This window comes from Aquisphaera insulae, assembly GCF_011064615.1.
GTDB classification, from domain to species: Bacteria; Planctomycetota; Planctomycetia; order Isosphaerales; family Isosphaeraceae; genus Aquisphaera; species Aquisphaera insulae.
Map to the genome: position 1 here is coordinate 1 of NZ_JAALJH010000009.1, position 57,671 is coordinate 57,671.

The following is a 57,671-nucleotide window of genomic DNA, read 5'->3' on the forward strand; positions in this document are numbered from 1 at the left end:
TTCGTCGACGGCGATGCTAGCGTCGACGGGGGCTGGGTCGCGGCTCTTTGGGGGATAGCCGAAGAGGGGAGCGTCGGAAAGATGTCCGTGAGGACTGGACATTCCTCCCGTCCCTCCGCTCGATCCCCCGCCGTCCGCGACCGAGCTAGCAAAAAACACGTCGACCCTGTAAATTCCTTTAGAAGGGCCCACCGCCCTCCTTCCAGGAACGGAACTCCGCCACGCAATCACGATTGCCTTCGAGCTCCGCCCCGGACGCGGCGAGGACGGACCGGCCGACGCGGATGCTGCTCGCGGCCACGTTGTCCGACCGGCCGGTCGGAGGTTGAGTCGCCGTCGAAGAATCCGATCGAACTGAAACAGCCCGCAGAGAGACGCCAACGACCATGCTGCTGAAAGCGACCGACATCCGCCGGGGAATGGTGATCACGATGGACGGGGTGAACTTCGTCGTCGTCGATTTCGCCCATCACACCCCAGGCAACCTCCGGGCGATGGTCCAGACCAAGCTCCGGAACATGAACAACGGGTCCCTCATCGACAAGCGGCTCCGCTCGGTCGACCAGATCGAGGTCCCCTACGTCGAGACCAAGGAATTCGAGTACCTGTACTCCGCCGGGGACGAGCACGTCTTCATGGAATCGGAGACGTACGACCAGCTCCACTTCGACAAGGACATCATCGGGACGGCGATGCAGTTCCTGCTGCCGAACACCAAGGTGATGGTCAAGTACATCAACGACAAGGCGGTCTCGATCGAGATCCCCGATTCGGTGGAGCTGACGGTCACCGACACGCCCCCGGCCCTCGCCGGCGCGACGGCGACCAACCAGTACAAGGAGGCCGAGCTCGAGACCGGCCTGAAGGTCCAGGTCCCTCCCTTCATCAAGCCGGGCGAGAAGATCCGGATCGACACCCGGACGTCCGAGTACCTGGAACGGGTCAAGTGACGCCCGAGCGAGGGGCTTCCTCGTGGACGACCTGACGCGGCTCCTGGGGGAGCTGGTGAGCATCCCCAGCGTCAATCCGATGGGCCGAGGGCTCGCCGGCCCGGACATCCTGGAGACCCGCCTCAGCGGCTACCTCGAGGACTGGTTCCGGGCCCGCTCGATCCCTTGCCGGCGGGTGCCGATCGCACCCGGCCGGGATAACCTGATCGCCCGGTTCGACGCCCCTCGATCCGGCCGGACGATCCTCCTCGACGTCCACCAGGACACGGTCCCCACCGACGGCATGACCATCGAGCCCTTCGAGCCGCGGGTCGAAGGGGGAAGGATGTACGGGCGGGGCGCCTGCGACATCAAGGGGGGCATGGCCGCGATGCTGACCGCCTTCGAGCGGCTCTGGCGTGAGCGGCCCCCCGGCGCGGCCTCGGTCATCCTGGCCTGCACCGTGGACGAGGAGTTCACCCACATCGGCTCCAGCCACCTGGCCGCCTCGGGGCACGGGGCCGACCTCGCCATCGTGGCCGAGCCGACGCGGCTGGACCTGGTTCACAGCCACAAGGGCGCCGTGCGGTGGAAGGTCCGGACGACCGGCGTGGCCTGCCACAGCTCGTCGCCGGCACTCGGGAAAAACGCGATCTACAAGATGGCGGACGTCGTCGCGGTCCTCTCGGAGTATGCGGCCCGGCTCTCGGCCTCCGCGTCCGACCCGATCCTCGGCCCCCCCACGCTCTCGGTCGGTCGCATCGAGGGGGGCGTGAGCGTCAACGTGGTCCCCGACCGCTGCGAGATCGAGATCGATCGGCGACTCATCGCCGGCGAGGAGCCGAGGAAGGCCATGGACGAGGTCCGGGCGCTCCTGCTCCCCCTCTCGGAGCCGGGGTCCGAGGTGGTCTTCGAGGACCCGTGGGTGATCATGCCGGCGCTCGTGCCGGGCCTCGGGACGTGGGAAGGCCCCCTCCGGGAGGCCGTCGCCGCGGCGACCGGACGGGTGCCGAACTTGGTGGGCGTCCCCTACGGGACCGACGCCGGCCCGCTCGGCGAGAGGGGCCTCCCGTGCGTCGTCTTCGGCCCCGGCGACATCGCCCAGGCCCACACCCGCGACGAGTGGGTCGAGCTGGAGCAGGTGCATCTGGCCGCGGAAGCCTACTACCGCATGGCTTGCACGCTCGGCTGAACCCGTTCGCGAGCCGATCCCGGCCCGGAAATGCCGGGCCGAGGGAATGGAATCGCCCCGGCCTCCGCCCCCGGGAAGGAGCGGACCGGGGCGATCCCTCGAGAGCACTCGAACATGGACCGGGAAGGGGACGGCTCAGAACACGTCCATCGTGAAGTGATTGCCCTGATACCAGCGCTTCTTGTTCCACTCGTGCCAGCCGTTGGGGTGGCGGAAGACGCCGAACACCCGGTGGCCGCCGTAGAAATTGCGGTAGTACGGACCCTGAATCTGGGGAACAATACGCTGCTCCCGAGGATACTTGTACCAGCCGTCGTAAAGGCCCTGGTACTCGAACCCGTTGCCGGGGACCTGAGGCGGCACGTAGGGCCAGTGCAGGTAATCCGTCCAATCCTGGGCCTGTGCCGAGTTCACTCCGCCCAGGCCCAGCAGCGCCACGGCAAGGGTGAGCGCCTTGATCCAAGAGCCTCGAGACACGTTCCACCTCCATGTAGGGAAGCCGTTCCCAAACCACGGTTAACATGACACACGAACGCGGCGGGGGCGGGAATTTCCCGTCGTTTTTTCCGTCACGAGGGGCAGGTTATGCATGACGGACGGATTGGCGCGCGGGAAGCGGCGGCACGCCCTCGGCGAAGGCTGTCGCCCCTTTCGATTCGGCTGGCGGCGACGGTCCTGCTGCTGACGGCGACGAGCGCGGCGCCAGCCCAGGAGCCGGCCCACGACGCCGACCGCCAGCGAATCGAAGCGGTCGTCGGCAGGCTCGCCTCGCCGGCCATGCAGGGCCGCCGCGGGGAAGGGGCGGAGAAGGCCGCGGCCTACCTCGTCGACGAGTTCAGGCGGATCGGGCTCGAACCCCTTTTCGACGGCAAGTTCACCCAGCCGATCCCCGGCAAGGAACCGGGGACGGTCCAGGGGACGAATCTCGGCGCCATGATCCGAGGGGCCGACCCCAAGCTCAAGGACGACTGGGTGATCGTCGCCGCCCATTACGATCACCTGGGGGTGCGCCGGGGCGTCCTCTATCCGGGGGCGGATGACAACGCCACGGGGGTCGCCATGATGCTCGAGGCCGCCCGGGCCTTCGCGTCCGCGGGCGCCCCGCCGCGGCGGAGTGTCGCCTTCATCGGGTTCGACCTGGAGGAGATCGGCCTCTTCGGATCCCGTTATCTCGTGGCCCATCCGCCGATGCCGCTCGAACGCGTCGCGCTCTTCATCACGGCCGACATGATCGGCAGGGCGATGATGGGGGTCTGCAAGCAACAGGTCTTCGTCCTGGGGACGGAGCACGCGCCGGGATTGCGGGCCTGGATCGACGAGGCGGCCCGCGACAGGCCGGTGCGGGTCAGCCTGCTGGGATCCGACGTCCTGATCCTCAACCGCAGCGATTACGGCCCGTTCCGCACCCGGCAGGTCCCGTATCTGTTCTTCAGCACGGGCGAGAATCCCTGTTACCATTCGCCCGACGACCGCCCGGAGACCATCGACTACGCCAAGGCCACCGTTATCACGCGGATCATCCGGGACGTTGCCAGGAGTGCCGCCGACGCGGCCGAGACGCCCCGATGGAATCCCAACCCGGACAATCCGCTGGCCGAGGCCGCGACGATCCGGGACGTGCTCAAGGAGCTCCTCGGGAATGAGCGGCCCCTCAAGCTGAGCGGAGCGGCGGCCTACCTGATGAGGTCGACCCTCGGCGACGCCGAGGCGATCCTGGGCCGCGGGGCCATGACGCCGGCGGAGCGGGCCAGGCTGATCCAGTCGACTCGCGTCATCCTGCTGATGATCCAGTGAGGCCCGGCCGCGGGCCGGATCATTCCCTGGGCCCGGGACCGGGCGGGGCGACGAGGTCCGGAGGGCGTAGCCTGCGGAGCGGCCTGGGGAACGGCGGCACCACGGCGGGCGGGTCGTTCCCCGGGATCGGGAGATCGACGAAGCCCCGATTTCGGCCCGGGAAGGGGATGGCCGCCCCGGCGTCGATCGGGCCCCCGGGGATCTCGTTCATCAGCGGAGGTAGCCGGAAATCCGCGGCTTCCTCCTCCTCGGCCGGCGTCCCGCCCGACGACGCGGCGGGGAAGGCATCGATCCGCTCGGCGAGATAGCGCGCCCAGAGCGGTCCGCCCGGCTCGCCGACATCCGTCGAGACGAAGCCGGCCGGGGTCTCCTCGACCCGGCGGACGCGTCCGGCGGCCGAGGTCAGATAGTCCACGACGGACCTGGCCCGCTGGGGCTCTCCGCGGGCGAGCAGGACCTGGGCCCGGAGCGCCAGGAACCGGAGACGGTTCCCCGAGGACTTCATGCGGCCCTCGATCGCGTCGAGATCGGCCTCGGCGGCGGTGTGGTCGCCGCGGAGATAGTCGAAGAAGAGCCGCAGCTCGTCCGTCGGCTCCGCGGCGGATTCCCCGCGGGCGTCGCTGATTGGGTTGGCGGGCGTGTCCAGGAAGGCGCGGCCGATCTTGCCGATCCGGCGGAGCCGAAGGCTCGCGGGGTTCTGCTCGCCGATCTCGCCCGGGACCGGCAGCAGCGATGGCCGCTGGGCCATGGCCTCGCGATCGCCGGGCCGGTCAGGCACGGAGGTCTTCACGAGCAGACGGGCCGCCTCGACCATCGAGGCCATCCACTCGGCCCGGCTCGATGCGTCGGGGGCGAGCAGGGTGACCTCCTCGCTGACCAGGTCGCAGAGCAGCGGCAGGCCGGAGTCTCCCGTCGTTTGCACCCGGACCGCGGCGATCTGCCCGTCCGGGTGGAGGGCGATGGCCCCGATCCGGCGGCCGTCGTCGAACGGGTGGAGCCGCTTGAAGACGCGGCCGGTCCTCAGCTCGCCGAAGACGATGGCGGGGGCCTGGCCCTCCAGGTCGGCGGTGAAGATGGCCTGCTCTTGCTGCCGGTCCAGGCTGGTGGAGAGCGTACCCAGGATCGGCGGCCCCAGCGCCAAGATGGGGACCGCGCCCCGGGTTTCCAGGAAGACTCGCAGCAGCTCGTACCCGCGATTGCCCATCGCGAAGCGGCGGCCGGCGATCAGGATCGATTGCCCGTCCTGCGACCAGAAGGGTGCCCCGCAGGGGTCCGCGAACTCCATCAGCGAGCTTCCCGGCCCGAGGTCCCGGCCGACGAGCGTGAGGGATTTCGCCTGGGCCCGGGCCTTCGCCGGCGCGAGATAGGCCAGCCGCGAGCCGTCGGGAGACCAGGCGGGTCGTTCCGCCTGGTCGATCGTCTTGAGGATCCGACCCTGCTCCGGCAGCAAGACGACGAGCGATGGGGAAGGGCCCGGGAGGGGAATGACCAGGATCTGGCCGTCCGGATTCCAGCAGAACTCGAGATCCGCGACGGCCACGTTCGCGTCCGCCTCACGCTCCGCCCAGGGGATGGTGGCCACCACCCGTTTGCGGTCCAGGGCTTCCTGGACCACGATCTCCAGGCTCAACTTCCGGCCTTCGGCCGGCCCCGCCGCGATCGGCAGCACCAGCCGCCCGTAGCAGAGCGTGTGGCCGTCCGGTCCCCAGGCCGGGGCCGTCACCGGATCCTTCGAGTCCTCGACGAGGACCGAGGCTCCCGTCGCCTTCTCCCGGGCCCAGATCCGGTAGCGTCGCGCGGCCGCCGGCGCGGGGCCTTCCGCCGGACGCCGCGATGGGGGGGCCGTCGGATCGTCCGCGGGGCTGACGAGGAACCCGGCCTGCGGCCCGGCCGCCCCGGACGTCGCCGTCGTGTACGCCAGCCACTGGCCGTCGGGCGACCATGCGGGGGGAGAATGGAGGGATGAGGCGACCAGCGAGGCCGTCATGAGCTTCAGGAGGCCGGACATCGCGGTCAGCATCAGGAAGTCATCCCCCGGGTGAGGCGGTCGGTTTCCTACCTAGTATAGAGGTCCGGAAATCAAGTTCCTAGCGAACCTGACACCGCAGTCACAATCGATAGGACCCGCACTCGATTCCGAGCCGGTCGGGTTGACCCCGGGGCGAACCGGGGTACTCTGATCTAGGGGCACGTCCGGCCTGCGCCCTGGCCAAAAGGGTTCCCCGCAATGCACTTGAATCGAGGGCCGTTATTGGGTTACCCTCAATGTGCGGGGTCCTTACCTGCCGACATCGCCCCCACCTTGCGACCTACCCCGCGGCGTGCTGCATCCCGCTTACCGAAAACCGGGAGACTCCATGCGTTTCGTGTTGATCGATCGAATCGTGGACGTGCAACGAGGCAAGTCCCTGGTCGCGGTCAAGAACCTGTCGCTGGCCGAGGAGTATCTGAATGACCATTTCCCGGGTTTCCCCGTCATGCCGGGCGTCCTCATGCTGGAAGCCCTCACGCAGGCGGGGGCCTGGCTGATTCGAGACATGGAGGACTTCGAGCACAGCATCATCCTCCTCAAGCAGGCCAAGACCATCAAGTACGGCAGCTTCGTGGAGCCCGGCCGACAGCTCGAGCTGCGGGTGACCCTCGAATCCCATGATGACTCGGTCGCCTCGTTCAAGGGGGCGGGGGTGATCGACGGCCAGACCATGGTGAATGGTCGTTTCTCGTTGACCCGCTACAACTTGCGTGACAAGAACCCGAGCCTTCACCAGACCGACGCGGCGATCGTCGCGGGGCTCCGTGAGCTCTACCAGACGCTCCGCAAGGGGTCGGTCGGCGCCAAGGCCATCAGCCGGACCCCCGAGGTCCAGGAAACGAAGGCCGGGCTCTAGGAGGTCCCGTCGGAATCGGGGAACCGTGCGCCCCGAGGTCCCGGGGGGACTCCGCCGAATCCTCACTCGACGGAGGCTCGCCCGCAGGCGGTGCCGGGACGGCTTGAATCCCTCCTTATGATGTTGCAAGGTTTTTCGTTTTGCATCAAGATACGCCCCGACCGGCCGGCCCGCCCCATGACGGGCCCGTGACCCGAAGTCTGGGGACGCCGAATCGCCCTCCCGACGACTCACCTTTGAAGTTGAACGCTCGATTTCGCCGACGATTAAGTGAGCCGACTTGATCTTCGGTGCCCCTGCCGGTCGGTCTGGATTGGGGTTGAGCGGCAATCCCTTTTATCCTGAGGATGACATGCCCACGTACGATGAAATCTTCGAGAAAGTCCAGACGACGCTGGTGGATGCACTGGGCGTCGATGACGATGACGTGACGCGGCAGGCGACGCTCCAGGGCGACCTCGGCGCCGAGTCGATCGACTTCCTCGATATCGTCTTCCGGCTCGAGCGGAATTTCGGGATCAAGATCCCCCGCGGCGAGCTCTTCCCGGAGAACCTGGTCGCCGATCCGGAATGGGTCGCCGACGGGAGGCTCACGACCAAGGGGATCGATGAGCTCAAGGCCCGGCTCCCCTATGCCGACCTGAGCAAGTTCGCCGCCAACCCCGACGTCGAGAACATCGGCGACCTCTACACGGTGGACATGCTGGTCCAGTACGTCCAGAGCAAGCTGGCCTGACCCGAGAGCGAGCGGCCCTCCGCCACCTCAACCTCACAGCCCGATCGAGTCCGGCCGCCCGACACCGGGCGTGCCGGCTGCGCCGGGGGTGGGACGTATGGCGGGGCTGATCGCTCGTCGTCGATTCGTGCAACCATTCTCCGATTCCTCTCACGTGGTGGGCTTCCGGCACGATGCGCTGGATCTGGATCGACAAGTTCCTCGAGTTTCGCAGCGGCGAGTTCGCCCGCGCGGTCAAGAACCTGACCCTGGCGGAAGAGCACCTGCATGACCACTTCCCCGGATACCCGGTCATGCCCGCGTCCCTGATCATCGAGGGGCTGGCGCAGACGGGGGGGATCCTGGTCGGCGAGGCCAGCGCATTCGCGGAGAAGGTCGTCCTGGCCAAGATCTCGCGAGCCGAGTTCAGCGGGGTGGCCTGTGCCGGCGATCAACTGATCTATGAGGTGACGATCAAGGGGATCCGCCCCGACGGGGCGATCGTCGACGCCAAGGCGTTCCTCAACGGGGAGCTCCTGGCGGACGCCGAGATCGTCTTCGCCCACCTGGATAACACTCGGGCGAACCAGATCTTCGGGCCCAAGAATTTCGTGTTCACGCAGCAGTTGCTCGGCGTCCTCGACCTGGCCCGGGCCCAGGAGAAATCGCGCGAGGCGGGAGCCTCGGCCGGCGAGGGAGGGGCGTCCAGCAACGGGCAGGTACAGGGGACGGAGCCCTGATTGGGCCGGCCCGAGGGATGGGGCTCGCGTTGGGAACGCGGGCGGCGGCAGGCCGGGGAAATCTTGAGGATCCGGACGAGTTTGCTCCCCGAGTCGCGTCTCAGAGGGCATAATGGTGCGGTGAACCGGAGCGACGCCTCGACATCGTGGTGAGTCGGCAAGCCCGGTCGCGCGGAGTATCGACGAGACTTTCATGCCTGGTTCCGAACGTCGCGTGGTCATCACCGGAGTCGGCCTCGTCTCCCCCCTGGGTGACTCGCCCGACCAATTGTGGGCGGCCCTCGAGGCCGGCAAGGGGGCCGTCGCGCCGATCGAGGCTTTCCCCGTCGAGGGGATGCCCAATCACCTGGCGGCCGAGATCCGTCCCTTCGACTTCCTGAAGACTCCGGCCCTGGCGAAGGCCAGCTTCTTCAAGGAGCTGCGCAAGAGCCGCAAGTACATGGCGAGGGACATCCAGCTCTGCGTCGCCGGCGCGCAGCTCGCCATGGTGGACTCGGGGCTCGGCAAGGGGGGCGTCGACCCGACGCGGATCGGCATCGACCTGGGTGCCGGCCTGATCTCCACGGAGCTCGACGAGCTGGCGCCGGCCATCGAGCACGCGACGAAGCCCACGGGGAGCTTCGACTACGCGGCCTGGGGTCGGGAGTCGATCGGGATCATCGAGCCGTTCTGGCTCCTCAAGTACCTGCCCAACATGCTGGCCTGCCACATCAGCATCCTGATGGACTGCCAGGGGCCGAGCAACACGATCACCGAGGCGGACGCCTCGGCGAACCTGGCGATCGCGGAGGCGGCGCGGATCATCGCTCGCGGCAAGGCCGACGTGATGGTGACCGGCGCGGCCGACTCCAAGATCCATCCGCTCAGCTTCATCCGGATGGCGATGCAGGGGACGATGTCGCGGTGGCAGGGGGATCCCGCGGGGGCCTGCCGGCCGTTCGACGCCCGCCGCGAGGGGACCGTGCCCGGCGAGGGGGCCGGCATCGTGATCCTCGAGGAGTACGAGCACGCGAAGGCCCGCGGGGCGAAGATCCACGGCGAGATCCTCGGGGCCGGCTCCGGCTGCGACGCCATGGCCGCTGGCGGCCTGGACCCCGACGGCGGCGGGACCGCCGTTGCGATCCGCTCCGCGATCCGGGCGGCCGGGATCACGCCGGCCGAGATCGGCCACATCAACGCCCACGGGATCGGCACGAAGGTCGGCGACCTGGCGGAGGCCAGGGCCTTCCGCCGCGTCTTCGGCGATGCCGCCCCCCCGGTCACCTCCCTGAAGGGGCACATGGGGACGCTGGCGTCGGGGTGCGGCTCCGTGGAGCTGATCGCCAGCCTGGCCGGCCTGAGCCGCGGGATGATCCCCCCCACGCGGAACTGCGACGATCCCGACCCCGAGTGCGGCCTGGACATCGTCCGCGACCGCCCGCGGCCGTCGTCGAACCCGATCTTCGTGAACACCAACATCACCGCCAACGGCCAGGCGGCCGCGCTCGTCGTCCAGGCCGCTCGCCCCTGATCCGGTTCCGATCCACGCGGGCGCAAGCCCGGCATCGCGAGGAAGACCTTCATGCGTCGCGTCGTCGTCACAGGCATGGGCATGGTCACACCGGTCGGCCGCGACATGGAGTCGACCTGGTCCGCCCTGCTCGAGGGGAAGAGCGGGGTCGGGCCGATCTCGCTCTTCGACGCGCATACCTTCGCCACCCGGATCGCCGCGGAGGCCAAGGACTTCTCCCTGGCCGGCTACCGCCCCGACGGTGATCGCTGGGCGAGCCATTCGCGGAACACCCAGTTCGCCATCGCCGCCGCGCAGATGGCGATCGACGATTCCGGGCTCCTCGCCGGGACCGGGGCCCGGCCCCTCGACCACGAGCGGTTCGGCGTCTACCTCGGCGCCGGCGAGGGCCAGCAGGACTTCCCGCGGTTCGTCCGGCTCGTCCACAAGGCGTCGCATCCGGATTCCGGCCACGGCGGACGCCCGAAGGTCCTCACCAACGAGTTCACCCGCATGGGCGAGCGCGAGCTCAACGCCCTGGCCGAGGCCGAGCAGGAGCCGGGCACCCCGGCGGCCCACCTGGCCAACGTCTTCGGCGCGAGGGGGGTCAACTCGAACTGCCTGACGGCCTGCGCGGCCAGCTCCCAGGCCATCGGCGAGGCCTTCGAGATGATCCGGTCCGGGTGCGCGGACGTCATCCTCTCCGGCGGCACCCACAGCATGATCCACCCGTTCGGGCTGACGGGCTTCATCCTCCTGACCGCCCTCTCCACCCGCAACGACGAGCCGACCCGGGCGAGCCGGCCCTTCGATCGCGACCGCGACGGCTTCATCCTCGGCGAGGGGGCCGGGATGCTCGTCCTCGAGGAACTCGAGCACGCCAAGGCCCGGGGCGCCCGGATCCACGGCGAGATCGTCGGCTACGGCTCCACCGCCGACGCCTTCCGGATCACCGACAGCCACGAGGACGGCCGCGGCGCCATCGCCTGCCTCCGCGAGGCACTCGAGGTCGCCGGGGTGACGCCCGAGGACATCGACTACATCAACGCCCACGGCACCAGCACCTCCGTCAATGATCGCGTCGAGACCCTGGCCATCAAGCGCGTCTTCGGCGATCATGCGTACAAGGTCCCGATCTCGAGCACCAAGAGCATGATGGGCCACCTGATCGCCGCGGCGGGGAGCGTCGAGGCGATCGTCTGCCTGCTCACGATCCGAGACGGCATCCTGCCGCCGACCGTGAATCTCGACAACCCGGACACGGATTGCGACCTCGACTACATCCCCCATGAAGCCAGGCGCAAGCATGTGGACGTCGCTCTCTCTAACAGCTTCGGATTCGGCGGTCAAAATATCACGCTGATCCTCAGACGTTTCCTCGATTGATCGACATCGACGAGCTCCCGGCCTCCCCGGCGTCCTCCCGCTCCGCTCCTCGGACGGCCGGTGCCCGGGCCCGGCGGTCCGCGCGACCCTGACGGTTCGACCAGGAGTCCCCCCGTGACAGCCCTCCCGACGCCGCTCGTCATCCTCGCCTGGACCGGCCTGCTCGCCCTCGGTGCGCTGCTGGCGGCCATCGCGATCGTGGTCATCCGCTACGGGCCCATCGTCCAGCGGATCCTGGAGGTGAGGCCGGTCTTCCTCCCCCTCCACGTCACGCCGGAGGACGAGGGCGAGCCCGTCACCTTCGCGAGCGGCGACGGGATCTCGCTGGCCGGGTCCTACCTGCGACGGCACACGCGCGACCGGGCCGGCGTCCTCGTCTTCTGCCACGAATACCTCAGCGATCGCTGGAGCTATCTCCCCTACGCGGACCACCTTCGGGACCGCGGCTATGACATCTTCACGTTCGACTTCCGGAACCATGGCGCCAGCGGCGAGGCCCCGAACTATTCCCCCCTCCAGTGGACGACCACCTATGAGCTCGAGGACCTCCGAGCCGCGCTCCGCTGCCTGAGGGCCCGCGAGGATCGCGACCCGGCCGGCTTCGCCCTGATCGGGGTCAGCCGAGGCGGGAGCACGGCGATCGCCGTGGCCGCCGGGGAGGCGGATGTATGGGGGGTCATCACCGACGGAGCCTTCCCCATCCGCGGCACGATGATGGCGTACATCCTGCGATGGGCCGAGATCTACGTCCGCAGCAAGCTCCTGCTCGCGGTCTTCCCGAACTGGATGTACCGGATCCTCGCCAGCGCCAGCCGCAGGCAGTCGGAGCGGAGGCTCCATTGCCGGTTCGCGGACATCGAGGCCGGCGCCCGCGGCCTCTCGCCCCGGCCCTGGCTGGCGATCCACGGCGAGAAGGACGCCTACATCGGCCCCGACATCGCCCGTGAGCTGTACGATCGCGCCGGCCAGCCCAAGGAGCTCTGGATCGTCCCCGGCGCCAAGCACAATCGCTGCCGCGAGGCCGATCCGGAGGCCTACGCGTCCAGGCAGCGGGACTTCCTGGCCCGCAAGGGCCCTCGGCCGCTCGTCGAACCCGGCGAGGCGGACGTCGAGCCCATGGCCATCCCGGACCTCCCGGAGCGTGCATCGTCCGGGTCCCGGATCCTGCCGGCCATCGAAACCACCCTCACCACCTGATCTCCCGTAAGGTCCGTCTTTTCCATGCTCTCGACCCTCCGGCGGATCATCGGCACGCCGCTCACCAATCGCGCCCGCAGGCTCGCCGCGACTTTCCACGAGCAGACCGCCCGCGCGGGCGACGTGCAGCGCGACCTGCTGCGGGGATTCATCGCCCGCAATGCCGAAAGCCAGTTCGGCCGCGACCACCGCTTCGGGGAGATCCAGACCCCGGACGACTTCCGCCGTCGGGTGCCGATTGGCGGCTACGACGAGCACGAGCCCTACATCGACCGCGTCCGCCAGGGGGATACCCGCGCCCTCTTCGGCGGCGATACGCGGGTGCTGATGTTCGCCATGACCTCCGGGACGACGAACCGCCCGAAGACGATCCCGGTGACGAGTCAGTCTCTGCAGGACTATCGCAATGGGTGGACCGTCTGGGGCATCGAGGCCTTCGACGCCCACTCGGCGATGATCCAGGATGGCCTGAGGCCGATCCTCCAGATCGCCAGCGACTGGCGAGAGTCGTTCACGCCCGGCGGGATCCCGTGCGGCGCCATCACGGGGCTGACCGCCTCGATGCAGTCACCCCTGGTGCGCTACGTCTACTGCATGCCGGCCTCGGGCTCGCGGATCAAGGATATCGAGGCGAAGTACTACGTCGCCCTGAGGTTCTCGATCTACCGAGACCTCGGGACGATCATCGCCGCCAATCCCGCCACGATCCTCGCGATCGTCCGCCTCGGCGACCGGGTGAAGGAGACCCTGATCCGAGACCTGCACGACGGCACGATCGATGCCAGGTGGGAGATCCCCCCGGAGGTGCGCCGGGGACTTCGGCTCCGGACGGCCATCCGGCGTCGCCGGGCGGCCCGAAGGCTCGAGGAGATCGTCGACCGGACCGGTCGTCTCCTCCCCAAGGACTACTGGCCCAACCTCCAGTTCCTGTCGAACTGGATGGGAGGGACGATGAGGGCCTACCTGCGGGGTTATCCCGAGTATTTCGGCGAGACCCCCGTCCGGGACGTGGGCCTGATCGCCTCCGAGGGGAGGATGACCATCCCGGTGGAGGACGGGACGCCGGCCGGCGTCCTCGCGATCGGCCATCACTACTTCGAGTTCATCCCGGAGGAGCAGGGGGGGGCGTGCGACCCGGAGACGGTCGCGGCGGTGGACCTCCTCCCCGGCCGGAACTACTTCATCGTGCTTACCACGGCCGGCGGCCTCTACCGCTATAACATCCACGATCTCGTCCGGTGCGTGGGCTTCCACAACCGCGCGCCAGTCCTCGAGTTCCTGAACAAGGGGGCGCACTTCTCCAGTCTCACCGGCGAGAAGCTCTCCGAGCACCAGGTGATCTCGGCCGTCCAGGCCGCCCAGCAGGCCCTCGGCCTGCGATTCCGCTCCTATCTCCTGCTCCCGGCCTGGGGCGACCCGCCGTCGTACGTCCTGCTTGTCGAGTCGCACGACCTGCCGGGGGGGGATCGCGACGGCCGGCTCGCGGCGGAGGTCGAGGCCCGCCTCCGGGAGCTGAACATCGAATACGCCGCCAAGCGGGATTCCCTCAGACTCGGCCCAGTCCGCACCATCCTCGTCCCGGACGGCTCCTGGGCCGAATTCCAGCGGCGGCGGCTGGCGAAGAGCGGGGGGACCGTCGAACAATACAAGCAGCCCCACCTCATCCCGGATGTCGAGGCCCTGAGCCACTTCAACATCGAATCCCCCGCCGTGAGCTAGGTCCTCCGGGTCGAACATCGGGGAGGATAGGCCGAGAGTCCGCGGCACAGCTCGCCTTGCCGTCTCTCGTCATTTGTGGTAAGCGGACCTTTCAAGCGGGCGAATCCTCGTCCGCGGCGACGTCCCATTTTCGGTTTTCTCGCCTCGCGACCTCCCCGGGGGGTCCGCGGCGAGGGTCCCGAAGATCGGGCTTCGAGACATCCCCGCCATCGGGGGCGTTGAAGCATGAGGACTGCGATGGATCGCGTCTCCCGCCAGCACCACCGGCTGCGGATCCTGCCAGCCGCGACGATCGTCGCCCTCGCGGTCGTCCAGGCCGGCTGCGCAGCCTGGGATCCGACGGGCTGGAAACGCCCTTCCTTCTCCTGGAATCGCCCGGGCCCGACGTTCGACACCGGCATGGACACGTATGCGGCGGCCGCCGCGGCCTCGCGATCGAACCAGGCCCAGACCGCCCTGGCCCATCGAGAACCCCAGGCCGCGGATGCGAAGCGGCCGGCTTCGAAGCCTGCGAGCGAGCCGGGTCAGGCGGCCACCTCCCCGATAGACGAGCCCGCCTCACCCATCGAGGCCCCCCCGCTCGACGGACCGGTCGCCAGCGCACGGGGGAGCAGGCCGACGAGGCAGCGGGCGGTGGATTCCGGCGTCCGCGTCACCCTCGGTCCGCCCGAAAGCCTGCCGACGCTGAAGGAGACCCAGCCGGCCCTGGCCTCGTCCCGCAAGACGGCCTGGACAAGGTCCGAGGATCGACCCTCGCGACCCTCCCGCTCGCCGGAGCCCGAGCCCGAGCCGATGCCGGCCATGGATCCGGAGCCCCGGGAAGAGGTCCCGCTCGAGGCGACCGCCCCGCGGGAGAAGCCCCGCCGCGTGGCGTCGAATCCCCCCGCGCGGTCCGCACCCGAGAAGGACGAGCTCCGCGAGATCCTCCACGCCTCGAAGGAACGCCTGGAATCGATGTCCTCTTACCAGGTGAACCTGACGCGTGAAGAACGGGTCGGGGGCCAGCTCCAGAGCGAGAAGGACGTGGTCCTGAGCGTCCGCCGCAAGCCCGCGGCCGTCCGCCTGGAATGGGTGGGTGGCCCCAGCAAGGGGCGCGAGGTGCTCTACTCCCGGGCGTTGGATGAACGCATGATGTATGTGAACCTCAACAATGGCCTGCCCCTCTCCCGGATGAGCATCCCGGTCGATAGCCCCCTGGCCCTCCGGAACAGCCGGCATCCCATCAGCGAGGCCGGCTTCGACACGATCCTCGCCAAGCTCTTCCCCTACGGCGATCCCTCCTCGTCCGTCCCTGTCCGGGACGGCAGGCTCGTCCTCAAGGGGCCCGAGACCCCGGACGGTTACGACGCTCCCTGTCACGTGCTCGAACGGACCACGCCGACCGGCGAGATCTGGCGGGTCTATCTCGACCGGAAGACCCTCATGCCCGCCGTGGTCCTCGCCCAGAAGGCGGACTCGGGTGAGCTCATCGAGAAATACACCTATCGGAATCTCAGGGAGAATCCCGCGGACCTGGCCCGCGCCGAGGCGTTCGACCCCGACAAGCGATGGGGCGAGGCCAAGGGGCTGTTTTCACGGCTGGCCGGCGGCAACGCCAACCGCCCCGCCGACAAAACAGGATCGACCACCACGAGATGACTGCCAAAGTGGCGATGAGTTCGAGAATCGGAACGGAATCCCGGCCTGATTACTTCCCAAAATCGTCCCGTAGTCCTAAGCTTGATAGTGAGTTACGGAGCTCGAGCCGGAATCACGGCGGATTCGGCTCGGCGGTTGCATAGAGAACCGCGTCGGAGCCGTCGCTAGCCCCTTCCACAACCCAGGCGGACCAGGGCGTAGCACGCAGGAGAATGTCACGGATGCGGGTCTCGCGAAGAAACGCGGCCTGCCGATGATTCCAACCCCACCATCTGAGTGAGCTTGGTTCCCATGGTGTCGGGGCAGCCCTACTCGATCCTGATCACCGACGACGATCCGACCGCTCGCGAAACGTTGCGCGACGTCTTCGAGCCGGAAGGATACCGGACCTTCCTCGCGGAGAGTGGCGAGGAGGCCATCGACATCGTCAGGGACCACCAGGTGCACCTAGCCCTGATGGACATGCACCTGCCGCGCCTCTCCGGGCTGGAGACGATCGCCATCGTCCGCCAGATGAAGGGCATCATCCCGGCCATCCTCCTCTCCGCCGACCGCGACGACAACCTGCTTCGCCGGGCCCTCTCCGAGAACGCGTTCTGCGTCCTGGCCAAGCCGGTCAGCAAGAGCGTCGTGATCTACGTCGTCAGCAAGGCGATCCAGAAGTACTATTCGAACTGAGATGCGGACCGGCACTGGTATCGTCCTTCCGTGGGTCCACGTCCCCGCGGCCCTGATCGCTTTGTTCCTCGTCGTCGTGGAATCCCTCGCCCACGACATCCCGAACCAGCGGGTGGACCGTTCCATCCAGGCCACGGTGCGCCCCGGTCGGCTCGAGATCGATTACGAGGTCAGCCTGACGGAGCTGACGCTCACCCAGGATCTCCGCCGACTCATCGGCTCGACCTCCGCCGGCGATCGAGCGGAGTGGCTGAGGCGATATGGCGAGGTGACCGGGCCGCTCAACGCGCGGGGCTTCCTCGTCGAATCGGCCGGCCTCGAGGTGACGCTGACCTGCGGCCGCTTCGACCTCGTAGTCGAGGAGCATCCGAGGTACACGTTCCATCTCGCGGCCGACTTGCCACGGGTCGGTCGACTTGTGGTTACGGATACGAACTATGCCTCGAGCGAGGGGACCAGCCGATTCGCCATCCGCGGGACCGACGGGGCGGTCGTCGAAGGCGATGACCTGGCGCCGGATGTCCGGGACATCCCGATTCGCCCCGTCTGGCAGCTCGACGACGAGCAGGAACGGCGGACGAAACGAGTCGCGGTGGACATTCGGTTCCCGGGCGAGCCTCCTCCTTCGACTCCGGTCACGGCCGCGACCGACCTTCCCGAGCCCGCCCCTAGCTCCGGGCGAACCGGGGAAGTCGCGGCGCCGGCCGCGCGGGGCGCGGGCCTCCGTCTGACCGAGCTGCTGGACGACGCCGCCTCGTCGTCGCTTTCCGGCCTGCTCGCGATGGCCGTCGCGCTCGGGGCGATCCATGCCATCCAGCCCGGCCACGGCAAGACGATGGTCACGGCCGTGGCGATTGGCCCTGGGGCGTCGTGGTTGCAGCCGGCCTTGCTCGGGCTGATCACCACGGCCGCGCACACCGGCAGCGTCCTGGCCATCGCCGCGGTGCTCTGGTGGACCGGTGCAACGCAGGTGGCCGGCCTTCACCGGTCGCTCGCCCAGGTGGGCGGCTTCATCATCGCCGCCGCAGGACTTTATCGGCTTGGTCGATCGTTGGGAGGTCGATCGGATCACACTCACCGCGAGCCGGTGGCCCCCCCGACCCCTCCCTCGTGGCTCGGGCTGATCGGCCTGGGACTGGCCGGGGGGCTCGTCCCGTGCTGGGACGCCGTCGGCCTGGTCGTCCTCGCCGCGGCGATCGGGAAGCTGGGGCTGGGCCTCCTGCTCGTGATCGCCTTCAGCATCGGGATGGCCGCGGTGCTCGTCGCCGTCGGCCTGGGCGCGGCGCGACTGCGATCGTCGCTCGTGCTCTCGCGGAAGGCCCAACGGTGGGAGGCTGCGATGGGCGCGGTCAGCGGGCTGATCCTGGCGGCGATCGGCCTCTGGCTGTTCCTCGAGTAGACTCAGCCGGTGGCGACCGGCCGGACGTTGCCATCGCGGCATGCCCTGGATTCAGATGACGTTGCGGAGCGTGACCGGGTATAACTCCCTTGGCCGGTTTTCATGCGCTTCGGTAGACTGTTCTTTCGGCGCATGCGACGAGCCCGATCCTCCGAACCTCACCGCCCATCGATTGACTCCGTGCCCATCGATGCGGGCCGCGGAAGCGGCCACGAGCGGCCGCCTGGCGGAGAGCCTCGCCTGGGAGAGACCGAGCCATGAAGCAGTTGACCGTGGGCCCAACGCTCGGACGATCTGGACGGATGGACGACCTCGTGGAGAGGAACGACTTCGCCGTCCTCGCCGAGAGACGGCTGAAAATCCGGGATCGCACCCGCCGTCTCCTCAAGATGAACGTGAATTGAGCGATGCCAGATCCGGCTCACGGTAGAACATCGACGAAGTCCGGGCCGCGGATCCGCCGCATCACGCTGCTTCGCCTGGCCGTCCCCCTGAAGCGGGAGATCAAGCACGCGTCGCATACGCGGACGTCGAGCGAGAATCTGGTCGTCCGCGTGGAGCTGGCCGGCGGGACCCTCGGCCACGGCGAGGGGGTGCCGAGGCCGTATGTCACGGGTGAGACCATCGAATCCACGTTCGAGTCGCTCGCCCGCCACGACTGGGCGCGGATCGTGGGCGAGCCCGCGGATTTCGCGGGAGCCGTCCGGACCATCGGCTCGATTCGCCTCCCCGAGAATGAGGCCGATCCTCGCGGCATGGCGGGAAACGCCGCGCGCTGCGCGCTCGAGATTGCCCTCCTGGATGCCTACGGGCGGGCATTCGGCGAGCCTATTGGCAGGGCGGTTGAGCTCGCCGAGTTCTCCGGACTGCGACGTTACGCGACCGTCCGCGGCGTCCGCTACGGGGGGGCGATCACGGCCGACTCGTTCCGCAAGGAGATCCGCTCGGCGATCAAGTTCCGGGTCTACGGGTTTCGCGACGTGAAGACCAAGGTCGGCGTCGAGGGCCAGGACGACGCCCGCAGGCTCGCCTGGATCCGCCGCATCCTGGGAGGCAAGGTAGAACTCCGAATCGACGCCAACGAGGCATGGAAACCCGCCGAGCTGATCGAGCGGACGCAACCGCTGCGACGGTACGCGATCGCCGCCCTGGAGCAGCCCGTCCCGCACGCCGAGGTCGGCAGCCTGGCGGAGCTGCGGCCGAAGCTCGGCATGCCCGTGATGCTCGACGAATCGCTCTGCGGCTATCCCGACGCCGAGCGGACGCTCCGCGAGGGCACCGGCGACATCCTCAACGTCCGCCTCTCGAAGTGCGGCGGGATCCTGCCGTCGCTCCGGATCATCGCCCTGGCCCATCGATCCGGCCTGGGCCTCCAGCTTGGCTGCCACCCGGGGGAGACGGCCATCCTCTCCGCGGCCGGTCGGCACGTCGCGGGCCGGGTGGACGGGATAAGCTGGGTGGAAGGCTCGTACGACCGCCACATCCTGAGGGAGAACGTCTCGCGGGAAGACATCACGTTCGGTTTCGGCGGCCGGGCGAAGCCGCTGGCGGGCCCCGGCCTGGGCATCTCGATCGATCCCGAGGCCGTCGACGCCATGGCGACCGAGCGTCGGGAGCTGGCCTATGACTGATTCGGGGATGCTCCACCGATCGCTCCGGACGTCGGACGGCTACGACGTGCACGTGGGAGCCTGGCCCGCCTCGGGCGTCGCCCGGGGCCACGTCGTGGTCCTGCACGGCGTCCAGAGCCATTCGGGCTGGTACGGAGCCCTCGGTTCCACCCTGGCCGCGGCCGGCTACCATGCGAGCTTCCCGGACCGCCGCGGTTCCGGCCCGAACACGGCGGACCGGGGCCATGCGCCGTCGGCCCGGAGGCTCGTCGCCGACCTCGCGGAATGGCTGCGGGTGCTCCGGTCCGAGGCCCCCGGGATCCCCGTGACGATGGGGGGCATTAGCTGGGGAGGCAAGCTCGCCCTGATCGTCGCCGCCAAGCACCCCGAGCTCGTGGACGGCCTGGCACTGATCTGCCCGGGCCTGCTCCCGCGGATCGGCGTCTCCCTGGGAGAGAAGCTCCGGATCGCGGCCGCGATGGTCACCGATCGGCACCGGAAGTTCCCGATCCCACTATCCGACCCGGCGCTCTTCACGGCGAACCCGGCAGCCCAGGCCTTCATCGCGTCGGACCCGCTCGGCCTGCGCGAGGGGACCGCCGGGCTGATGGCCACCAGCTTCTTCATCGATCGGCGAGTCCGCCGGGCGCCCCGGAGTATCCGGCAGCCCGTGCTGCTCATGCTCGCCGGACAGGACCGAATCGTCGACAACGCCCGGACAGTCCGCTATTTCAACCGGCTGGCGGCCACGGACCGCACGGTAATCGAATACCCGGAAGCCCACCACACGCTCGAGTTCGAGGCCGACCCCTCCCGCTACGCGAGGGACCTCATCGATTGGATCGGCACCCACGTAGGGCCGCAATCCTCCACTCCAGTTGGCTGAGCCGGCCGGCTCAGAAGCGAGGCTGCCGGGACGTCGGCTTCACGTCTGACTTCGAGCCGGCATTGTTTTCCTCGCTCGCGTCTCTGCCGGTCGTCGCCCTGCCGCGGCGTGCCGTGGCGGCCGGCCGGCCGCCCTTGCGACTCGCTCCCTGGGTCGCGGGTTTGGCCGTCTTCTCGGCGTCGAGCTTGAGGGACAGGGAGTTGATGCAGTACCGGAGCCCCGTGGGGGGCGGGCCGTCCTGGAAGACGTGGCCGAGGTGGGCGCCACATCGTCGGCAGGTGACTTCCACGCGGGCCTCGGACGGCTCGCTGTAGTCCATCGCTGTCTCGAGTGCCTTCTCGCTGGCGGGCCGAAAGAAGCTGGGCCAGCCCGTGCCGGAGTCAAATTTGTGGGCGGATTCGAAGAGGGGCGCCCCGCAGCAGACGCAATCGAACGTCCCCTTGAAGTGCCCGGTCGCGTACTTCCCCGAAAAGGCGGGCTCGGTGGCCTTCAGGCGGGTGACCATGAACTCGTCCGCATTGAGGAGCTTCCGCCATTCCTCGTTGGTCTTGATGACGCGCTCCGGCTCGCCGGACCTCGCGGAGGGGCTCTTTGTGCCGGCCTTGCCGTCGGCGGCCGGCTTTGCGGCGTCGGACTTCTCCGGGGCATCAGTTTCCCCGGGCTTGGCCGGGGCCGAAGCCTCGGCGGGCGGCCGAAACGGATCCTGCGCGATCGCCGGGGCGGCAAGACTGCACGCCCAGGACAGGCCGGTGATGAGCACGAACCGGCCCCGACTACCGAGTAACAGCCCCATGGGTAACACCCCTGAACTCGGGCGGCGAAGGGTCAAGTGCGAGAGGAACCAGGAGAATAGGCGTCATCCCGGTCGCCGATGGATCAAGGCTTCGGCGGGGCGGCCTCTTTCGCGGGTCCGGGAGCGGCCCCGGGATTGCGGAATTCCGTCTTGGTGGCCCGGAACGCCGCCTCGACCAGGCCCCCGGTCGCGACTGGGGGGAACCCCTCGACGACGACCACGTCAGGGCCCCGGCGTTCGACCACCTGGCAGACGTCGTCCTGGCATCGCCAGAGCGAGGCCGGGATGGTCTCGGGCTGGAAGCCCTTCTTGCCTTCCCTCTTCGTCTGGTAGCGGGCGTAAGCCTCGGCGAACTCCCGGGCCTCTTCCGGGCTGTCCCAGGTGGAGAACCAGACCAGTCCGAGCTTGTCGCCTGGCCCCTCGAAGATCGCGTAGCGGTCTCCGTCCCAGCCGGCCGCGGCCTTCGAACCTTGCCGGCCGAGCATGATCGCGGTCTGGAGCTCGCCCAGGACATTGCGGCCGACTTCCTTCCAGGGGGCTCCGGCGTTGAGGGCCCCCAGGTCGATCATGGTCGGCAGGTCGGGAGTTCCGATGAACTTGTCGGGATGGAGGATCTGCTCGGTGGAGACCGGCGGGTTCCGATACGCCTCGTCGATCGCCTGCCAGCCCCCCTTGTTCGCCAGCCAGGCGCAGAAGACCATGCCGCGGAGGTACGGGAAGATCATCGATTCGGAGATGATCGCCGGCGCCGATTTGAGCGACTTGCCGCCCCCTATCATCGACATGAGCGGCCCCAGGAAGCCCATGCTCCGGTCCAGGTCCGCCGCCGGCAGCTTGACGATCTTCGAGCCATCCCAGTCCTCCATCTGGGCGCCGACCATCGCCAGGGTCGCCTCACCCTCGATGAGCGCCGAGACCGCCAGCGCTCGGTCGTCGTCGTGCCGGGCGACCTTGTGGAGGTGCTCCAGGTCGTAATGCTGGTCGGCCAGCGCGTGGGTCAGCTCGTGGGCGATCACCGTCTTGTTCTCGTCCTTGTCGAAGCCGCCGCGCTTGCCGAAGAGCTTCTCGAGGAACGTCGGCTGGGCCTTCTTGACGGACTCCGGCTCCTCGATGAGGTGCATCGTCTTGGTCTTCGGATCGTAGAAGGCGGCGACCTCCTCGGAGTAGACCTGGACGATCAGGGCCTTCATGTCCATGGATCGAGGGATCATGCCGAAGGCCTTCATCGCCAGCTCGTTGGTGCGGAATTCCGCCGGAGTCATGTCCTCCTCGAATTCCTTGAGGAGCATCTCCTTCATGGCTTCCCGCTTGGTGACGTCTCGCTTCACCTCGCTCTTGAACGGGATGTGCCGCAGCGCGGGCAGGATCTGCTCGAAGCCGCTCTTGTAGCGGACGACCGCGTCGGCCGGCTTGCCCTGGTCGGCGAGCTTGTCTCCCTCCGCCAGCAGCTTGACGCCGTCCTTCGCCCCGGACGCCGGACTTGCGGGTGCGCCGCCGCCGTCCGACCTCGCGGGCCCGGCCCCCCAAAGGAGGAGCGAGATGGTGGTGAGCATGGCGAGGGTGCGGATGGACGGCATTGGGATGCCCCGTGGGGTGAGAAGCCTGGCCCGCTGAACGTGTGGACCGCCGACGACCGGCCGTCACTATTGTGTTCGTCGCGCGGACCTAAATCCAGTGCCGCCGTCGCGAGGGAACGAGGCCGACTGCCCGCTTCGTGTCGGCCAGTGGGGCGTGGGAGGAGGCGCCGGCATGTCTTCCAGCCTGATCGTCAGGAGCTGCTTCGCCGCCTGGATCCGGACGTTATCGCGGTCGCGAGGGCCGTTCCTGGTGTTCAGCGAGTGGTCCAGCTCATTGGCCAGGAAGTCGAGGACGGCCGGCTCGGGGACGCCCAGGGAGCGGATCAGCCGGGCCCTGGCCTCCCGGCTCATCCGGGCGCCGGAATGGCTCAGGAAGTAGAGCACGCGAGCTCGAAGCTCGGGAGAGTACTGGCGGCCGAACCGGTCGCAAAGGGCGTCGATCTGGCCCCCCATGTCGGGCGCGCCGGCCTGGAGGATCGTCTTCAGCTCGGAGCGGAACTCCTTGCGATCCTCCTCCACGCGTCCGCGGGTCTCCGCGGCGATCTCGTCCTTCGCCCTGGCCTTCACGGACTTCATCCGAGCCATGTCCGCTCGCCGCTCCGCGGCCTCATCCCGAAGGTCCTCGGCGAGCTGCTCCCGCGTCGGTGCCGGCGGCGGCTGGGTCGCCGCGGCCCGCTCCGCGGCCGGGTCCGACGGGGGTGGCGACTCCCCCGGAGTCTCCCCCTTCGGAGCAGGGACCGAGAATCCGATCGCCAGGGGCGGCCGCGGGGCGGCCGGCGCGGGCGTCGCCGGAGCCTCGGCCGGCGCCTCGACCGGCGCCGCGGCGGGAGGCCCGGCCGGCGCCGCGGCGGGGGGATCGAGAGCCGGAACTGGAGCCGGAGTCGGAGTCGCTGGCGACGGCTGGATGGGGGCCGGAATCTCGCTCGAGGCCGAGCCCAGGAACCCCAGCGATCCGGGCAGCGACGCATCCGGTCCTCCCGGCAGGGGAACGGGCAGGGGGGCGATCGGCTGCGTATTCAGGGCCAGGGGAAGCTCGAAGGGCTGGGCCTCACGCGGCTTCTCCTCGGGCAGGAGGATAACTCGGGAGGCGTCGCGACTCGAGGACGCCGCGGCCGCCGGCGGGACATCGTATCCCCGGGTGCGGACCGCGACCCGGTGATAGAGGAGGACCGCTCCCAGCGGGAGGAGGATGAACAGCGGAAGGACGAAGAACCATGGTAGTCCTCGCGTCCGATACTGGATGACCACGACGGGAGCGGCCGGCTCGCGGATCGCGCCCTCCGTGGTCACGCCGTTCGGTTCTTCCCCGGTCTGGTCCAGCTCGCTCATCCCGACCCACCTCCCGATGCAACGGCCCCAGGGCTCGTCTGGCTCCTCGGGTCCAGCAACGCCTCGATCTCCTCCGCCGAGGGATAGCCGCCTCGGCCCTGGAGCGACCCGGCCGCTCCCGGTGCCTCGAGTTCCTTAACGATACTCGCCTCGTCCTTGCCGACGAGGCCGAGCGCCACGTCCCGGACACTCGTCCCCTCATGATAGGATTTCTTGGCGATGGCCACCGCTAGATCATAGCCAATCCGAGGTGCGAGCGCCGTGCACATCGCGAGACTTTTCTCGATCGACTCCCGGCATCGCCCCTCATCGGCCTCGATCTGCGTCGGGCCGTCAACCTTCTGTCCTTCCAGAAAAGAAGTTGCGTCGACGCATCGGGTCCGCAGATGGTCCGCCGCCCGGGCCACCAGGCCGATCGACTGGAGCAGGTTGTAGGCGATGATCGGCATCATCACGTTGAGCTGAAAGGACGAGCCCAATGAATTCGCCCACGCAATCGTGGCGTCGTTTCCCACGACCTGGGCCCCGACCATGAGGACGCACTCCGGGATCACCGGATTCACCTTGCCGGGCATGATCGAGCTCCCCGGCTGGAGCTCCGGGATCCGGATCTCGCCGATCCCGCAGCGGGGACCGGACGCGAGCCAGCGGAGGTTGTTGGCCAGGATCGAGAGGCTGACGGCCACGGTCCGAAGCGTCCCCGACGCCTCGACCGCGGCATCGCGCTGGGCCATCGCCTCGAAGTGATTGGGAGCCATCCGAAGCGGGAGCCCGGTTTCCCCGGCCAGGGCAGAGACCATTCGTTCTCCGAACTCGGGGTGCGAGTTGATCCCCGTCCCCACGGCGGTCCCGCCGATGGCGAGCTCGGAGAGCGGCTCAACACACCCCTGCAGCCGGCGAACGGCCTGCGTCATCTGGGCCTCGTACCCGGAGAACTCCTGTCCCAGCCGGATCGGCACGGCGTCCTGGAGGTGCGTCCGGCCTATCTTCACGATCCCATCGAACGCCCGAGCCCGCTCTCCGAGCGCGTCGCGAAGATTCCCGATCGCGGGGATCAGCCGACGGGTCCAGCCGTCGAGCGCGGCGATATGGATGGCGGTCGGGATGACGTCATTCGACGATTGACCAAGGTTCACCGCGTCATTCGGGTGGACCGGCGATCGCCCCCCGCGACGACCAGTCAGGGCCTCATTGGCGATCCCGGCGATCACCTCGTTGGCGTTCATGTTGGTGGACGTGCCGCTGCCGGTCTGGAAGACGTCCAGGATGAACTGGTCGTCGTGGGCCCCCTCCGCGACCGAGTTCGCCGCCGCCGCGATCGCCGCGGCCAGGTCCGGCCGGATCAGGCCCAGGTCGAGGTTGACCACGGCGGCCGATTTCTTGATCAGGCCGATCGCCCGGATGAACTCCCTCGGGAACCTCAGGTCGCTGACCTGGAAATTCCGGGCCGCTCGCGCCGTCTGGGCCCCGTAATAGGCCTCAACGGGCACCGGGACCTCGCCCATCGAATCTCGCTCGATCCGCGTCTTGTCCATGGTGGGGACCCTCGTTCCGGAGCGACAGTGGTCGCCCAATCCGACGGCGCGTCGAGACGGACGAGCCGGGGGGACCGATCGCAAGTTCCGGGCCGCGGAGACCGACCGGGCGGGCGGCCGACGATCCTCGTCTCACCCCAGCGCCGGCAGCGGCGACGCCCCAGACGGCGGAAGCTCCGCCTCGCCCGCGGAGAGCCGCTCCGAAGGGTTGTCGACGGTCTCCGTCGCCAGCGGCCAGTACTGGAGCCGGATCTCCCGACCGAGCACGGTGACGAACGGGCAGGGGGGGGCCTCGGTCCAGGTCCCGCTATTGATGTAGAGGATGCCGTCCCGGCGAGATTCCAGGGGCAGATGGGTATGGCCGCAGGTCACGTAGCGGAAGCCCCGACTGGCGGCATACTCGGAGGCGCGGCGCTCGATGACCTGGCTGTTCCGCTGGAATCGCTTGCTGATCCTCCGGATCCACCGCGCCGTGCGGTGGGGCGCGACCTTCTGGATGTAGTAGAAGAGACCGCAGGCGATCTCGGTCAGCAGCGGAAAACCGGTCGTGATCGTGTCGAACTGGTCGCCGTGGAGGATCAGCAGCCGGATCTGGCCGTTGTCGAAGACGGACTCGTCGAGGATCTCCACGCCGACGATGTGGCCCACGATGTCCGCCGGGCCGTCGTGATTGCCGCGGACCCAGATGACCCGCATGTCCGGGCGGTCGGAATTCCGGCGAATGACCTTCAGGCAGGCGAAGTGACGCTTCGTCAGCCGCTTGAAGTTGAGGTCGTCGAAGATGTCGCCGTTGATCACGAGCACGCGGCAATGATCGCACGCCCAGATCAGGAACTCCTCCAGCAGCTTCGCCTGGCAGACCATGCTCCCCAGGTGCAGGTCGCTGATCACGATGCAATCATATCGGGGCTCGGTCGACGAGGCCCCCGCGGCTTCCGACGCACGGCTTTCGGCGTCACTCTCCATCCCACGACTCCTGCGGGCCACGGCCGCCCGCGTCGTGCCGGCGCGACTCGGTCGCTCCGGGGATCATAATGGACCCTGGCCGCGAAGTCACGCCGCCTCGCGCAAACTTCATCAACCCGGGCGGCCAGCATCCTCCGAAACGGCGGGTGCCCACGCCGAATAGAAGGCCATGGCGGGATAGTCGCGGACGAAGCCGAGCTCCGCCAGCCGGGGTTGGATGGGAGACCCGATCGCGGGACCGCCGTTGTACGTCTCCACGCGGAAGACGCCCCGGGAGCGTGCCAGCCCCATCAGGTGCCCGAGCGCCTGGTCGATCTCGGCCTTCGACGCGCTCGCGAGCCCCGTGATCCGCTTTCCATGCCCCTCGAGGATCAGGATCGGCCGGCCGCCGCGGAGGACCAGGTAGTTCCCCGGCAGGCGGGAGAGCCGCGCCGTGCCCCCTTCCAGCAGGGGGATGTCCAGGGGCGCACCGCCGCCGTAGAGGTTCGCCGGGTCGGCCGCGGCGACGAGCACCTCGCGACCGGCCCGACTCCCGCTCGCCAGGGCCGACAGGCCGTCGGCCGCCTCCGCGGTCGCGAACTGGACGCCGGAGAAGCCCTCCACGAAGTAGCCCCGGCGCAGCTCGCCCCGGAGCTCCGCCCGCGCCAGCAGCGGGTAGAGCTCGGCCCAGGGCGGCGCCCAGCGATCCAGGTCCGCGATCTCCCTCGCGAGGACGCCGTAGCGATCGAGCATCGCGTCGATCCAGGCCCGGCGATGTTCGTCCGCATCGCACTCGCGAGGCTCGATCCCCGACCAGCGGCCCTCGGGCAGGGCCGTCCGCAGCTTCCGCCCGCCCCGACGCGGCCCGCCGTTCAGCCGCGCCGCCTCCAGCGATTCGGCCATCTGGCTCGCGCCCGCCCTGATCGGGTCGAACCGATCGTTGGTCACGCGGCCGCCTCGCATCAGGTCGTCGAGTGCCCGACGCACCGCGGAGGGGTCGAGCCCCGTCCTCCGCGCCAGATCCACGGAGAAGCTCGCGCCGGAGGCGCGCAGGGCATCGAGCACCGCGGATCGGTCCTCGCCGAGAGCCTCGACGTCCGGGGCGGGCCAGCCGCCGAAGAAGTCGCGAGGCACGATCGCGACGCTCAGGCTGTCGGGGCCGCTCGCCGCGGCCCGCCAGCTCCAATCCCCCCGCGCCAGCAGCTCGTCGAGCAGGGCGGGACGATAGCCCCGGACCCGCCGCGGGAGGATCTCCTCCTCCCAGAAGGCCGGCGACGCCGCGAACCCGCGGAGCTGGTCGAGCACGGAGTCCAGCTTCGCCGACGCGTCCCCGGACCGCGGACCGTCGAGCCCCTGGCGGCCGACCAGGAACTCCACGAAGACCTCCGGCGGCACCGCCACGGTCTCTCGCCGCCGCATCGCCACCGTCAGGCGGCGGATCTCGGCCAGGTTCGCGCCGTCGGCCCACCGGGGCTGGGCGTCCTCGGACGCGGGGGCCAGGCGGATCAGGCTCCCCGACTCCACGCTCCGCTCCAGCAGGTCGGAGGCCAGCTCCGACGGGATCGGATACCGCCCCGTGAGCTCGGAAAGCCCGACCAGCGCGTGGGTCCGGATGAACCGCCCGACGATCGCCTCGAGCGCCTCGCGGTCCGCTTCGTCACCCGCGAAGGCCGCGACATAGAGGGACGCCTCTTCCGCCGGGATCCATCGCGACGGCTCGGTCGTCCCTTCCAGCGTGATCCGCGCGGCTCGCCCCTGCGACTCGAGATCCCCGAGCCATCGCTCCATGGGCCCGACGACCTCGGACGGGGCCAGGTCGCCCAGGCTGGCGAGGGTCTCCGCCATCTCCTCCGCCGACCTCGGCGCCAGCCCCTTGCGGCGGAGCCGGCCCTCCACGCGGCCGATCGCCTGCGGGTCCAGGAGCGTCGCGCCGGCCGTCGATTCGAGGAGGGCGTCCAGCAGGTCCTCGTCCACCGCCGCACCGGACCGGGATTCGCCGCGGCGCGGCTCGTCCCACTGGTAGATGTAAAGCGGCGTGAACTCGAAGAGGAGGTCGGAGGCGAACGGCGAGGCGATCTCCGCCGGCCGGGTGACGACGCGGATCGACCCTTCGCCGATGCCCGCGAGCAGGCGCCGAAGCCTGGGGAGCTCGAGATCCTGCTCCAGGCATTCCCGGTAGGTCTCGACGACGATCGGGAACTCGGGGAACCGGCCGACGACCTGGAGCAGGTCCTTGGCGCGCAGCCGCTGGAGCCAGAGGGGCGTCCGTTTCGACGGGTCGGGCCGGGGCATCAGCAGGGCCCGCGCGGCGTTCTGGCGGAATCGCAGGCCGAACAGGGCCGTGTCGGGGAGCTCGCGGCGGATCAGGCCCTCCGCCTCGTCGGGCGAGAGGCCGTCGAGCAGGTCCAGCGGCGGCTCGTCCATCTGCGGCAGGCGGAGGAGCAGGCCGTCGTCCCCGTGGAGGCAAGACGCCTGGACGTGGAATCGCTCGCGAATCCGGGCGAGGAGCGCGATCTTGAGCGCCTGGTGGACCCGGCCGCCGAACGGCGAGAGGATCGCCAGGCCGAGCTCCCCCGTCGGGTCGCGGAACGTCTCGTACAGGATGGTCCGATCGTCGGGCACCGCCCCCGCCACGCGGTTCTGGCGGGCGAGGTAGCGGATCAACTGGCGGGCCGCCTTCGGCTCCAGCCGGCAAGTCTCCTCCAGCCAGCCCGGCAGCGCCGGATCGTCGATCCGCCCGACGATCTCGCGGGTGAGCTCGCCGACGGCCTCGCCCAGCTCCCCGGTCCGGGGCGCCGATTCGCCCCTCCAGAACGGCATCACGGCGTTCTGGCCGCTGGCCGGCTCCACGATCACGCGCTGGGCGTCGATGACCGCGATCTTCCAGAGGCTATTCCCCAGCGCGAAGGTCTCGCCGACCCGGCGCTCGAAGACGAACTCCTCGTCGAGCTCGCCGAGCCTGGGCCCTCCGTCCCCGAGGTAGACCGGGAACTGGCCTGTGTCCGGGATCGTCCCGCCCCCCACGAGCGCGAGCTTCGCCGTGCCGGGGAGCGGCGCGAGGGCGTTGTGGATCCGGTCCCAGACGATCCGCGCCCGCAGGTCCCGGAGCGTGCCGGTGGGGAACCGGCCGGAGATCATCCGCAGGACCTGCTCGAACGCCTCGGCCGGCAGGTCGCCGAACGGGTAGGCGGACCGGACCAGGTCGAACAGCTCCGGCACGGTCCAGCGGTCCATCGCCACGCAGGCGACGACCTGCTGCGCCAGGACGTCCAGGCAGGACCGCGGCACCCGCGAGGTCTCGATCTCTCCCGCCACCATCGACCGCGCCAGGGCCGCCGTCTCGAGCAGGTCGGACGGCGTCTTGGCGATCAGCCGGCCCTTGCTCACGCCGTGGACGACGTGCCCCGCCCGCCCCACCCGCTGGAGGCCCCGGGCCACGCTCCCGGGCGACTCCACCTGGCAGACCAGGTCCACGTCCCCCATGTCGATGCCCAGCTCCAGCGAGGCCGTCGAGATCACCGCCCGCAAGCAGCCGGACTTCAGCTCCTCCTCGGTCGTCCGCCGCTCCTCCTGGCTCAGGCTGCCGTGATGCGGCTTGAACGGCGCGGGGGCATCCGGCGGGGAGTCCGCAGCCTCCGGCTCCAGCGATTCGATCAGCCGGGCCGTGAGCTTCTCCACCGTCCGCCGGTTGTTGGCGAAGATGATCGTCGATTTGTGTTCCTCAGTCAGGGCGATCAACCGATCCGCGATCGCCGGCCAGACGGTCTGGGGAGGCCCCGCGGGGCCGCCGCCATCCCCGCCCGGCCAGAGCACCTTCAGGTCCATCGACTTCCGCCGGCCGGCATCGACGAGGGTCACCGGACGGGGCTCGAACCGACGCTCCCCCCGGGGGCCGTCCTTGACGATCCTCTGGCCGCCCAGATACCGCGCAACCTCGGCGAGCGGACGCTGGGTCGCCGACAGGCCGACGCGGACGAAGCTCCGCTCGCAGATCGCCTCCAGTCGCTCCAGCAGGAGCGCCAGGAAGACGCCCCGCTTGTTGCCGCAGACGGCGTGGATCTCGTCGACGATCACGTGCGAGACCCCGCGCAGGACCTCGCGGGCGCGGCTGGTCAACATCAGGTGCAGCGACTCGGGCGTGGTGATCAGAATGTCCGGCGGCTTGCGGACGATCCGGGCCCGCTCGGCCTGCGGCGTGTCCCCGCTCCGGGTCGCCACGCTCAGGGGCGAAAGCGGCGAGCCCAGCCCCTCGGCATGCTCGATGATCCCCTCGAGCGGCCGCTCCAGGTTCCGCCGGACGTCCTCGTTGAGGGCCTTCAGGGGCGAGATGTAGAGGATCCGCACCCCCTTCTCGCGCCGGGGCGTCCGCCAGAGCAGGTCGAGCGCCGCCAGGAAGGCCGCCAGCGTCTTGCCCGAACCGGTGGGCGCCACGATCAGCGTGTTCCGCCCGGCGGCGATCTCCGGCCAGCCGAGCTGCTGCGGCCTCGTGGGCGTCCCGAGGTTCTCCCGGAACCAGCCGGCCACCGCGGGCAGGAACCGATCGAGGGCTTCATCGGGATCGGACTCGTCAGGCCTGTCGAGATCCACCTGGTCCCCTCCCGCGTCCACGATTGGAATTCCCGGGACGTGATCTTGCACTTTAGTACAGTACCATATCCCGCCCACCCTCGTCACCCATGGCGGGTCAGGGCAGCGAACGGCGCCAGGCCAGGGCTGCGGCCCTTAGTCGCTCCGCCGTCGCGGCGTTGGCGGCCGACTGATCCCTGGTTTCTGCCGGATCGGAGGCCAGGTCGTACAGCTCCGCGCCGGTCCCGTCGGCGTTCACGAGGAGCTTCGTCAAGCCATCGAGCACGGCGAGATTCGGCGATCGGCCCCTGCCGGCGGGGTAGGCGAAGGAGTCCGGGTTGCGGCCGTATTCCCAGAACAGCGGCCCAGACCGCGTCGTCGGCGTCCCGAGCAAGGCGGCGGAGAGGTCCTGGCCGTCCGGCCTGTAGCCTTCCGGCAGGGGCGCCGAGGCGATCCGGCAGAGGCTCGGAAAGAAGTCGAGGGTCGAGATCACGGTCGTCGTGTCCTCGCGGCCGGCCGGGATCAGCCCCGGCGACCAGGCGATGAGCGGCTCGCGGATGCCCCCCTCGTAGAGGCTCAGCTTGCTGCCGCGGAGGCCGCCGGTTCGCTCGGTGCCGAACGGGGGCATCGGGCCGTTGTCGGAGAGGAAGAGGACGATCGTCGGCCGGCCGTTGGAGCCGGCCCGGACGAAGTCGAGCAGCCGGCCGACCTGGCGGTCGAGATCCGCAAGGACCCCCTTCAGCCGGCTGGGGGTGTTCGCCTTCCCCTCGTCGCGGCCGCCGGGCTGCTTCTGCTGGTCGGCCTCGGTCGGCACCCAGGGCGTGTGCGGGTCGTCGAGCCAGAGGTTCACGAAGCATGGGCGGTCCTTGTGGGCCTTGAGGAAGTCGATCGTCTGATCGACCATCCAGCCCGAGCGTTCCCAGCGCTTGACCCTGTCCACGGCCGACCAGATCCAGTCCTTCGCGGTGAGCTCGGGGGCCGGCTCCGGGCTCTCCCAGGTGCCGAGGCCAAGTTCGTATCCATAGGAGAAGAACTTCGGCGGGTCGACGACGTCGCGACCGCCTCCGAGGTGCCACTTGCCCACGTGCGCCGTGGCGTAGCCGGCCGCCTTCAGCGCGCGAGGGAGCGACGGGGCCTTCGGGTCCAGGTAATCCGCCATCCCGCAGGCGCGGTTGCCGGCACGCGTCTGGAGGTAGCTGGTGATCCGCCAGCGGCCGGGGTATTGCCCGGTCAGCAGGCCGCACCGCGAGGGCGAGCAGATTGGGGCCGCCACGTAACAACGGGTGAACCGGATCCCCTCCCGCGCCATCCGGTCGAGCCGCGGCGTCTGCGCGAGCCGGCCCCCGTAGCAACCGAGGTCCGAGTAGCCGAGGTCGTCGGCGAGCACCACCACGATATTCGGGCGGGTCGATGACCCGGGTGCCGCCGTGCACAGGGCGAGAGCGAGGGCGAGGGCTGGGGTGATCATGAGGGACACCTCGGGTGGATCGTCGGCGGGTGGAACGGGCCGGTGCAGGCGCCGCGGTCGGCGCGATCGGTCATCCCTCACGAGACACGATCAGCCCCGCAGGAGCAAGGCGATGATCAGGATCGCGAGCAGTCCGAGCCCCATGACCACCAGGCAGAAGTGGATCAGCCAGCGGGTGTCGTCGATCGGCGCGACGCGGCCCATGTCCCCGTCCGGCCGCGGCCGGCGGGCCGCGGGGAGCGGCGGCGCGGGGGCCTTGTAACGGGGTGCGTGAGAGGGCTCCGGGTCGCCGAGGTCGCGGAGCGAGACGATCCCGGGCGCCGATTCGTCGGAGATCGACAGGAGCAGGAGGTCCTCCTCGGCGAGGGGAGGGGGCGGGGGCCGGAACGAGCGGGCCGCGTCCGCCTCCGCGCCGAGGATCGCGTGCACCCGGTCCGGGTCGGTCCACCGGGCCATGTCCGCGCGGAGCTCGGCGCAGGTCGCGTATCGCTCCTCCGGCTTCTTGGACATGAGCTTGCGGACGATCGCCGCGAACGCGGTCGGGACCCCCCGCGCGACCTTCTCGAGCGGCTCCGGATCGTCGAGCCGCTGGCGGAAGATCTTGTTGATCATGTCGCCCCCCTCGAAGGGGGGCCGCCCGGAGAGGGCGAAGTAGAGGGTGCAGCCCAGGCTGTAGAGGTCGCTGCGGGCATCCGCCCGGGTGGCGTCGCTGAGCTGCTCCGGGCTGGCGTAGTCGAGCGTCCCCAGCACGGTGTTCGCCCGCGTGATCCCCTTCTCCTCGCCCAGGGCCCTGGCCAGCCCCAGGTCCAGGATCTTGGCGGTGCCGTCGGGCATGATCATGATGTTCGAGGGCTTGATGTCGCGGTGGACGAGCCCGGCCGCGTGCGCGGCCGCCAGGCCGTCGACGACCTTGAGGAAGATCTTGGCGGCGTCGGGCACCCGGAGCGGCCCGTATCGCTCGCTCCGGACCATGTCGTGGAGGCTCATCCCGGGGATGTACTCCAGGACCATGAAATACACGTCCCCCTCGTTCCCGACCGCGAGGGTCCGCGCGACGTTGGGGTGGACGCACCGCTGCGAGAGCTCCATCTCGCGGCGGAACCGGGCCAGGCTGCCGGATTCCTCGAGGGCCTTCTTCGGCGGCAGCACCTTGACGGCGACCTTCTCCCCGGTCGTCTCGTTGACGGCCAGATAGACCTTCCCCATCCCCCCCTCGCCGAGCTGGCGGAGGATCCGGTAGCCCCCGAGGAAGAAGCCCCGGGTCGCGCCCGCCAGGAGCTTCTTCGCCTGGTAGCTCGTGAGCAGGCCTTCCCGGACCAGGCGGCGAGCCGCGTCCGCCGCGGCGTCCTTGCCGGACGACGGGCCGATTTCGGACCGAACCGCGGCCAGGTCCGCCTCGGAGACGAGCCCCGATCGGGCGACCGCGTCCACGAAGTCCTCGATCGCGAGCATGGTCCGATTCACCTCGTCAACTCATCCGTGACGGCCGGACATGACCACCCTCGGGCCCGGGCCGGCCTGCACGCTCCATGACGCCCGCCCATGGTCCGATTCGACGGGGCTCAGACCGGCACGGGGGCGGAGGCCGGGGCGGCGGACGCCACGGGAGCGGGGGCACTCTCGGCCACCACGTAGATGGTGATGCAGGTGATATTGTCCTTGGAGTCGTTGTGGAGCGCGAGGTCCTTGAGCATGACGGCCGCCTGCTGGGGGTCGTTGACCGAGCCCAGGATCCGGGCGATCTCCTCGTCGGGGACGACGCCCGTGAGCCCGTCGCTGGAGAGGAGGAAGCGGTCCCCCGGCTTGACGTCGAGCACCTTGAAGTCCTCCGGGCCGCCCCGCGCGTCCTTGCTGCCGAGGTAGAGGTAGAGGACGTTCGTGAATTTGTGATTGGGGAGTTCCGCGGGGGTGATGGTCCCTGCCTCGAGCAGGGCGCGGGCCAGCGAGTGGTCCTTGGTGAGCTGTTCGAGGTGGCCGTCCCTGAGCCGATAGGCCCGGGAATCGCCGATCCCCGCGACGTAGACCTTGTCCTGGCGGAACTGGGCCAGGACCACGGTCGTCCCCATGTTGGAATACTCGGTCACCAGGCCGGAGCTGCTGAGGATCTCCGAGTTCACCTCCGCGACCGCCTCGCGGATCGACTCCTGGACGTGCTTCGGCTCGCGTTCGCCGGGGAGGAGATGTCGGGCGACGGCCTGGGGGATCTGCTCGACCGCCATCAGGCTCGCCTTCTCTCCGGCCTGCTGCCCCCCCATGCCGTCGGCCACGATGAACAGGTGGGACACGTCGAAGGTCATCGCCGGGGAATCGTTGCTGGCGTCCGACAGGTCGGCCCGCACGGGCTTGCGGCCCGGGACGAAGTAGTTGTCCTCGTTATGCTCGCGATAGTTGCCCCGGACCGAGACGACGCCGACCTTCAGCTTGAGCTGGCCCGGCAGCAGGTTCAGCGACGAGAGCGTGGCGAATTCATCGGTGGCGTCCTGGTCGTTGACGACCGGGGCCTGGCCGATGAACCGGCTCCACCAGGACTTGAATTTCGCGATCAGGCACACGGCGACCGCCTTCTCAGCTATGAACCAGACTCCGGATCGGATGCGAGCCACCCTACCAGATTGTATATTCGGCCAAGGGACCTCGATCAGGAAATACTCGGGTGAAATTCCCGACCATTCGTCAGGATTTCGCGTGCATGGGGCTGGCCCACTGCATCAGGTCGTTGATACCGACGGTCCGATACGTCAGGAATAACTCGCCTGCCTCGAATCCCGCCGTCAGGCCGTGATAGCGATTCATCGTCTCGACCGCGCGGAAGATACCAGCCTTGTTCGGCGGAAACTGCGTGGCGTAGACCCGGATCGCCTCGAGCTTGACCTCCAGCGTCGAACCGATGTCGGCCACGATGAATCCGGAAGCCTCCGGCAAGTCTAACCCATGCAAGGCGATCGGGAAACTGAGCTGATTGGAGACCGTGTGCGGGACGAGGCCGTCGAAATGCTCGTCCCACTTGGTCAAGCGGCTATAGAAGACGGCAGCATCGGTGATGAGCATGGCCTGGTAATGGTCCGGCGAGGCGAGGACCGTCTTGCCGCCGAAGCCGATCACGACCTTGGGGCGGTGGCGGCGGAAGACCTTGGCCAGCGCGATCCGGTGCTCGAACGAGTCGAAGAGCCGCCGGTTGGGCAGATTCAGGTTCAGCCGCATCGCCACGCCGAGGATCTCGCCCGCCCGACGGGCCTCTTCCAGGCGGACGTCGGGCCCGGGCGAGGCCGGGGTGGGCTCGCCGTCGGTGAGGTCCACGATGCCGACCGCATAGCCCTGGCGGGCCAGCCGCGCCAGGGTCCCGCCGCAGGCGATCTCCACATCGTCGGGGTGCGCCCCGACGGCCAGGAGGTCGAGCTCGATGTTCCCGGGATCGCTCATGCGGCTGGGAGCCCTCTCGGTGCGGATAACGGTCGGCGGTCCACCTCGGACGATCGTCCGTCGCTCGGCGACGCCCGCGACCCGATCGCGGCGAGGCGGGTCGCGGGCCCGCGGCGTTGTATTGTAACCCGTTGCGATCCGATCCGCCATGAAGTCACGGCTCAATTTGACCGAGACTCAGGAGTCGATGACGACGTCAGGCCGGCGCGAGGCCGGGGCGAGATCCGGCGTCCCTGGAGCACGGGCCCCCCTCCGGGCAGGGCAAGAGCCATTCCCCCACCACCCTCGCCAGCAGCTCGGCATGGGTCAGGTGGGGGATGTGGCCGACGGTCGGCAGCACGGCGGCCTCGGCGTGGGGGAGGAGCGATTTCAGCTCCTCGAAATAGCGCCAGGGCACGATCCGATCCTCTCGCCCCTGGATCAGGAGCAGGCTCGCGTGGATGTTCTCCAGGGTCGGCCGAAGGTCCAGGCCGGCCACCAGCGAGGTCCGATGCGCGAGCGCCCGGATCGGTGTCAGGCCGTTCTGCTCCAGGTAGAAGGGCCAGCGGTCCTGGAGGATCGCCGGGAAATCCGGCTTGCTGTTGTAGGTCAGGACCCGCTCGCGGAGCGGCAGGCCGGCGGCGGTCCCCGGGACGCACCGCCCCAGGGCCAGGGCCAGTCGTTCCGCCATCGAGAATTTGCGGCGCGCGAAGGCCCCCTGCACGATCGACCGCGGGAACCGCCTGGGCTCCCGGGCGATCGCCCGCAGCACGACCGTGGACCCGAACGAAAGGCCCGCCAGGAAGGCCCGCCCCAGCCGGAGGTGGTCGATCAGGCCGAAGAGGTCGTCCGCCAGGTGCTCGTGGCGGATCCGGCCGAGCCTGGCGCCGTCCGACGGGTCGTCCCCCGGATAGGCGTACTGGATCGTCCGGAATCGCTCCGCCAGCCGGTTGAGCACGAGCGCATACACCCGATGGGTCGCGGCGATGCCCGGGATCCAGATCAGCGGGGGCCCGTCCCCCAGGATCCGATAGGTCATCCGATATCGCGGCCCTTGCCAGGCACCGACGGTCGCGGCGGCCTCGTACCGCTCCACCTCCCGGCGGACGTCCGCCGGAGGCCGGCAGCCGGAGCCGGCGGAGGGAGGGTCGACCGGCGAGGCCCCCGGCGGGGGCGGACTCACGGGCGGCGGTTCGATCGTCTCTTCAGCGGCTGGCATGGCCATCGATCACCGGGTGAGGAGGTCCAGGGCAGGGGTCCGGCCGCGCGGCCCGGAAGACCATGCTCGCGAAGCTCACGCAACACCGGCGGCGGGCGTCGAGGGCCTGGTCGTAGCGGAGCAGCTTCCCGTTCACCGGGCCGATCGTCCGGAGCATCGTGTAGGTGGCCGCCAGGCCGCACACCCGGTAGCGGTTGGAGACCCCGGCCGCGGTCCGGAACCAGCCCGCCGCGTCGCCCTCGGCCGCTCGATCCAGCATCTCCCGGTCGAAGGCCCTTACCGTCTCTTGCAGCTTGTCGTCCACGGGCGCCGCGTCGCCGAACTCCGGGCCGACATGGCAGAGGTCGATGCCGCCGATGTACGCCACCTTCTTGCCGCCGGCCCGCTCCGCCTCCCGGAGCGCCTCGATGAACCGCCGCACCGACGGATCCTCGATCGGGTCGACGCCCCGCTCCATCAGGTCGTGGAACGAGCCCGCCAGGATCGGCACGATCCGGAATTCACGTTCCGCCGAGAGGACGTGGCGGAGGAAGACCGTCTGGAACTCGACCGAGTGCTCGGCCCGATGGACCAGCTCGTCGTCGAAGAGGTCGTCCCCCGCGATCGACGCGATCCGCTCGACGTATTCGCGGTCCGTGCGGACCACCCCGAGCGGGGTCTCGAAGTCCTTCCTCGTGAGCGCGAACCGGCGACGGCAGGGCTGATGGGCGACCCCCAGGATCACGTAGACATCGGCGTCCGCCTGTTCCGCGAGCGCCTTGTAGGCCCAGGTGTAGACCGGCCCGCCCCGGCCGAAGTCGATGTGCGGGCTGAGGACGCCCCGGATCCGCTCGGCCGGCGGCCCCCCGAGCGCCGGCGGGCCCGCCCCTCCGGCGCCGGCGTAGAGGCCGTTGATCTGGGCCCGAAGCGCCATCCCGTCGGCCGAATACGACCGCCCAGCCAGCGCCGCCGGCCGGGTCTCGGTCCGGCGGTACTCGCCCAGGTAGTCCGCGAACCGGGGCCCGTCCAGGACCATCGCGCGGTCGAGCTGCGAGACCAGCCGGGACAGGACATCCTCCGGCATCGGCTCCCCGGTCTCGGCCAGGATCCGGGCCCGGACGTCCTCGATCGAGTTCTCCCCGTCGAAATGGCGGCAGACCTTCACGAAGGCGTCCAGCGGCACGAGCACCGGGTCGCGGAACGCCCCGAGCGGATCCTGGAGCATCGCGAACGACCGACCCTCATGTTCGATCCGGCGGGCGGAGAGCGGGCGGAGCCTGGGGCGTTCGAGGCTGGACATGCGGCGGACCCCTCCTGGGGACGTCGGATCGGATCAGGGGATCGGCCCGGCGACCGGAAGCCACGGCATTGTCCGCCCTCACCCCCGGCGAGGTCAAGCAGGGGACCCGGTCCGATCCCGCGGTCGCCCCCGTCCCGTCGCTTTCCCCGCCTCGCCGTAGAGATTCGTCGAGTTCTTCCGTTAGAATGAGAGTGCTATCGCCTCGATCCAACCTTGTCGGCATCTCGTGCTGAATCCCAGCGGTCCCGTGGCCAGGAGTGCCCTCGATGTCCGCGGAGTCGAATCCGGCCGATCGCCAGAAAGCGAAGACGTTCTTCCAGTACGGCAACGACGCCGCACTCAAGGACAACCTCGACTACGCCATCGACATGTACAAGCAGGCGTGCAAGCTCGTCCCGGATAATCTCCCCTATCGGCAGTCGCTCCGGGGCGCCCAGCGGAAGAAATTCAACAACGATCCGTCCAAGGTGGGGATGCTCGCCGGCGCCAAGAACCAGGGCATCCGGATGAAGGCGCGGTCGGCGAAGTCGAAGGGCCAGCACGCCCACGCGCTCGAGATCTGCGAGGACGCCTTCTCGAACAACCCCTGGGACGTCTCGACGGCCCGCGAGGCCTCGGAGGCCGCGGAGGAGGCCAAGCTCCTCCCCCTGGCGGAGTGGTATGTCGAGTCCGTCATCAACTTCGCCAAGGACGCGGACTTCTTCCGCCATGCCGCCCACGTCTTCGAGAAGAACGAGCACTGGGCCAAGGCCATCGCGAGCTGGGAGCGGGTCAAGCAGCTCGACCCCAACGACGAGAACGCCAACCGCCAGATCAACGGCCTCTCGGCCAACTCCACCATCCAGCGGGCGGGCCTCAATGATTCGCTGGACAAACGCCTCAGGCCCGCCGCCGAGACCTCGGAGGAGACGGCCGCCCGACTCGAGCGGATGAAGCTCGAGCAGCTCACCCCGGAGGAGCGGTGGCAGAAAGAGATCCAGGAGAACCCGAATCAGGTCTGGCCCTACCTGAACCTGGCGGAACACCACCGCAACCGCAGCCAGCTCGATCAGGCCGAGAAGATCCTGGCCCAGGGGGTCAAGAACAATCCCCGCGACCCGATGATCCTCCAGGCCTATGCCGAGGTCCAGATCGCCCGGATGAAGCGCGCGATCGAGTCCTGGACGCAGCGGACCAAGGAACGGCCCGACGACGAGGCGGCCGCGGCGAAGCTCGCGCAGATCACCAAGCTCCTGAGCGACTACGAGATCAAGGAATTCCGCCGCCGGCTGGCCCTCAGCCCGGAGGACGCCAACCTCCACTATCAGCTCGGCCTCTGCCTGGCGAAGGCCGGCCTCCACGACGAGGCCATCGCGGAGTTCCAGCACGCCCGGTCCAGCCCCGCCCTCAAGGTCCAGGCGCTCCTCCAGGTCGGCCAGTCCTTCGAGGCAAACCGGGCCCTCAAGCTCGCCGATCGGGCGTATCGGGACGCCCTCAAGAGCCTCGAGGGCGAGGACATGGCCACGTCCAACGCGCTCCATTACCGCCTGGGCCGTGTCGCCGAGGAGATGGGCAACATGGAGGCCGCCGAGGAGCATTACAACGAGGTCGCGGCCAACGATTATTCCTATCTGGACGTCGCCCGCCGGCTACGGAACTTGAACTGAAGCCGGGCCTCGTGGTATCATGGGATTTTCGTCCCATCTCCAGGCGGTGGGATTGCGCTCGCGGTTCTTCCATCGTGCACGCCGCGGCCGGGTACAACGAACTGGAACTCGTATAGCTGGATCTCGAAGGAGCCATGCCAAATTCCCCCTCAGCGGCCAAGCGGCTGCGCCAGAGCAAGAAGCGGCGGATGCACAACCGGATCGCCAAGAAGGTGATCAAGACCTCCATGAAGAAGGCCGTGTCCTCGGTCACCGAGGGCGACGCCTCCGCGGTCGAGACCAACCTTCGCGCCGCGATGGCCAAGATCGACAAGGCGGGCGCCCGCGGCGTCCTCCACAGGAACACGGCGGCCCGCCGCAAGAGCAAGCTCGCCCGCACGGTCGCCGGCGCGAAGTCGAAGGCCGCCGCCAAGGCGGCACCCCAGGCCGGGGCCTGACCCGATCGACGGGCCCCGAGGATCTTGACTTCGGGGCCGGTCCGGAACGAGGTCCCCTCATGCCCTCCTGGACCGCCTCGTATCCGAACCTGATCGCGATCCTCCGCGACCATTACGGACCGCCGCCGCTCAACCAGGGCGGCGAGGACCGTACCCGCTTCGAAGCCGCCCTGGCCGTGATCCTGGGGGCCAAGTCGAACTCCTCGCGGCGATCGCCCGCCATCGCCGCGATGGAACGCGCGGGGCTCCTCGATCCCGCAATCCTCGGGGACATCAGCGCGACCGAGATCCGCGATGGCGTGGCGGCGACGGGCGCGGCCATGACGCCCGCGGAGGCGCTTCAGGTCCACCGGCTCGCCGGCTGGTTCGCGGCTCGATTCCCCGACGAATCGGGGGTCGTCGACGAGGAAGCCGCCCCCACCTCGGAGCTTCGCGACGAGCTGAGGGCCATCAAGGGGATCGGCGCGGCCACGGCGGACTCGATCCTCCTCGCCATCGGCCGACCGTCCTATCCCGTCGATCGGGCCACGTTTCGGATCCTCGTCCGGCACGGATGGGCCGAAACGGCGACCGAGTACGACGAGGCCCTTGCCCCGATCCTCGCCGTGGCGGGCCAGAGCCCCGCGGAGCTAGCCGCACTCTCCGACGGCATGGCCCGGATCGGCCGCGACTTCTGCGGCCCGAAGTCGCCGAAGTGCGGACGATGCCCGCTCGAATGCCTGCTCCCCGACGGCGGCCCCCTGGAGCCCGATTCCTGATGCCCGGCAAGAAGAAGTCGCGTCAGAGGCCGGGGCCGCCGGTCGCGGCCTACACCTTCGAGGGCCCCAAGCCCGCGCGGATGTACGAGGTGATCCTCCCCAAGAAGCTCGGCTACTTCGGCAAGTTCGAGGAAGTCCTGGAAGACCTCTTCGACGAGCAGGCGATTCGCGAGATCCCGCTCGTCCGCAAGGCCATCGCCGATCGTCATCGCGACGATCCGGACTTCGACGAGGACGCCTGGATCCGGACCCTCTGCCACGCGTCCCGGGGCTATTCCATCTACGAGATGGACGGCCGGTATCTCTCCGCCGCCGGCCCGATCGACGAACGGGTGCTCGTCATCCGCTTCATCTTCCACAACCCGTCCGACCAGGCCGATCCGGCCACCGACTTCCTGGCCGTCTCGATGGAAGTCGTCAACCACCTGGTCGCCCACCGCTTCGCCCAGGAGCTCGGCGTCGAGGAGGAGATCTGGTTCGTCGAGTATCCCATGCCGAAGCTCTCGATCTGGAGGAAGACGCCGGGCAACTCCGAAGGTTGATTGAGTGGGCTGCGCGGTCATTACCTCAGCGCGGATTTGCCTGCTGCCAGCGACGGAAATCCGCGAGCTGCTCGTCCAGAAACTGGCCGCTCACCCAGAAATCGGTTTCCTTGGTGGCGGACCGAGCAACTCGTCCATGCTCCTGACGTCGGCCTCGACATCGGCGTGGGTGAGCGCACCCTCGAAGATCTGGTGTCGCTTCAGGAGAGCGAAGGTCTCGAATCGATCCAGCCCCAACGCTCGGCTCAAACCGTGGCGATCAAGAATGCCTCGGCGGAAGAGATCAAGAGCGAAGGTCTCTCGGATCTCCTGGTCCGAAGCGGCTCCTCTGGCCGTATCGTCTCCCTCATCGACCTGCCGTGCTTTCACAGAAACCCTCAGGTCCTTACTGGCCAGGAACTTCGACACCAGATCCTCCGTGATGACTCCTTCGCGTTGGAGCTGCATCAGGAAAGCGCCGCAGGCCTTTCGTACGAGGTCAGCATCGCAATCGCCGAGGTATGACTCAACCTCTGGTGGAAAGTCAAAGCGAATCGACATGGTGATCGCCTCCTCAACCTGTCAGCCAGTCGCTCTCCCCGGATCTTCTGGTGTATTGAATACCAGGTCTGTGCAGCTTCATTCTACACGAGTCGAGAGCGTCGGGTATCGTGAGTTCCCATGCGATCAAGGCCGTCACGTGACGAGAGGCCGGGCTTCAAGGGATCGGTTTCCAGGAACTCTCGCCTCTTATCATGACACTCCTTCGGAGCCCCCATGTCCGAGCTCCCGTTGGCCGAGCTGGAACGAGCCGTTGTCGCCAGGAATCCACTCCTGGGAGCGAGGCTTCTACCGGGCATCTCGGCGAGGAAGGTGCGACGGATATTCGAAAAGAGACAGATCTCGAGTCCGTGCGTGGACCTTCTTGTTACCCTGTACGGCTGGAAGGGGGGCTGCCGGCTCGACGATGCGCTGGCTCGCACCGGAAAGGGACTCTTCCCCGGGGAGACATATCACTTCCCGCCCCTGAACCTCGCCGCGGCCCACTTCGGGTTCTTCGACGACGTCGCGGCCAACTTCCCGTGGATGGCTCCGGCGGTCGACAGGCTGTTCCCGATCTTCTGGAACGGCAGCGATTCATGGTTCGCCGTCGACCTCGAGGACGCCGGCGCCGTGGTGGCCGTCCGATTCGATCCGGACAGGCACTTCACGCCGGCCTATGCGTCGCTGGTCGACATGCTCCTGGACATCATCCGCGCCAACGATGAGGACACGCCGATCTCCTTCTTTCGGGAAGGAGGCAAGCCGGTCGGCCATTTCGAGGTGCGACCGCGCGTCCCGAAGACGGTCGCCCGGAGGCGGCTTGCCTCCGCGGGGAACTCGCTCGTCGTCCGGACGGACTTCGCCGACGAGGAGGCGTGGCGAGCGCTGCGCGAAGAGATCGAGGAACCTCGGGGCGAGTTCGGTTTCACGGCGCATGTCGAATTCGTGGATGCCCCCGACCTGGCCGGGCTCACCCCCGAACGACTGATCGCGGACGACCTGGCGGAAGAGAAGATCGGCTTCCTCTTCCTCGTCGACCGGGTCACGCTCGATACCCCGGAACACCCTGTGCTCGTCGTCGACCTGCGCCATGAGCCCGGCCGCACGTTCCGCGTCGTCGCGTCGGAGATGTGGGGCGTCGAGAACAACCTGAGCCTCGGCAACATGGACTTCGCGGAGTTCGCCGACGCGGCAGTCGAGGACGGCGTCTTCCGCGGCTGGCCGGAGTGATCGCCCCGACCCTCGAATCCCACGATTCGAAAGAAAAAGTCCCGGTCCCTGAAACTCGCCCCCTCGAAATCGGGATTGTAATAGAGAGGCAACCTGGAGATTGCGCGCCCAGACTGCGCGAGGGGAGGCGAGGGAACCATGGCGACTGAGGCTCAAATCCGCGCCAACCGGGAGAATGCGAAAAAAAGCACCGGGCCAAGGACGGCGCAGGGGAAGGCCGCCACGCGATTCAACGCACTCAAGCACGGGTGCCGCGCTCGGATTACGACGATGCCCGTGCTGCCGAACGAGGATCCGAGAGAGCTGGAGCGACACGTCCAGAGGTACATCGACTCCGGCCGGCCCCGATCCGAGGTCGAGCGCGAGCTCCTCGAACGAGCCGCGCGGCTCACCTGGGTGCTCCACCGGGCCGACCGGGCCGAATCCGCCCACCTGGCGCGTCGCGTCCGCGACTTGCAGACAGAAGGTCCGTCGCAAGATCCGCGAGCCCTGGCCCGGGTCGCCCGGCTGGGCCGGGACCTCTTCACCTGGTCCACGACCCCGGACGTACGAACCGACTCGCCCGCCGTCATCGTGGCAGGGTTGGCGGGGTCGCCCGAGGGCCGGGCCTGGCTGCTGGAACAGTGGGCCGGCTTCCGCAACCTCGTCGCCCATGGCGTCCCGTTCACGACCCTCGATCGCTACCGCTTTCTCCGGATGATGGGCCACGAGCCGATGGACGCCCTTAACTGCCTTCGGGCCAACGCGGTCTTTCAGGCCTGGAACGCCCTCGGAACCATCGCCGAAAGCGATGCCTTCTTCCAGGTGGCCCGCGACCGATCCCCCGCCGCAGTCCCCGGCTTGCTGGATTCTCTGACCTGGCGCGACATCGGGCCGAAGCCGCCCTCGGCCCGGGCCGCCCGCGAAATCCTCCTCGGCGTCGTCGACGAACAGTCCGAGCGTCTCCACGCCATGGAGGCCGACGACGATGAAGACTGCGCGGCCTTCGACGCCGGTCCCCAGCTCGATCGCCATCGACGCCACAGCAGCGCCCAGGGACGCGAGCTGATCCAGATCCTGGAGACCCTCCGCAAGCTCAAGAAGCTCGTTCCGGAGGTGGTCGAAGCCGATCAGGTGCAAGGCCCCCGGACCACCTCCGCCGACCCGGAAACAACCGAAAGCGCGCCATCAGAGCCATCTTCAGATGGGCCATTTCCTCTTGTCTCACAGGATCTTACGACAACCGACCGCGAAGTCACCGGCGACGAACAGAGCCAATTCGAGGCCGAGCCGGTGGACGCCTCGGACTGGCATTCCGCCGGCCGGGAAGAGAAGCTAGCCGGGGTGGACGTCGACCATTTAGAGGATTCCGGAGCCATCGCCGATCATGACCGCGATCGAATCTCTCATCGAACGTTACGAGGCCGGTGCAAGGCTGCTGGGATATGCCGCGGGGGGCATCAGTCCGGAAAAGGCCGTCGAGCGGCCGGGGCCGGGGAAATGGAGCTGCGCCGAGCTCGTCGCCCACATCGTGGACAGCGACCTCGTGGACTCCGAGCGGATGAAGCGGGTGATCGCCGACGAGTCCGCCACGCTCGTCCCGTACGACGAGAACCGCTGGGTCGACGGCCTCCACTCGCACGAGATGCCCATCGAGGCCGGCCTCGCGCTCTTCGCGGCCAACCGGGCGTGGACGGCGCGAATCCTCCGGGCCTGCGACGAGTCGGCCTTCCGGCGATCGGGGCTTCACGGCGAGAAGGGACGAATGACCCTCACCGACCTGGTTGCGGAGATGGTCACGCACCTCGATCATCACCTGAGGTTCCTGTATGGTAAACGGGCCAATCTCGGGATCGCCGTGCAACCGAGGTATGCGAACTCCGTCATCGACTGAACTGACCGACCCCGGGAGCCGACGATCGTGACACGCCTCTTCGCCGGCACTCCCTGGGACCGACCCCCCACCTGCGAACGGTGCGGCAAGCTCGAGTCGGAATGCACGTGCCCGCCGGTGGTGCCGGAGCCCGTGCGGATCCCCCCCGAGAAGCAGACCGCGCGGATCAGCGTCGAGAAGCGGCCCAAGGGGAAGGTCGTCACGGTCGTCTCCGGGCTCGACCCGGAGGGGAATGACCTGGAATCCCTGTCGGCCCGGCTAAAGACGTCGTGCGGGACCGGCGGGACGCTCAAGGACGGCACGATCGAGCTCCAGGGCGATCACGCGAAGCGGGCCGAGGGCCTGCTCCAGACCATCGGATACAAGACGAAGCGCCGCTGAGGAAACTGTCGCGATGACTCTCCACCACGCGATGCCCATCATGATCGGGGTGCTGGCGATCCTGGCGATCGCCTACCGGTATTACAGCGCCTTCCTGGCCGCGAAGGTCGCGGCGCTCGACGACGCGGAGGAGACCCCCGCACACCGGTTCAGGGACGGGCAGAACTTCGACCCGACCAATCGCTGGGTCCTCTTCGGCCATCATTTCGCGGCGATCTCGGGGGCCGGGCCGCTCATCGGTCCGGTGCTCGCGGTCCAGTTCGGCTTCCTGCCGGGGCTGATCTGGCTGGTGGTGGGCGTCTGCCTGGCGGGCGCGGTGCAGGACATGATGGTGCTGGCGCTCTCCACCCGGCGGGGCGGCCTGAGCCTCGCCGGCCTGGCCCGGAGCGAGATCGGCCGGCCGGCGGGGATCGCGGCGGGGATCGCCATCCTCTACATCATCATCATCGCCCTGGCCGGGCTCGGCATCGTGGTGGTCAAGGCGCTCGGCGGCGAGCAGATCCCGATGAAGGCGGGGACCACGGTCTACCTGCCCGAGGGGGCGAGCTTCGAGTCGACCATCCAGGCGGGTGGCCCGAGGATCGTCAAGGTCCCCCCGGGGACGAGGTATCGCTTCGGCGACGCCCCCGAGCAGACCATGACCTTCCACGAGAAGTTCGACATGTCCGTCCCCTTTCCCTCGCGGCTGAAGGCGGCGCCCGACGGCAAGGGATTCACGCTCCCGGAGGCGGCGAAGCGGATCGTCCCCGGCTCGGCCTGGGGGACGTTCACCATCGCCGCCACGATCCCGATCGCGCTGTTCGTCGGGCTCTACATGTACAAGATCCGGCCCGGGAAGGTGCTCGAGGCGTCGATCCTGGGCGGCCTGCTCGTGGTCGGGGCCACCGTGGCCGGGGCCTTGATCAAGGGCTCGCCGCTGGAGCCGTTCTTCTCACTCTCGCGGGACGCGACGGTCTTCGCCCTGGCCGGCTATGGCTTCGTCGCCGCGATCCTGCCGGTCTGGCTGCTCCTCTGCCCGCGCGACTATCTCTCGAGCTTCCTCAAGATCGGCACCATCTTCCTGCTGGTCGCCGGGGTGGTCGCGGCCAACCCCAGGCTCGAGGCCCCGCCGATCAGCCCGTTCTTCTCGCAGGGGGGCGGGCCGAACATGGACGGGCCGGTCTTCCCGTACGTCTTCATCTGCATCATGTGCGGGGCCATCTCCGGCTTCCACTCGCTGGTGGCCTCGGGGACGACGCCCAAGATGGTGGACCGCGAGTCGGACATCCGGATGATCGGCTACGGCGCCATGCTGATGGAGGGCCTGGTGGGGGTGGTGGCCCTGATCGCCGCCGCGGCCCTGCCCAACGCCATGTACTACGACATCAACATCGACCTGGGCAAACGCCCCGACTTCATGACCCGGCACCCGGACTTCGCCCAGTTCCTGAAGGCGTCGGAACGGGACCCGGACGGCGGCCACGAGGGGGTGCAGGAGGGAGCCGCCGCGCCCAGCGAGCTGGCGATCATGGAACACGACGTCGAGGAGTCGCTCCACGGCCGGACCGGCGGGGCGGTGACGCTGGCGGTGGGGATGGCCCGGATCTTCGAGCAGGCGCTGCCGAACATCCGGGGCCTGATCAAGTACTGGTATCACTTCGCGATCATGTTCGAGGCGCTCTTCATCCTGACGACGATCGACGCCGGGACGCGGATCGCCCGGTTCCTGGTCCAGGAGTTCCTCGGCCAGTTGTGGAAGCCGCTGGGGAATCTCGACCGGCTGCCGGCCGCGATGCTGGCCACCGGCCTGGTGGTCCTCGGCTGGGGCTACTTCATCTACACCGGGTCGGTGGATACGATCTGGCCGATGTTCGGCATGGCCAACCAGTTGCTGGCCGTGATCGCGCTGGCGATCGTCACCACGGGCCTGGTGAACTCCGGGAGGAGGAAATACGCGTGGGCGACCTTCCTGCCGCTCCTCTTCGTCGGCACGACGACCACGGCCGCCGGCTACCACGAGATCACGGGCAAGTTCTGGAAGATGGTCCAGGGGGGCCAGGTCGCCCGGGGGTGGCTCAACATCGGGCTCACCGCGATGCTGCTGGTCTGTGCGGCCGTCATCCTGGCGACGGCCGCCCTGCGATGGATCAAGGGCCCCGCGACGGCCGGGGAAGCCGCCGCGGGGGCGTAGGCTGCGAGCGACCGATCGGCCGGGGTCCGTCACGCCGCGGTGCTGACCTCGGCCGGCTTCTTCGCGCCCAGGACGCTGTGATGCATCCCGTAGACGAAGTAGATCGCCAGGCCGATGGCCATCCAGACGACCAGCCGAACCCAGGTCTCGAGCGGGAGGGTGGCCATCAGCAGGACGGAAGAGATCACGCCCATGGGGGCCGTGAAGTAGACGAGAGGCGCCTTGAAGGGTCGCTCGACGTCCGGCTGCCGGACGCGCAGGAAGAGCACGCCCGCGGACACGACCGCGAAGGCGAAGAGGGTGCCGATGGAGGTGAGCTCTCCGGCCACGTGGATCGGGATGGTGCCGGCCGCGATCATCACGACGATGCCGGTGATGATGGTGGTGATCCAGGGGGTGCGGAACCGCGGATGGATCTTGGAGACCGCCTGGGGCAGGAGGCCGTCCTTCGCCATGGCGAAGAAGATCCGGGGCTGGCTCAGGAGCATCACCAGGATCACGGACGTGAGGCCGGCGATGGCGCCGATCTTGACGAACCAGGAGAACCACTTCAGCCCCATGGCGTCGATCGCGACGGCGACCGGGTCGGGGACGCTGAGCAACCGGTAGTTCACCACGCCGGTCATGACCAGAGCACCGAGGACATAGAGAAGCGTGCAGATGACCAGAGACCCGATGATGCCGATGGGCAGGTCGCGCTGGGGGTTCTTCGCCTCCTGGGCGGTCGTGGAGACGGCGTCAAAGCCGATGTAGGCGAAGAAGACGACGCCGGCCCCGCGGAAGATGCCGCTCCAGCCGAAGTCGCCGAACTTGCCCGTGTTGTCCGGGATGAACTTGCCGCCCCAGTTGTCGGTCGAGAAGTAGCGGATGCCGATGAGGATGAAGAGGCTGACGATCGCCACCTTGATGACGACGATCACGTTGTTCACCTTGGCCGATTCCTGGATCCCGATCACGAGGAGCGTGGTCACCAGGGCGACGATGAGCATCGCGGGCAAATTGATCAAAGCCGTGACCGTCGGGAAAACCTTGTAGTCGATCCCATGGTCCACAAGGAGTTTGATGATCGGATCCGCGGGCTTCTCGACCCCATCAATCCTGATGATCGCATCGGAGACGGCTGTCCAGCCGTGTCGCACGTGAAGCAGGTCGGCGACGGTGTCCGGAATCTCGATCATCTTCTGACCCCAGGACGAGGCGAACTGGGCGGGGATGTTGATCCCCATGTCGTGAAACAGGCTGACCACGTAGCCGGACCAGCCGATGGCCACGCCGGTGGCTCCGACCATGTACTCGAGGATCAGGTCCCAGCCGATCAGCCAGGCGATGAATTCGCCCATTGTGGCATAGGCATACGTGTAGGCGGAGCCGGCGATCGGGACGGTGGACGCCATCTCGGCGTAGCAGAGGCCGGCGAAAGTGCAGGCGATCCCGCCGAGTACGAACGAGAGGGCGACGGCCGGCCCGGCGTTGTTGGCGGCCGCCGTCCCCGTGTAGACGAAGAACCCCGCGCCGATGATCGCGCCGATGCCGAGCATCACCAGGTTGGTGGCGGTGAGCGTCCGCTTCAAGCCATGCTCATGCGTCTCACTCGCCTCGGCCTTGAGGGCGGCGATCGACTTGCGTACCCACAGATTCGCCATCGTGCTGTGTCTCTCGAATGGGCCTGGAGGGGAGGACCGAGCGTCTTCTCCCACGCGCCGCGGATCGAGGAGAGGGTGCGGCCTTGCGGCGGGGGTCCGGCCGCCCGGCGGGGAGGCCCGGCGGCCGGAAGAGGAGACTATACCAGAACGTGCGTCGTCAGGGTAACTCCATCACCTCCACCTTTCGAATCTCGACCCGGCTCCCCGGGTCGTGCTGCTGGAAGGCGAAGTGACCCTCCTTCCAGGCGCCGGTCTGGTCCAGGAACGTGTAGAGCTTCTTGCCGTTGATCCAGATGGTGATGTTGGGGATCACCTTGCCGCGGTACTCCTTGGTGACGCACTCGATCTCGTAGGTGAACCAGGTGTCGGGCTCAACCAGGCGGTCGAAGATATGAATGAACGTATAGAGCGATCCGGTGCGGATCGGGTCGGTATGGGTGCTGTCCACCTGGGCCTCGTAGCCCTCGCTGAAGCTGCCGTTGGGCGCCGGGCAGCGGAAGTAGACGCCCGAGTTGCCGTGGTCGTTGATCTTGAGCTCGGCGCGGTACTTGAAGTTCTTGTAGGTCTTGGGGCTGTAGAGCATCGACGCCTTGCCGGTGCCGACGATGCTGCCGTCCTTGACCTCCCAGTTGCTCTCCTGCGAGCCCGCCTTGGTCCAGCCGCTGAGCGTCTGGCCGTCGAAGAGGGAGACCCAGGTGCCCTCCTGCGCGGAGGCGGCGGTCGACAGGCACGCGAGCGCCGCGGCCACCAGGCCGGCGCGGGTCGGGATCGATCGGAGCATGGTTCGTCGTTCCTCTCGTTCTCTCGGTTGTGTCTTCGGGGTGTCGGCCGCCGGGGACCGATGGCGCGGACCCGCCCGGGCCCCCGCGGCCGGAGCGTCCAGGAGTGTAAATCAACCATCGTGGCCAGGCCAGGGACTACCCCGCCGGGCCCCCATCGGGGAGGAGCCGCACGATCATGACCGGGCCGCTGGCTTCGCTGCACGCGCTCGACGAGTGGCTACGCCGCGGGATCCCCCGCGGCTTCGCCGATCGCCCCGTCGCCCCCGACGTCCTCCGGCAGGTCCTGTCCCTGGCCGCGATGGCCCCCTCGGAGTTCGACCTCCGGCCGGCCCGGTTCCTCGTCGTCCGCGAGGCCGGCACCCGCCGGGCGATCCGATCGGCGGCCTACCGGCATCCGCTCGTCGCGGAGGCCCCGGTCCTGGTCGTGGTCCTCGGCTACCTGAACCCGGATCTCGACGGCCGGGACGCCCCGCGCGGGCCGGAGCTGGCCGGCCGGATCCGCACGGCCATGACTCCCCTGGGCCGGGCCGAGCGGGCGGAGCGGGCCGGGCGCGGCGGGGCCGTGGCGGCGGGCATCCTCCTGGTCGCGGCCGAGGCCGCGGGGCTCGCCGCGGCCTATATCGACAACCTCGACCGGGCCCCGCTCCGGCTCGCGCTGGGAATCCCGGACGACCATGTCGTCTGCGGGATCGTCGCAATCGGCCACCCCGCGGCCCGCGCCGACTTCGCCGATCCGCCCGGCCTGGACGACGTCTGCTTCGAGGAGCACTTCGGCCAGCCATGGGACCCCGGTGCGTGATGGATCCGCCCCGCCGGGCGCCTTACGATGACGAGCGGACACCCGGCCGCCTCGCGCGGCGAACCCACCCCAGGTCCCTCCCCACAGGTATCGACCATGACCCGAACGTTCTCCCCCTCACGCCTCCTGCTCGGGGCGGCCCCCTGCGTCGCCGTCCTCGTCCTCGGCCTCGCCGCCCCCGCGCCCTCAACCGCCCAGGAGCCCGCCAAGGGGCTCCGCACGACCACTCCCGTCCCCCGCGACGCGGGCTGGCTGAAGCGGCACGAGTCCTTCCTGAAGCGAGCCCGGGAAGGGAAGATCGACCTCCTCTTCCTGGGCGATTCGATCACCCAGGGCTGGGACCACAACGAGACCTGGCAGCGATTCTACGGCCCGCGTCACGCCGCCAACTTCGGCATCGGCGGCGACCGCACCGAGCACGTCCTCTGGCGGCTCGCCCATGGCGAGGTCGACGTCATCCGCCCCAAGGTCGTGGTCCTGATGATCGGCACCAACAACACCGGCGGCGAATCCGCCGAGGCCATCGCCGAGGGCGTCGCGGCGATCGTCAAGGACCTCCGCAAGCGGCTCCCCGAGGCCAAGGTCCTCCTGCTGGGCGTCTTCCCGAGGGCGGAGAAGTCCCAGCCCGTCCGCGGCAAGATCGCCGCGATCAACGAGAGGATCGCCAAGCTGGACGACGGCAAGTCGGTCTTCTATCTCGACATCGGCAAGTCGTTCCTGGAGCCCGACGGTACCCTCACCCGCGAGGTCATGCCGGACCTGCTCCACCTCAGCGCCCGGGGCTATCGGATCTGGGCCGACGCCATGGAGCCGACGCTCTGGACGCTGCTCGACGAGCCCCAGCAGAAGCCGAAGTGATCGGGGATCGATGTCTCCCCTCGGCGCCGCGAGGCGTCCGCGGCGCCGGGGATCAGGGGCCGAAGAGCTCGTCCGGGTCGAGCCTGGGAAGGTCGGCCCATGCCGACGATTCGTCCACGAAGGGATGAGCCGAGGACTCTCGGTCGCGATCCCGGCCGCGGCCGGACTGGATCTCGAGGACGGCCGCCGCCAGCCGGAGGTCCTCCGGCGCCGTGATTTTCAGGTTGTACGCGGTGCTCGGGACCAGGACGCAGCGATGCCCAAGGGCCTCCACGAGCTGGGAGTCGTCGGTCGCCGTCGGGGCGTCCCGGTCGCGGCGGGCGTAGGCCTCCTCCAGCCAATCTCGGCGGAAGACCTGCGGCGTCTGGGCGAGGTAGAGCCCGTCGCGAGAGACCGTCCCGACGCTCCGTCCGTCCTCGCCCGAGCGCTTGATCGTGTCGCGGACGGGGATCGCCAGCAGGGCCGCCCCGTGCTCGCGGCCGGCGGCGATCACGGCGGTCGCCAGGTCGTCGGTCAGGCACGGCCGGGCCGCGTCGTGGATCGCCACGAGCTCACAGGCCGGCCGGAGCCGCTCGAGCGCCCTGGCGATGGTGTCGGCGCGCTCGTCCCCGCCCTCGATGACCTCGATGTTGAGGAAGGCGACCTTGTCGCGATAGCGGCGATCGAAGAGCGCACGATCCTCCGGGGCGATCGCGACGATGATCTGCTCGACGTCGCCGTGGGTGAGGAACGGATCGAGGGCCCTCAGCCAGACGGCCCGGCCCTCGAGCTCCGCGTAGACCTTCTTCTGCGAAGGATCGCCGAACCGCGTGGATCGCCCCGCGGCGGGCAGGATCACGGCAAGTTGGCCCATGGCTCCACCTCCAAGATTGCCGGCACGACCGGGCCGGATCGCCCAGATTGTCGACCGCGCCGCGGCCCGAGTCAACGCACCAGGCGGCGGCCGTCGGGCGGGACCGATGGATCCTTGATCGCCGGGCCGATGGCCAGTAGAGTCCTGGCTGATCTCCCACCCCAATCTTCGCCGGAGGTCCGCATGGAGGAGCCGCAGCAAGGTCATCCCGGGGAGTGCCTGGGGCCGCAGTGCGCGGGGATGATCCTGGACTGGCTCCGGGCCCGGGCGGGAGCGGCGCCTCCGCCCGCATCCACCGCCTCGACCGCGGCCCCGCGACAGGGCCTGCTCTGGACGGCCTCCCCCTACAGCGAGGAGTCGCCCCGGATCGCCTCCGCCGCGGAGCTTGCCGGCGCGCTCGAGCACCTGCAGTACGCCGTCTACCGGAGGTTCGAAAACACCCTGACCCGCGCCGAGCGGATCCGGCTGGACAACTCGATCGAGAACGCCCTGTTCAAGGTGGACCGCTACCTCCACCGCGCCGGCGACGCGGAGCGTACGCCCGCCGCCGCCGAGGTCGAGGCCCTCCGCGCGACCATCAGGGAAGGCCGCGAGAAGGCGGAGCGGATGCGGACGCAGGCCCGCCGGGCCGAGCTGAAGCTGGCCCAGCTCACCAGCCTCTCGCCGGAGACGTTCGAGGAATTCGTGGCCGAGCTCTTCGAGGCCCTCGGCTACGACGTCGAGCAGACCGGAGGCTCCGGCGACGAGGGGGCGGACCTCCGCCTCCGCCGCAAGGACATGGTGGCCATCGTCCAGTGCAAGTACCACAAGCGCGGGGTCGTCGGCTCGCCGGAGCTCCAGAAGTTCCTCGGGACGGTGCATCACACCCGCAGCCACAAGGGCTTCTTCGTGACCACCAGCAGCTTCTCGCTGGCCGCGGAGAAGTTCGTCGCCGAGCATCCTATCGAGCTCATCGACGGCCCCCGCCTCGTCGAGCTCGTCCAGCACGCGATGGGCCCGGGCGCCCGCCGCGAGCCGCTCCCCGCGTGGTTCTGATGCCGCCCACGCCGGGCGATCGCGGCGATGGCATGGTTCGTGCAGTGTCTTCGCCGGGTCGCGTTACGAGGCATCGGCTCGGAGGCCACTCGCGGCCGTGGGAGGACATCGACGCGGACGGATTTCCGAAGTCGTCCAACAGTTCGCCCGCCTGCCGGCGTAAGATAAGACGGCAGGAATCCGTTGCGTCGCCGAAGGCCGGACGTCATTCCCAGTTCATATACCTTCATGCGTTTCAAGCTCCACCCGGGCTCATCCCGGGGGAGAGGCTCTTCCGTCATGTTCCCGATCAAGAGAGAGGGGTTCGAGGGGTCCGAAGGCCCGGCGGAGTCAACCGCTCCGAATCACGCATCGACACCTGGCCAGGGAGGGTTTCCGATGTCCAGTCGCATCCAGAAGCCGGCGCTCCGCGGGCTCGAGTTACCCCCGGAGTTCGAGGATCTGGGCGGGGTGATCCGCAATGACCTGAAGGTCATCGTGTCGATCCTCGCCGACCGCGCGACCGAACGGCTGCTGCTCTCGAAGCGGCAGTCGCAGCAGCTCAGGCGATCGCTCTGGAATAGCCTGACCGACAGCCTCAACCGCGAGATGGCCCCCCTCACCGCCGATCACCGCTGATTCCCGCCCCGACGCGCCGGTCGTCGGGCCGGGATTGCAGGGCCGCCAAACCGAACCGGAAGGCGAGACGAATGGCTCGGGTGCTCCTCGGTGTGACCGGCTCTGTGGCCGCGATCCGTACCCCCGCGCTCGTGGAGGCCCTCCGCGCCTCGCACCACGACGTCCGGATCATCGCCACCGAACCTTCGCTCTACTTCTTCGACCCCCGCGACCTGTCCCGAGGTGACGACCAATCCCCGGCGGGAGGACTCTATCGAGACCGCGACGAGTGGCCGAACGACCGCTATCATCGCGGGGATGCCGTCCTCCACATCGAGCTCCGCAACTGGGCCGAGCTCCTGGTGGTCGCGCCCCTCGACGCGAACACGCTGGGCAAATTTGCCCTGGGCCTCTCGGATAACTTCCTGACCTGCGTCTTCCGCGCCTGGGATTTCCAGCGGCCCGTCATCCTCGCGCCGGCGATGAACACCCTGATGTGGCAAAGCCCCGTGACGGCCAGGCACCTGGGCCAGATCCTCCTCGATCAGGGCCGCCTCCGGGGGCTGCCCGTCGACTGGAGCCTCGAGTCCGCCCCGGAGCACTTCGCCCGGCTGGCACCGCGGATCATCCTCATCCCGCCCCAATCCAAGCGACTGGCTTGTGGCGACATCGGCGTCGGGGCAATGGCCGAGGTCGAGGCGATCGCCGAGGTCGTCCACTCCTGGACCTCTTCAGGAGCCGAGGGAGAGCACGATCAGCAAGCACGCGTGACAAAATCTTGAGCAACGCCCGCGACCGCTTCGGAGCCCCGTGTACGACACGGGCACGCCCGTCCCGCTCCACCGAAGCGGCCCGGGTTGACCGGGCGACCCCCGGCCCATGCCCCGAGGGCGGCCTTCCAGTCCCTCGTTCTCCTCGAATACCCGCCGCGAATCATCCATTCACGACGACTCGGATGACTCATCGGTTCGCTCACCCTCACAATCGATCACGACTTCGCCGCCGCGGGGGGACTACCCGCTTGACCCCGGGGACCCTGGGGCGTTTATTATTTAGTTTTCCGATAACGCCACGACGCTAGTATCGACGAAACGGTGGTCGACGGTTTCCGATGCAGTTCGAGTCCTTGAAGATCTTCTGCGATGTCGTGAGATGGGCGAGCTTCTCACGGGGGGCCGAGGAGAGTGGGATTTCCCAGTCCTCGGCCAGCCAGGCCGTGCACCAGCTCGAGGTGCGGCTGGGGGTCAAGCTCATCGATCGGTCGAGGCGGCCCCTCGTCCCGACGACGGCGGGGAAGCTCTACTATGAGGGCTGCAAGGAGCTGGTCGGCCGATACATCGAGCTGGAGCACCGGGTCAAGTCGACGCTCGGCGAGGGGAAGGTGATCGGCACGGTGGGGGTTGCCTCGATCTACTCCGTGGGGATGCATCACATGAGCCAGTACGTCCGCGACTTCGAGGAGCGATTCCCCGAGGCGAGCGTGCGGCTCGAGTACCTCCATCCGACGCGGGTCGTCGAGCGGGTGATCGGAGGCGGGGCCGACCTCGGCCTGATCTCCTACCCGAAGAAATGGCCGGAATTGACGGTCATCCCCTGGCGTGAGGAGGTGATGATGCTTGCGATCCACCCGTCGCACCGATTCGCCCGCCTGCCCAGGGTGGACATCCGCGAGCTGGACGGCGAGGCGTTCGTCGCCTTCGACGCGGAGCTGTCGATCCGCAAGGCGATCGATCGGACCCTCCGCCACCACGACGTCGACGTGGAAATCGTGCACGAGTTCGACAACATCGAGAACCTCAAGCGGGCCGTCGAGATCCCGGCCGGCCTCTCCATCCTGCCGGAGCCCTCGCTGGCGCGAGAGGTCCGGGCGGGGACCCTCGTCGCGGTGCCGATCTCGGGCCAGGATCCGAAGTATCGGCTCAACCGGCCGATCGCGATCGTGCACCGCAGGAACGAAACCCTGGACATGACGGCCGCGCGGTTCCTGGAGCTCTTGACGGCCCGGGCGAGCGTGGCAACGGCCCCGGAGGCCGCGGCCCAGCCGCGTCGCGTCCGCGCCGCTTCGACTCCATGACCTCACCGCGACGGCTATCGGGCGGACCGATCGTCGCCCGCCGGGGGTGACCTCCGGGTCTCCTCGGTCCCGACCATCCCGCTGGATACGTCCACCCCCGAACCTGAATCGACCGCGTCCGTCCGAATCGTGCAGCGGACGACGAGAAAGGCGAGCCCGAGATCGGGCTCCGAAGCATCGAAACGCGTCGCCCCGGCGACCCGATTTGGTACACACTCGAAGGCTCTGGATACGTGCCGAAGGACCACAATCATGGGAACAGGCTTACCATCGCCCCAGGGGCTTTACGATCCGAGTCGTGAACACGACGGCTGCGGAGTGGGGTTCATCGCGGACCTCAAGGGGCGGAAATCCCATGCGCTCGTTCGCGACGGCCTGACGGCGCTCGTCCACCTGGACCATCGCGGCGCCTGCGGCTGCGAGGACAACACCGGCGACGGCGCGGGGATCCTCATCCAGATACCCCACGCGTTCCTGGTGGAACGATGCAAGGCCCACGGCATCGCCCTGGGAGAGCCGGGGTCCTACGGCATCGGGGCCTTCTTCACCTCGCCGGACCCCAAGCAGCAGGCGTACGGCAAGAAGCTCTTCGAGAAGATCGTCAGGGATGAGGGCCAGTCGTTCCTGGGCTGGCGGCCGGTGAAGACCAACAACGAGCCGCTGGGCGCCAGCGCCCGGAGCGTGGAGCCCAGGCTCTTCCACGCCGTCGTGGGCCGCGGGGCGACCATCAAGGACGCGGACGCCTTCGAGCGGAAGCTGTTCGTGGTCCGCAAGCGGTTCGAGGCGGCGATAGAGGATTCCGGGCTGGACGACCACAAGTACTTCTACTTCTCCAGCCTCTCGTGCCGGACCATCGTCTACAAGGGGATGCTCACGCCGGGGCAGGTGGGGATCTACTTCGAGGACGACCTCGCCGACTCGCGCCTGGTCAGCGCGATCTGCATGTTCCACTCGCGGTTCTCCACCAACACCTTCCCGAGCTGGCAGCTCGCCCACCCCTACCGGATGATCTCGCACAACGGTGAGATCAACACCCTCCGCGGCAACATCAACTGGATGAGGGCGCGCGAGGCGCTCTTCGAATCGGCCCTCTACGAGCCG

The 57,671-nt window shown here is 68.8% G+C and carries 49 protein-coding genes (1 of these 49 running past the window's edge); 31 read left to right on the forward strand and 18 right to left on the reverse strand.

The annotated features are described in order from the left end of the window. Positions 1–386 precede the first annotated feature (386 nt). Entirely contained in the window at positions 387–950 is a 564-nt protein-coding gene (efp, locus tag G6O54_RS07535; protein WP_165222579.1) for an elongation factor P, read from the forward strand. 22 nt (positions 951–972) lie between these two features. Next, on the forward strand, positions 973–2,121 hold the full coding sequence (locus G6O54_RS07540) for a M20 family metallopeptidase (RefSeq protein ID WP_205678693.1): 1,149 nt from the start codon (positions 973–975) through the stop codon (positions 2,119–2,121). Between the two features lie 135 nt (positions 2,122–2,256). On the opposite strand, the gene G6O54_RS07545 is transcribed toward G6O54_RS07540, so the two are convergent. Next, positions 2,257–2,598 (reverse strand): hypothetical protein, encoded by a 342-nt coding sequence (locus tag G6O54_RS07545; protein WP_165222582.1) that lies wholly within the window; start codon positions 2,596–2,598, stop codon positions 2,257–2,259. Between the two features lie 108 nt (positions 2,599–2,706). Between G6O54_RS07545 and G6O54_RS07550 the strand changes: the two genes are divergently transcribed. Continuing rightward, positions 2,707–3,915 (forward strand): M20/M25/M40 family metallo-hydrolase, encoded by a 1,209-nt coding sequence (locus G6O54_RS07550; RefSeq protein WP_165222586.1) that lies wholly within the window; start codon positions 2,707–2,709, stop codon positions 3,913–3,915. Positions 3,916–3,934: 19 nt separating this feature from the next. Here G6O54_RS07550 and G6O54_RS07555 read toward each other — a convergent pair whose 3' ends face one another. Then, the gene (locus tag G6O54_RS07555; protein ID WP_165222592.1) at positions 3,935–5,935 is read right to left on the reverse strand and encodes a PD40 domain-containing protein; all 2,001 of its coding nucleotides are present in this window, start codon (positions 5,933–5,935) and stop codon (positions 3,935–3,937) included. Positions 5,936–6,272: 337 nt separating this feature from the next. On the opposite strand from G6O54_RS07555, the gene G6O54_RS07560 reads away from it, so the two are divergent. From G6O54_RS07560 to G6O54_RS07620, 13 genes are all read left to right on the forward strand, one after another. After that, positions 6,273–6,803, forward strand: a complete 531-nt coding sequence (locus G6O54_RS07560) for a 3-hydroxyacyl-ACP dehydratase FabZ family protein (protein WP_165222597.1) — start codon at positions 6,273–6,275, stop codon at positions 6,801–6,803. A 352-nt stretch (positions 6,804–7,155) separates the two neighbouring features. Next, positions 7,156–7,539: an acyl carrier protein gene (locus tag G6O54_RS07565; RefSeq protein WP_165222600.1), complete on the forward strand. Its 384-nt coding sequence runs from the start codon at positions 7,156–7,158 to the stop codon at positions 7,537–7,539. A 173-nt stretch (positions 7,540–7,712) separates the two neighbouring features. Further along, entirely contained in the window at positions 7,713–8,258 is a 546-nt protein-coding gene (locus G6O54_RS07570) for a 3-hydroxyacyl-ACP dehydratase FabZ family protein (protein ID WP_165222604.1), read from the forward strand. Positions 8,259–8,451: 193 nt separating this feature from the next. Then, positions 8,452–9,768, forward strand: coding sequence for a beta-ketoacyl-[acyl-carrier-protein] synthase family protein (locus G6O54_RS07575; RefSeq protein ID WP_165222608.1), 1,317 nt, complete (start codon positions 8,452–8,454; stop codon positions 9,766–9,768). 51 nt (positions 9,769–9,819) lie between these two features. Beyond that, on the forward strand, positions 9,820–11,133 hold the full coding sequence (locus tag G6O54_RS07580) for a beta-ketoacyl-[acyl-carrier-protein] synthase family protein (RefSeq protein WP_165222613.1): 1,314 nt from the start codon (positions 9,820–9,822) through the stop codon (positions 11,131–11,133). 114 nt (positions 11,134–11,247) lie between these two features. Next, the gene (locus tag G6O54_RS07585) at positions 11,248–12,330 is read left to right on the forward strand and encodes an alpha/beta hydrolase (RefSeq protein WP_165222618.1); all 1,083 of its coding nucleotides are present in this window, start codon (positions 11,248–11,250) and stop codon (positions 12,328–12,330) included. Positions 12,331–12,354: 24 nt separating this feature from the next. Beyond that, complete coding sequence (locus G6O54_RS07590) at positions 12,355–14,049, forward strand: GH3 auxin-responsive promoter family protein (RefSeq protein ID WP_165222623.1); 1,695 nt, start codon at positions 12,355–12,357, stop codon at positions 14,047–14,049. A 237-nt stretch (positions 14,050–14,286) separates the two neighbouring features. Beyond that, the gene (locus tag G6O54_RS07595) at positions 14,287–15,687 is read left to right on the forward strand and encodes a DUF1571 domain-containing protein (RefSeq protein ID WP_165222628.1); all 1,401 of its coding nucleotides are present in this window, start codon (positions 14,287–14,289) and stop codon (positions 15,685–15,687) included. Between the two features lie 291 nt (positions 15,688–15,978). Further along, on the forward strand, positions 15,979–16,365 hold the full coding sequence (locus G6O54_RS07600) for a response regulator (RefSeq protein WP_165222631.1): 387 nt from the start codon (positions 15,979–15,981) through the stop codon (positions 16,363–16,365). Between the two features lies 1 nt (position 16,366). Then, entirely contained in the window at positions 16,367–17,764 is a 1,398-nt protein-coding gene (locus G6O54_RS07605) for an ABC transporter permease (RefSeq protein WP_165222634.1), read from the forward strand. A gap of 257 nt (positions 17,765–18,021) precedes the next feature. Further along, a complete protein-coding gene (locus G6O54_RS07610; protein WP_165222636.1) occupies positions 18,022–18,168 on the forward strand; it encodes a hypothetical protein in 147 nt (48 codons plus the stop codon). A 3-nt stretch (positions 18,169–18,171) separates the two neighbouring features. Further along, on the forward strand, positions 18,172–19,395 hold the full coding sequence (locus tag G6O54_RS07615) for a dipeptide epimerase (RefSeq protein ID WP_165222638.1): 1,224 nt from the start codon (positions 18,172–18,174) through the stop codon (positions 19,393–19,395). After that, positions 19,388–20,260: an alpha/beta fold hydrolase gene (locus G6O54_RS07620; RefSeq protein ID WP_250846758.1), complete on the forward strand. Its 873-nt coding sequence runs from the start codon at positions 19,388–19,390 to the stop codon at positions 20,258–20,260. The genes G6O54_RS07615 and G6O54_RS07620 overlap by 8 nt, the downstream gene beginning before the upstream one ends. 10 nt (positions 20,261–20,270) lie before the next feature. On the opposite strand, the gene msrB is transcribed toward G6O54_RS07620, so the two are convergent. The 12 genes from msrB to amrB all read right to left on the reverse strand — a co-directional run bounded on the left by msrB (position 20,271) and on the right by amrB (position 38,370). After that, a complete protein-coding gene (gene msrB, locus G6O54_RS07625; protein ID WP_165222640.1) occupies positions 20,271–21,053 on the reverse strand; it encodes a peptide-methionine (R)-S-oxide reductase MsrB in 783 nt (260 codons plus the stop codon). Positions 21,054–21,136: 83 nt separating this feature from the next. Then, positions 21,137–22,630, reverse strand: a complete 1,494-nt coding sequence (locus G6O54_RS07630) for a hypothetical protein (RefSeq protein WP_165222642.1) — start codon at positions 22,628–22,630, stop codon at positions 21,137–21,139. A 66-nt stretch (positions 22,631–22,696) separates the two neighbouring features. Beyond that, on the reverse strand, positions 22,697–23,959 hold the full coding sequence (locus G6O54_RS07635; RefSeq protein ID WP_165222644.1) for a hypothetical protein: 1,263 nt from the start codon (positions 23,957–23,959) through the stop codon (positions 22,697–22,699). Continuing rightward, complete coding sequence (locus G6O54_RS07640) at positions 23,956–25,494, reverse strand: class II fumarate hydratase (protein ID WP_165222646.1); 1,539 nt, start codon at positions 25,492–25,494, stop codon at positions 23,956–23,958. The genes G6O54_RS07635 and G6O54_RS07640 overlap by 4 nt, the downstream gene beginning before the upstream one ends. Positions 25,495–25,626: 132 nt before the next feature. Beyond that, on the reverse strand, positions 25,627–26,460 hold the full coding sequence (locus tag G6O54_RS07645) for a UDP-2,3-diacylglucosamine diphosphatase (protein WP_165222648.1): 834 nt from the start codon (positions 26,458–26,460) through the stop codon (positions 25,627–25,629). 111 nt (positions 26,461–26,571) lie between these two features. Next, positions 26,572–31,026, reverse strand: coding sequence for a DEAD/DEAH box helicase (locus tag G6O54_RS07650; RefSeq protein ID WP_165222650.1), 4,455 nt, complete (start codon positions 31,024–31,026; stop codon positions 26,572–26,574). 97 nt (positions 31,027–31,123) lie between these two features. Then, complete coding sequence (locus G6O54_RS07655; protein ID WP_165222652.1) at positions 31,124–32,473, reverse strand: sulfatase-like hydrolase/transferase; 1,350 nt, start codon at positions 32,471–32,473, stop codon at positions 31,124–31,126. 90 nt (positions 32,474–32,563) lie between these two features. Beyond that, positions 32,564–33,925 carry a serine/threonine-protein kinase gene (locus tag G6O54_RS07660; protein ID WP_165222655.1) on the reverse strand — a complete coding sequence of 454 codons (1,362 nt, stop codon included), beginning with the start codon at positions 33,923–33,925 and terminating at the stop codon, positions 32,564–32,566. A 110-nt stretch (positions 33,926–34,035) separates the two neighbouring features. Then, positions 34,036–35,025, reverse strand: a complete 990-nt coding sequence (locus G6O54_RS07665; protein ID WP_250846759.1) for a PP2C family protein-serine/threonine phosphatase — start codon at positions 35,023–35,025, stop codon at positions 34,036–34,038. A 121-nt stretch (positions 35,026–35,146) separates the two neighbouring features. Continuing rightward, entirely contained in the window at positions 35,147–35,893 is a 747-nt protein-coding gene (locus tag G6O54_RS07670; RefSeq protein WP_165222658.1) for a PIG-L family deacetylase, read from the reverse strand. Between the two features lie 196 nt (positions 35,894–36,089). Continuing rightward, the gene (locus G6O54_RS07675; protein ID WP_165222661.1) at positions 36,090–37,091 is read right to left on the reverse strand and encodes an alpha/beta fold hydrolase; all 1,002 of its coding nucleotides are present in this window, start codon (positions 37,089–37,091) and stop codon (positions 36,090–36,092) included. After that, positions 37,078–38,370 carry an AmmeMemoRadiSam system protein B gene (amrB, locus tag G6O54_RS07680; protein ID WP_165222664.1) on the reverse strand — a complete coding sequence of 431 codons (1,293 nt, stop codon included), beginning with the start codon at positions 38,368–38,370 and terminating at the stop codon, positions 37,078–37,080. The genes G6O54_RS07675 and amrB overlap by 14 nt, the downstream gene beginning before the upstream one ends. A 266-nt stretch (positions 38,371–38,636) precedes the next feature. Here amrB and G6O54_RS07685 point away from each other — a divergent pair, with 266 nt between their 5' ends. From G6O54_RS07685 to G6O54_RS07700, 4 genes are all read left to right on the forward strand, one after another. Further along, a complete protein-coding gene (locus G6O54_RS07685) occupies positions 38,637–40,016 on the forward strand; it encodes a tetratricopeptide repeat protein (RefSeq protein WP_165222667.1) in 1,380 nt (459 codons plus the stop codon). Between the two features lie 134 nt (positions 40,017–40,150). Continuing rightward, positions 40,151–40,453 (forward strand): 30S ribosomal protein S20, encoded by a 303-nt coding sequence (gene rpsT, locus G6O54_RS07690; protein WP_165222670.1) that lies wholly within the window; start codon positions 40,151–40,153, stop codon positions 40,451–40,453. Positions 40,454–40,512: 59 nt separating this feature from the next. Beyond that, positions 40,513–41,211, forward strand: a complete 699-nt coding sequence (locus G6O54_RS07695) for an endonuclease III (protein WP_165222673.1) — start codon at positions 40,513–40,515, stop codon at positions 41,209–41,211. Then, on the forward strand, positions 41,211–41,753 hold the full coding sequence (locus tag G6O54_RS07700; RefSeq protein WP_165222676.1) for a hypothetical protein: 543 nt from the start codon (positions 41,211–41,213) through the stop codon (positions 41,751–41,753). Before G6O54_RS07695 ends, G6O54_RS07700 begins: the two co-directional genes overlap by 1 nt. A 90-nt stretch (positions 41,754–41,843) precedes the next feature. Here the strand turns inward: G6O54_RS07700 and G6O54_RS38730 are convergent, their stop codons facing one another. Next, the gene (locus G6O54_RS38730; protein ID WP_165222679.1) at positions 41,844–42,293 is read right to left on the reverse strand and encodes a UPF0175 family protein; all 450 of its coding nucleotides are present in this window, start codon (positions 42,291–42,293) and stop codon (positions 41,844–41,846) included. 354 nt (positions 42,294–42,647) lie between these two features. Between G6O54_RS38730 and G6O54_RS37300 the strand changes: the two genes are divergently transcribed. From G6O54_RS37300 to G6O54_RS07725, 4 genes are all read left to right on the forward strand, one after another. Then, positions 42,648–43,505 carry a DUF6924 domain-containing protein gene (locus tag G6O54_RS37300; RefSeq protein ID WP_205678694.1) on the forward strand — a complete coding sequence of 286 codons (858 nt, stop codon included), beginning with the start codon at positions 42,648–42,650 and terminating at the stop codon, positions 43,503–43,505. Positions 43,506–44,871: 1,366 nt separating this feature from the next. Further along, positions 44,872–45,378 carry a DinB family protein gene (locus G6O54_RS07715; RefSeq protein WP_165222682.1) on the forward strand — a complete coding sequence of 169 codons (507 nt, stop codon included), beginning with the start codon at positions 44,872–44,874 and terminating at the stop codon, positions 45,376–45,378. Between the two features lie 27 nt (positions 45,379–45,405). Continuing rightward, complete coding sequence (locus G6O54_RS07720) at positions 45,406–45,759, forward strand: translation initiation factor (protein WP_165222685.1); 354 nt, start codon at positions 45,406–45,408, stop codon at positions 45,757–45,759. A gap of 13 nt (positions 45,760–45,772) precedes the next feature. Beyond that, the gene (locus G6O54_RS07725; RefSeq protein ID WP_165222688.1) at positions 45,773–47,929 is read left to right on the forward strand and encodes a carbon starvation CstA family protein; all 2,157 of its coding nucleotides are present in this window, start codon (positions 45,773–45,775) and stop codon (positions 47,927–47,929) included. A 29-nt stretch (positions 47,930–47,958) separates the two neighbouring features. On the opposite strand, the gene G6O54_RS07730 is transcribed toward G6O54_RS07725, so the two are convergent. Next, the gene (locus G6O54_RS07730; RefSeq protein ID WP_165222691.1) at positions 47,959–49,572 is read right to left on the reverse strand and encodes an amino acid permease; all 1,614 of its coding nucleotides are present in this window, start codon (positions 49,570–49,572) and stop codon (positions 47,959–47,961) included. 157 nt (positions 49,573–49,729) lie between these two features. Beyond that, positions 49,730–50,353, reverse strand: coding sequence for a 3-keto-disaccharide hydrolase (locus G6O54_RS07735; RefSeq protein ID WP_165222694.1), 624 nt, complete (start codon positions 50,351–50,353; stop codon positions 49,730–49,732). Between the two features lie 176 nt (positions 50,354–50,529). Here G6O54_RS07735 and G6O54_RS07740 point away from each other — a divergent pair, with 176 nt between their 5' ends. Then, positions 50,530–51,153 carry a nitroreductase family protein gene (locus G6O54_RS07740; RefSeq protein ID WP_165222696.1) on the forward strand — a complete coding sequence of 208 codons (624 nt, stop codon included), beginning with the start codon at positions 50,530–50,532 and terminating at the stop codon, positions 51,151–51,153. 96 nt (positions 51,154–51,249) lie between these two features. Beyond that, entirely contained in the window at positions 51,250–52,011 is a 762-nt protein-coding gene (locus G6O54_RS07745) for a platelet-activating factor acetylhydrolase IB subunit (protein WP_165222699.1), read from the forward strand. 52 nt (positions 52,012–52,063) lie between these two features. Here the strand turns inward: G6O54_RS07745 and ispD are convergent, their stop codons facing one another. Further along, positions 52,064–52,864 (reverse strand): 2-C-methyl-D-erythritol 4-phosphate cytidylyltransferase, encoded by an 801-nt coding sequence (gene ispD, locus G6O54_RS07750; RefSeq protein ID WP_165222702.1) that lies wholly within the window; start codon positions 52,862–52,864, stop codon positions 52,064–52,066. Positions 52,865–53,047: 183 nt separating this feature from the next. Between ispD and G6O54_RS07755 the strand changes: the two genes are divergently transcribed. From G6O54_RS07755 to gltB, 5 genes are all read left to right on the forward strand, one after another. Next, complete coding sequence (locus G6O54_RS07755; RefSeq protein ID WP_165222705.1) at positions 53,048–53,899, forward strand: restriction endonuclease; 852 nt, start codon at positions 53,048–53,050, stop codon at positions 53,897–53,899. A 378-nt stretch (positions 53,900–54,277) separates the two neighbouring features. Continuing rightward, positions 54,278–54,517 (forward strand): hypothetical protein, encoded by a 240-nt coding sequence (locus tag G6O54_RS07760; protein ID WP_165222708.1) that lies wholly within the window; start codon positions 54,278–54,280, stop codon positions 54,515–54,517. A gap of 71 nt (positions 54,518–54,588) precedes the next feature. Then, positions 54,589–55,278, forward strand: coding sequence for a flavoprotein (locus G6O54_RS07765; RefSeq protein WP_165222711.1), 690 nt, complete (start codon positions 54,589–54,591; stop codon positions 55,276–55,278). A 329-nt stretch (positions 55,279–55,607) separates the two neighbouring features. Next, the gene (locus G6O54_RS07770; RefSeq protein ID WP_165222714.1) at positions 55,608–56,570 is read left to right on the forward strand and encodes a LysR family transcriptional regulator; all 963 of its coding nucleotides are present in this window, start codon (positions 55,608–55,610) and stop codon (positions 56,568–56,570) included. 252 nt (positions 56,571–56,822) lie between these two features. Next, a protein-coding gene (gltB, locus tag G6O54_RS07775; RefSeq protein WP_165222717.1) for a glutamate synthase large subunit crosses the window boundary here: on the forward strand, positions 56,823–57,671 show its start. The gene runs 3,723 nt beyond the window's last position; the window shows 849 of its 4,572 coding nt (coding positions 1–849); the start codon lies at positions 56,823–56,825; the stop codon falls past the right edge of the window.

Coding starts and splice junctions, on each gene's coding strand:
- G6O54_RS07620 (WP_250846758.1), top strand. CDS start 19,388: ATGACTGATTCGGGGATGCTCCACCGATCGCTCCGGACGTCGGACGGC.
- G6O54_RS07605 (WP_165222634.1), top strand. CDS start 16,367: ATGCGGACCGGCACTGGTATCGTCCTTCCGTGGGTCCACGTCCCCGCG.
- G6O54_RS07630 (WP_165222642.1), bottom strand. CDS start 22,630: ATGCCGTCCATCCGCACCCTCGCCATGCTCACCACCATCTCGCTCCTC.
- G6O54_RS07675 (WP_165222661.1), bottom strand. CDS start 37,091: ATGCCAGCCGCTGAAGAGACGATCGAACCGCCGCCCGTGAGTCCGCCC.
- efp (WP_165222579.1), top strand. CDS start 387: ATGCTGCTGAAAGCGACCGACATCCGCCGGGGAATGGTGATCACGATG.
- G6O54_RS07730 (WP_165222691.1), bottom strand. CDS start 49,572: ATGGCGAATCTGTGGGTACGCAAGTCGATCGCCGCCCTCAAGGCCGAG.
- G6O54_RS07770 (WP_165222714.1), top strand. CDS start 55,608: ATGCAGTTCGAGTCCTTGAAGATCTTCTGCGATGTCGTGAGATGGGCG.
- G6O54_RS07555 (WP_165222592.1), bottom strand. CDS start 5,935: ATGCTGACCGCGATGTCCGGCCTCCTGAAGCTCATGACGGCCTCGCTG.
- G6O54_RS07565 (WP_165222600.1), top strand. CDS start 7,156: ATGCCCACGTACGATGAAATCTTCGAGAAAGTCCAGACGACGCTGGTG.
- G6O54_RS38730 (WP_165222679.1), bottom strand. CDS start 42,293: ATGTCGATTCGCTTTGACTTTCCACCAGAGGTTGAGTCATACCTCGGC.
- G6O54_RS07615 (WP_165222638.1), top strand. CDS start 18,172: ATGCCAGATCCGGCTCACGGTAGAACATCGACGAAGTCCGGGCCGCGG.
- G6O54_RS07640 (WP_165222646.1), bottom strand. CDS start 25,494: ATGGACAAGACGCGGATCGAGCGAGATTCGATGGGCGAGGTCCCGGTG.
- G6O54_RS07590 (WP_165222623.1), top strand. CDS start 12,355: ATGCTCTCGACCCTCCGGCGGATCATCGGCACGCCGCTCACCAATCGC.
- G6O54_RS07560 (WP_165222597.1), top strand. CDS start 6,273: ATGCGTTTCGTGTTGATCGATCGAATCGTGGACGTGCAACGAGGCAAG.
- G6O54_RS07610 (WP_165222636.1), top strand. CDS start 18,022: ATGAAGCAGTTGACCGTGGGCCCAACGCTCGGACGATCTGGACGGATG.
- rpsT (WP_165222670.1), top strand. CDS start 40,151: ATGCCAAATTCCCCCTCAGCGGCCAAGCGGCTGCGCCAGAGCAAGAAG.
- G6O54_RS07755 (WP_165222705.1), top strand. CDS start 53,048: ATGGAGGAGCCGCAGCAAGGTCATCCCGGGGAGTGCCTGGGGCCGCAG.
- msrB (WP_165222640.1), bottom strand. CDS start 21,053: ATGGGGCTGTTACTCGGTAGTCGGGGCCGGTTCGTGCTCATCACCGGC.
- G6O54_RS07645 (WP_165222648.1), bottom strand. CDS start 26,460: ATGGAGAGTGACGCCGAAAGCCGTGCGTCGGAAGCCGCGGGGGCCTCG.
- amrB (WP_165222664.1), bottom strand. CDS start 38,370: ATGTCCAGCCTCGAACGCCCCAGGCTCCGCCCGCTCTCCGCCCGCCGG.
- G6O54_RS07765 (WP_165222711.1), top strand. CDS start 54,589: ATGGCTCGGGTGCTCCTCGGTGTGACCGGCTCTGTGGCCGCGATCCGT.
- G6O54_RS07595 (WP_165222628.1), top strand. CDS start 14,287: ATGGATCGCGTCTCCCGCCAGCACCACCGGCTGCGGATCCTGCCAGCC.
- G6O54_RS07685 (WP_165222667.1), top strand. CDS start 38,637: ATGTCCGCGGAGTCGAATCCGGCCGATCGCCAGAAAGCGAAGACGTTC.
- G6O54_RS07575 (WP_165222608.1), top strand. CDS start 8,452: ATGCCTGGTTCCGAACGTCGCGTGGTCATCACCGGAGTCGGCCTCGTC.
- G6O54_RS07670 (WP_165222658.1), bottom strand. CDS start 35,893: ATGAGCGATCCCGGGAACATCGAGCTCGACCTCCTGGCCGTCGGGGCG.
- G6O54_RS07655 (WP_165222652.1), bottom strand. CDS start 32,473: ATGATCACCCCAGCCCTCGCCCTCGCTCTCGCCCTGTGCACGGCGGCA.
- G6O54_RS07700 (WP_165222676.1), top strand. CDS start 41,211: ATGCCCGGCAAGAAGAAGTCGCGTCAGAGGCCGGGGCCGCCGGTCGCG.
- G6O54_RS07715 (WP_165222682.1), top strand. CDS start 44,872: ATGACCGCGATCGAATCTCTCATCGAACGTTACGAGGCCGGTGCAAGG.
- G6O54_RS07745 (WP_165222699.1), top strand. CDS start 51,250: ATGACCCGAACGTTCTCCCCCTCACGCCTCCTGCTCGGGGCGGCCCCC.
- G6O54_RS07735 (WP_165222694.1), bottom strand. CDS start 50,353: ATGCTCCGATCGATCCCGACCCGCGCCGGCCTGGTGGCCGCGGCGCTC.
- G6O54_RS07635 (WP_165222644.1), bottom strand. CDS start 23,959: ATGAGCGAGCTGGACCAGACCGGGGAAGAACCGAACGGCGTGACCACG.
- G6O54_RS07695 (WP_165222673.1), top strand. CDS start 40,513: ATGCCCTCCTGGACCGCCTCGTATCCGAACCTGATCGCGATCCTCCGC.
- G6O54_RS07600 (WP_165222631.1), top strand. CDS start 15,979: ATGGTGTCGGGGCAGCCCTACTCGATCCTGATCACCGACGACGATCCG.
- G6O54_RS07580 (WP_165222613.1), top strand. CDS start 9,820: ATGCGTCGCGTCGTCGTCACAGGCATGGGCATGGTCACACCGGTCGGC.
- G6O54_RS07740 (WP_165222696.1), top strand. CDS start 50,530: ATGACCGGGCCGCTGGCTTCGCTGCACGCGCTCGACGAGTGGCTACGC.
- ispD (WP_165222702.1), bottom strand. CDS start 52,864: ATGGGCCAACTTGCCGTGATCCTGCCCGCCGCGGGGCGATCCACGCGG.
- G6O54_RS07760 (WP_165222708.1), top strand. CDS start 54,278: ATGTCCAGTCGCATCCAGAAGCCGGCGCTCCGCGGGCTCGAGTTACCC.
- G6O54_RS07725 (WP_165222688.1), top strand. CDS start 45,773: ATGACTCTCCACCACGCGATGCCCATCATGATCGGGGTGCTGGCGATC.
- G6O54_RS07660 (WP_165222655.1), bottom strand. CDS start 33,925: ATGCTCGCGATCGAGGACTTCGTGGACGCGGTCGCCCGATCGGGGCTC.
- G6O54_RS07570 (WP_165222604.1), top strand. CDS start 7,713: ATGCGCTGGATCTGGATCGACAAGTTCCTCGAGTTTCGCAGCGGCGAG.
- G6O54_RS07550 (WP_165222586.1), top strand. CDS start 2,707: ATGCATGACGGACGGATTGGCGCGCGGGAAGCGGCGGCACGCCCTCGG.